Below are 40,910 nucleotides of genomic sequence, written 5' to 3' on the forward strand. Positions count from 1 at the left end.
CGCTGGCGCTCGCTCAACCCGTTTCGTCTTCGTCGCTCCGCTCCTGCGCTCAACGACCCGCAGTTGGGCCATCGCCCGCCTTCGTCGCCCCCGGGAGCTCCCCCTGCGGGTCGTTGAGCGAGCCGCAGGCGAGACGATACGCGGTGAGCGAGGAGCGCAGCGACGAGTCGAAGCGTTACTCAGCTACCACCGACCTGCGGGGTCGAACCCTGCCGCGCCTCCCACGCCTCGCGCATGAAGCGGCGGACGTCCTGATCGACGCGGATGTCGCTGGGCCGCAGCGGCCGTGACAGGTACAGCCCCTCGAGGGAGGTGAGCCGCGACAGCGCGACGTACGTCTGCCCCGGTGCGAACGCTCCCCCACCGAGGTCGATGATCGCCCGGTCGTATGTCTTGCCCTGTGACTTGTGGATCGTCACCGCCCACGCCAGACGCAGCGGGAACTGCATGAACTCGGCGATCACGTCTCGGCTCAGCGTCTTCGAGTTCGCGTCGTACGAGTAGCGGAATCGCTCCCAGACCGCGGGCTCCACATCGACGTCCTCGCCGTCGATCTCGACGCGCACCGATCCGCCGAGGATGCGCTTGACCGTGCCGATCGTGCCGTTCACCCAGCGCGGGGGCTCTCCGGTCATCGACACGTCGTTGCGCAGGAACATCACCTGTGCGCCGATCTTGAGCTTCAGCTCGGCATCCGCCGGATAGTTTCCGTCGCCGCGCCCGAAGTCGCCGTTGATCTCCGCGCGCGCGGTCTGCTCCTTGCCCGCGAGAGCGGTGAGATGACGCCGGTTGATGTTGTTGACGATGTCATTGCGCGTCGCGAGCGTGATGATGGGGATCTCACCCGGCTCGGGGTCAGGCGGGGTGCGCGTGCCCTGCGTGTTGAGCAGTTCGGCGATCTCGGCCGTGACCCGCCCGTAGCGCACCGCATTCAGCATCGACTTGAATCCGTCATCGGACTGCCGGTGGATCTGGACGAGTTCGCGCACGTGCAACGGAGCACCGTGCCGGCCGAGGTCCAGCAGCGCATCGGCCTCACCCATCGTCGCTCCGGCCCACACCTTCGCGTCGAAGAACCAGAACGAACGGTAGTGATCCTGCACATAGCGCAGCTCATCACCCCGCGGCGGCACCGGTGCCAGCTGATACGGATCGCCGAACATCACGACCTGCACACCGCCGAACGGCTCGGCTCGCCGACCCCGTGCCTGCCGGAGGGCCCGGTCCATGCCGTCCATGAGGTCGGCGTTGACCATCGAGACCTCGTCGATCACGAGGGTGTCGATCGCGTTCAGGATGCGACGGGTCGCATCGTTCTGCTCGATCTCACTCTCGGCGATCAACCCGATCGGCAGTCGGAACAGCGAATGGATCGTCTGACCCTCGACATTGAGCGCCGCGACGCCGGTCGGAGCGCAGATCGCGATCTGCTTCTCGGTGTGCCAGGCGAAGTACTGCAGCAGCGTCGATTTGCCGGTCCCGGCACGACCCGTGATGAAGACGTGCTCCCTGGTGTCCTCGATGAGCCGGAACAGCTCCTGCTGCTCGTCGGAGAGGGTGGGAAAAGACACGACTCTCATCGTACGTCGCCACGGCGAAGGCGCACGGATGCGAACTCGGCACTGTCACAGCCCGCACTTCTAGACTGGCGCCATGGATCAGCCCCCGACGACGCGCGTGCGCCGCCGCTTGTGGTTCGATCTGACCGCGCTCACTGTTGTCGGAGTCCTCCTGCTGGCAGCGCTCGGCGCGGGCGGGACGGTGCTGTACGACCAGTTCTACGGGCCCTCCGCGTTCGTCACCCGCTACCTCGATCTGCTCTCCAGCGGCCGGGCCGCCGACGCCCTGCGCGTTCCCGGCGTCGCCCTCGACACCGCGAGCCTCGAGGATGCCGGCATCGACGCCACAGCATCCCAGGCCATGCTCCGCAAGGACGCCCTCGCGCCGTTGAGCGATATCGACGTGGTCGCCGAGAAGACCGCCGACGGCATCACCTCCGTCACCGTGGCGTACGTCGCCGGCACCTATCCCGGAACCACCACGTTCCAGGTCGAGCAGGATGGCTGGGACGGCATCACCCCGAACTGGCGCTTCACCCGGTCGCCGCTGGCTGCCATCTCGCTCGCGGTGCTGGGCGCCGACCGGTTCGCGGTGAACGGCTTCGAGGTCGACCGACGCCAGGTATCGGCCGTCGGTGTCGAGGCCGTTCCGGGTGAGCCGCTGCCGCTGCTGGTGTTCACACCGGGTGTCTACTCGGTCACCGTCGACACGGCGATCGCCACCTCACCGGGAGTCAGCGTCCTCGCTGATTCTCCGCTCACGCAGACGCCGGTGGACGTGCAGACCGAGCCCACAGAGGAGTTCACCGCGGTCGTCCAGACCCGTGTGGAAGAGTACCTCACCCAGTGCACCACGCAGCAGGTGCTGCAGCCGACCGCCTGCCCGTTCGGCCTTGAGGTGCGCAACCGCATCCTGGAGCCACCCGTGTGGACGATCACGACGCAGCCCGTCGTCATGGTCGAACCGGATGGCGCGCAGTGGATGATCCCGCCGACAGAGGCGGTCGCCCACATCGAGGTCGATATCCAATCGCTGTTCGACGGATCGGTCGAGCACGTTTCCGAAGATGTGCCGTTCCGGGTCGACGGCACGATCGCGATCCTGCCCGACGGTTCCGCATCGATCCGGGTCGGCGCACCGCTGGGCTGAGCGAGCGCCCATCAGAGGCCGTCAGCGTCCTTCGCGGGCCGTCAGCGTCCCTCGCGGGCCGCCTGGCGTTGATCCCGCTCGGCGAGCGCCGCGAGCTGCGCGTTGTACTCCTCGAGCTCTGCTTCGCCCGTGCGGTCGGCGTTGCGGTCGCTGCGCCGCTGCACCTTGGTGTCATCACGGCTCCACTGGATCGCCACGGTGATGGCGAGGATGAGCGTCGGAATCTCGCCCACCGACCAGGCGATGCCACCGCCGATGTACTGATCCTCCATCGGGTCCGGGCCCCAGGTGCGCCCCATCGACCCGAACCATTCGGCGACCATCAGCCCTTCCTGCATCATGATCGCCATGCCGAAGAACGCATGCATGGCCATGACCGCGATGAGGGTGATCAAGCGCCCGGCATACGGCAGCCGGTACGGCACCGGGTCGACGCCGACCAGGCTCAGCACGAACAGATAGCCCGAGATGAGGAAGTGGATGATCATCCACTCGTGCCCGAGGTGCTCGTACATCGACCACCGCACGAGGTCGGTGAAATAGAACGCCCACAGCGACACGACGAAGATGCCCGCCGCAACGAAGGGATGCGTGAGGATGCGGGAGATCGGGGACTGCACAGCCCACAGGATCCATTCGCGTCCTCCACGCGTGCCATCGTCACGTTTGCGGATGCTGCGCAGCGCGAGCGTCACCGGCGCTCCGGACACGAGCAGCAGCGGGATCGCCATCGACAGGATCATGTGGCCCAGCATGTGCACGCTGAACAGGTACTCCTGGTACAGGTTGATGGGTCCGCACGTGACCCAGACGAGCAGCAGCAGCCCCAGCATCCAGAACACGGTGCGCTGGATCGGCCAGCGATCTCCCCGCTTGTGCAGGCGCCAGACGCCGACGATGTAGAAGAACGCGCCGAGTACCGCGGCCAGCGCCCAGAGGATGTCGATGTCCCAGCCCGTGAACCACTTGTCGATCGTGAACTCGGGGGGGAGAGGCGAGCGGGTGAGGATCTCAGCGGGCGTCTGCCGATCGGCGACCGTCTCCCCGGTCGGCGGGGGCGTGCGCGCAAGCGCCGCCGCGGCGCCGGATGCCAGTCCCATCAGCGCGACTTCGCACAGCACCAGCATCCAGAACCAACGCGAAGCGCGCTCGCCGTCCATGCGCGGGATGAGACGAGTGCGATACCAGGCGCCGAGGAGCCCCATCCCGCAGAGCAGAATCGCTTTGGCGATGATGATGAGGCCGTAGGGACTCCACAGGCCCTCCCAGCTGCCGAGACCGACTGTGGAGCGCACGACACCCGATACGGCGACGACGAAAAACGCGGCGATCGCAAGGGTCGAGTAGCGGCGGACAAGTGCCTGCGCATCGACGCCCTTGGCGAGGTACAGCACGACGAGGAGGAGGAGTCCGCCGAGCCAGACCGCGGCGCCGATCGTGTGCAGCAGGATCGAGTTCACCGCGGTGACGTGGCCGGACAGCTCACCGGAGTGGCCCTGCTGAGCCATCGGCAGCAGAGCTGCCAGCGCGATGATCGCCGTGATGAGCGTGGGCGTCCAGGTGCGCCATGCGAACGCGAGGATCGTGACGACCGCGCCGACGATCGTCGTGATGAGCCACGCCTGGCCGAGTGGCAGGGCGAGGAGAAAGCGTCCGAGGTCCGTTCCGAACTGGTCGCCGAGGCTGAGCTGCGGGGTGAATGCGGCGAGGAATGTGAGGAATCCGGTCGCCGCTGCAGAGATGGTGAACAGGGCGGCGCCGATGGATGCCGTGTCCATCGCCGTCTCGAAGGACTTCTCCCCCGCGCGCAGGGCGAACAGCGCGAGCACCATGGGTCCGATCATCACCGCCGCGCTGAGGTTGTTCACCAACCGGGCGATCGGAAGACTCCACCGGACGACATCGCCGGGGTCGCCGATCAGGAGCGGGGCGGCTGCGCCACCGAAGACGAGTGCTGCGACCACGGCGACCGCCGCGGACACCATCAGGATCAGGACGCCGGCAGCACGATACGACGATGCGGGGATGGTGCCGGGGCCGGGAGAACTCACCCCTCCAGCCTAAGCTCGCAGGCTATCGCCCAGCACCACGCACGAAGGCCGTCCCCGCTGCCTGCGGGGACGGCCTTCGTTACAGAAGCGGTCTTACTTGACCGAAGCCTTGAGCTTGGAGCCAGCGGTGACCTTGACGCGCTTGCCGGCCGGGATCTTGATCTCGGCGCCGGTCTGCGGGTTGCGGCCGGTGCGGGCAGCGGTGTCGACCTGCTCGAACGAGATCCAGCCCGGGATCGAGACCTTGCTGCCCTTGGCAACAGCATCCGAAACCGTGGCGAAGAGGGAGTCGAGGACGCCCGAGACGGTGGCCTGGCTCTGGCCGGTGGCGGAAGCGATGCTCGCGACGAGCTCGGTCTTGGTGATGGACTTGTCAGCCATGTCATCCTCCAGCGACGAAGTGTCGCATCTGTTTGTGGTTCGGGTGGCGGATGCCGCCCGCTGGTCGAGTGACCGCCTCGAATGTATCAACCGAGACCCGTTTTTCCGCGTCATTTCGCGGGTTTTCGTGTTTTTCTAGGCGTGTCGAGTCACATTGGTCACTTTCGTCACAGAAAGGCGAGGCTACGGGGACGCAAAAGGGGCGAGGATCCGAAGATCCTCGCCCCTTTCAAGCGATGCTTACCAGCTCGACTTGGTGACACCGGGCAGTTCGCCACGGTGAGCCATGTCGCGGAAGCGCACGCGGGAGATGCCGAACTTCGTCAGCATTCCGCGGGGGCGACCGTCGATGGCGTCACGCGAACGCACGCGCACCGGCGACGCGTTGCGCGGAAGCTTCTGCAGGCCGAGGCGTGCAGCTTCACGGGACTCGTCGGTGCCGTTCGGGTCGACGAGGGCCTTCTTCAGCTCGAGGCGACGCTCGGCGTAGCGCTCGACGATGACCTTGCGCTGCTCGTTACGAGCGATCTTGCTCTTCTTAGCCATATTTAGCGCTCCTCGCGGAAATCGACATGCTTGCGGACGACCGGGTCGTACTTCTTCAGCACGAGGCGGTCAGGGGTGTTGCGACGGTTCTTCTTGGTCACGTACGTGAACCCAGTGCCTGCCGTTGAACGCAGCTTGATGATCGGACGGACGTCCTGAGACTTCTTAGCCATTAGAGCTTCACACCCTTCGCCTTGAGGTCTGCGACAACCTTCTCGATGCCACGGGCGTCGATCACCTTGATGCCCTTGGCGGACACGTTCAGCGTGATCTTACGGCCGAGCGACGGCACGAAATAGGTCTTCTTCTGCACGTTCGGGTCGAAGCGGCGCTTCGTCCGGCGGTGCGAGTGCGAGATGTTGTGACCGAAGCCGGGAACAGCTCCTGTCACCTGGCACACTGCTGCCATGTGATTACTCCTTCATTACCGTGAGACCGGACGGCCTCACCCAAGATCCCTTGTCTGCGCGCCGCCCTTCGACAGGCTCAGGGAGCATTTCGAAGGAAAGCAGCACACGAACTGCGCACAGGAGTGTGCACAGACTCGTTCAGTTTAGCATGGCCTGGGCGTCGGCCGCACCGCGCCCCCAGCGGAACGGCGAGACCGTTCTGTCGCCGGTGATCCAGAAGCGCCAGGGGAAAGCATCCGTCCCCGCCACACCGGCGACACCGACCCGGGGCCCGGATGCCACGTCGACGGGCACGTCATCCCACCACAGCTCCGCACTCGCCCCGTTCAGCGGTTCCCGTGAGACGAAATCGATCCCGTCGTGCAGTGCGTGCCGCAGGCCCATCACCTGGCCGAGCCGGCCAGGACCGCGCGCCAGGTCGCGTCCTGATCTTCCGGATCGGGATGCCGCGGCATCCGCCCCTTCGATCACCGCGCCCGCGCGCAGCAGGACTCCACCCGCCGTCCCCTCGGGTCCGCAGACGACGTTGACGCACGAGTGGATGCCGTGGCTGAGGTACACGTAGAGGTGACCGGGTTCGCCCCACATCGTCGCATTGCGCGCAGTGCGCCCCATCCGCGCATGCGACCCCGGGTCAGGGACGTCTCCCGTGCCCTGCCCGTGATAGGCCTCGGTCTCTGTGATCCGCAGGCGCACTTCCGTACCGTCGACGACGGTGCGCAGCTGTGCACCGAGCAGTCGCGGGGCGATCTCGAGCGGAAGGTGCTCGAGATCCGATCGGGTCGCACGGATGAGCGTCATCTCAGAAGGCCGGCGCCATCTGACACCACGAGACGTCGAATCCGGTGAGAGCGACGAGTTCCTCGCCCGTGCGCAGGTCGAGCAGGTGCGTCTCGAGCTTCTTCGGCAGCGGGACGAGCATGTCGTCATAGGCGTTGTCGACGAGTTTCGGCGCCACGGTCACCGCAGCGTACTGTCCGCTCGGCGATGCGCACGCCTGCAGGATCGCGCTGCCGGACTCGACCTCGAGCAGCGGTTCCGCGACTCCGTCATCGTCGACGCGGATGATCGCCTGACCGGTCGGCAGGCCGTCCGCATCCCGGGCGACGACGTGTCGTAGCGTGCCACCGGGGAAGGGAACGATCGTCTTCGCCGGACCGTAGTCGGGGTCGGATGCCGCCAGCGGAGACTCCGAGCCGTCAGCGAGGTTCAGCTCGACGATGCTCTGATCGGCGCGCGTCACGATCGCGGTGTAGGTGCCGCGCGACACTCCCAGCAGACGGGATGCGAGCCCCATGTTCTGCGCCCCCTGGTCGCCGGAGCGGTCATCGAGCGAAAGGGCACCGGCGAAGTCGATGAAGAGCACCGCGGCGGAATCCGGGACGAACTGCCACTCGGCAATGCTCGCCTCTTCGTCACCCACCTCGATGATCTGCGGCTCGCCCTCGCCGTTGAGCGGTTGGGTGACCAAGACACTGGCGCGACCGCTGTCGGCGGTGATCTTTTTGTCCGAGTAGGTGTATCCGACCAGTCCGCCCCGATCGGACACCTGCACGGAGCTCACGTAGCCGTCACCAGGGAGGGTGAGTTCGTGCTTGTTCTTTCCGTCCTGATCCATGACCAGGATGCGTGAACCGTCGTCGTCTTCGACAGCGACGACGAGCTGGTCGGGCGTGGCCCGGTAGTCGTTGATGCGCGCGTGCGTGAAGACCGGGACGGCCTTCTCTCCGGTGAGATCGGTGCGGAAGATCGAGTCGTCATCCTCGGTACGGTTCAGGAGGAAGACTTCGGATGCCGGCGTCGTGAACGACGTCGTGAGGTCGGATGCCGGACCCCCACCGGTTCCCGTGACATCAGCGACCTTGACGGTGTATTTCGTCGAGTCGTCGAGCGGGACGGTGAAGCGGATGCCGACGCTGCGGCCCGTGGCATCCACGGTGAACGGCACCTCGGGGTCGACCGAGACCTGGGCCTCGTCGATCGCCTCCAGCGATTGGTTGGCTGTGAGGATGATGCGACTGCCGGAGGCCTGGATCGCCTCCCGGGCGTCGACCTGCACTCCGCTGATGCGCGGGCCCTGGAAGAGGCTGATGACGGCGAAGCTCGCGCCCACCAGGACCAGCACGCCGATGACCCCGAGGATCGTGTACAGGAAGCGGCGGTTCTTGCGGGGCTCTTCGTTTCGACTCGCTGGCGCTCGCTCAACGCGTTTCGTCTCGCTCCGCTCGCTCAACGACCCGCGGGGGGAGCTCTCTGCGGAAGCGGGTCCCTGAGCCTGGGTCGGTTCCTCGTCCTGCGGGTCGTTGAGCGGAGGCAGCGAAGCAGCCGGAGACGAAACGGGCTGAGCGACCGGAGGGAGTCGAAGCCGGTCCTCCTCGGGCGCAACAGGGATCGCAGGGGCGGCTAAGGGGAGCTGGGCGTGAGGAGGCTTCGACTCGCCTTCGGCTCGCTCACCCCGTTTCGTCTCGCTCCGCTCGCTCAACGACCCGCGGGGGGAGCTCTCTGCGGAAGCGGGTCCCTGAGCCTGGGTCGGTTCCTCGTCCTGCGGGTCGTTGAGCGGAGGCAGCGAAGCAGCCGGAGACGAAACGGGCTGAGCGACCGGAGGGAGTCGAAGCCGGTCCTCCTCGGGCGCAACAGGGATCTCCGGAGCTTCCGCCCGTTCAGCCGCCTCGCGCGCAGCGCGCGCCTCGGCACGGGTCCGCGGGCGCTCCGCGCCGGACTCGTCCTCAGTACTCATAGGGGTCCCCGGGCTCATCGATCGCGACGACCGAGGTCGGCAGCACGCGCAGCGACCCGTCGTCGTCTGCCTTGACCGTACCGGTGACCTCGACCCATTGGCCGGTGCTGGTCAGATCCGACCCGTACTTTGCGGCATCGATTGTCACCGGCACCGCCGCAGGCTGGGCATCGATCACGCAGTGCGTGATGATCATGCGCGTGAGGTTCACAGCATCCGCCTGCCCTGGTGTGACGAAGCCGACCAGCGTGACCGGTGAGCCGTCGTAGATCTCCGGTCGCGACGCGGTGGCGAACACGCTCGACCATTCGCCGACCCCGAATGTGGTCGTGTCGGCGACGCCGAGCGTCGGGGTGTCGGCGCCCGCGAACAGTGCGCCCCCGGCATCCGCACGTGCCATCGCGAGCTCGACGGACAGTGACGCCGGCGGAAGCACGAGCGCTGCGATGACGACACCCGATGCGACGACGCCGGCCGAGACGGTTCCGACGAGGGCGAGCGTTCGCCGGCGCGATGTGGGTTCGTCCTCGATTTCGTGATCGTGGCCGTGACCCGCCTCGGCGCCCAGGGGCAGCGCGCACGACCAGATCGCGCCGATGAGTACGACGATGGCACCTGCGCAGGCGAACCAGATCGATTCCGGGGCGATGTAGAGGGTGAGCTGGCCCGATAGGGCAAGGCCGAGGGTCACGACCGAGATCACGGCGGCGAGGCCGAGGCCCAGCCAGCGGGTGCCGATCGCGGGCCAGCGCGAGGTGGAACGCGAGGTGGAATCAGCCAAGGACGTTCACCCCGATTCCGATCGTAAAGGCGCTCATGAGTACGACGGCGACGATGCCGACGAGGGTGCGAGCGGTGAACGTGGTGCGCAGCAGTGCGAGCATCTTGATGTCGACAAGAGGCCCCACCAGCAGGAACGCGATCAGCGCTCCGGACGAGAACGTCGACGCGAACGACAGCGCGAAGAACGCATCGACGTTGGAGCAGATCGCCACCGTCATCGCCAGCACCATCATCGCGACGATCGACAGGACGGGATTCGATCCGATCGCGAGGAGCATGTCGCGAGGGATGAGCACCTGCACCGCACCCGCGAGTGCAGAGCCGATCACGAGTGCCGGCATGACCGCTCGCAGCTCGATGAGGAACTGTGTGAGACTGCGGCGGGTGGGGGTGCCGTGCTCGTGCGTGACGCGCTCACACGTCTGCGTGAACCGACGGGTGAGCATGCCCTGGGGATCGGGGTGACGGCTGTAGATCCACCCGATGAGGTTCGCGATCAGATAGCCGCCGACGAGACGTGCGATCAGAATGTTGCCATCGAAGCCGAACGCCGCGTGCGTGGTGATGATGACGATCGGGTTCACGATCGGGGCGGCGATCAGGAAGGTCATCGCCTCGGCCGGTGCGAGTCCGCGCATCATCAGACCGCGTGCGAAGGGAACGTTTCCGCACTCGCAGACCGGGATCAGCATTCCGAGCAGCGACAGCACCGCGCGGCGCGCCCAGCCTGCTTTCGGAAGCCACCGGTGGATGAGGTCCGGCGGCAGCCACACCTGCACGACGATCGAGAGCACGACCCCGAGCACGACGAACGGGAGCGCCTCGATGAGCACGCTGAGGGCGAGCGTCAGGCCGTCCTGTGCACGGTTCGGCAGGGCGTCCGTGAAGAGCGCCGGTGCGAACCGGTCGATGAGGAACAGTGCGGCCACGACGATGACGCCGACACCGACGCCGATCCACGGCGAGCGCTTCGTTCTCCCCGAGCCTGGGCCCGCGCCCCCTCGGCCTGCGCGTTCGCGACCTGAGCCTGAGCCTCCGCTCCCCGAGCCTGTCGAAGGGTGCGGCGCGGACGTGGTGCTCACGCCGACCCTTCGGCGGTCCGTTTATTGGCGCAGGGGGTGCACAGGCCGAAGATGTCGACGACGTGCTCGGCATCGGTGAAGCCGTGCAGCGCAGCCGTGCGCTGGGCCCAGGATTCGACGTCCTTCGCCTCGATCTCGACGGTCAGCCCGCAGGATCGGCAGATGAGGTGGTGGTGATGACCCTCGGTCGAGCAGGCCCGGTAGAGCGCCTCTCCCTCGGGGCTCTGCAGCGAGTCCGCATCTCCGGAGGCTGCGAGTCCCGACAGCGCCCGGTAGACCGTGGCCAGGCCGATGCCGGTGTTCTCCTCGCGGAGGGTCGCGTGCAGGCCCTGTGCACTGACGAATCCGGGCGCGTCGGCGAGCGCTTCGCGCACGCGTTCGCGCTGCCAGGTGTTCCGCTGAGCCATGTTCTCGATTCTAGGCCGGAGACCCTTGTCAGGGTCTGAGCGCGGGCGTTCGCCGCACTCGTCGGCGCACGCGCTGCGTGATCCAGCATCCGACATAGATGAGGAACGAGATCGTCGTGATGTACGGGCTCACCGGCAGGGTTCCGGCGAGCGCGAGCAGGATGCCGCCGACAGCGGAGATGAAGCCGAACAGCGCCGCGAGCAGCGGCACCGACAACGGACCCGCGGTCACGCGCATCGCGGCGGCGGCCGGGGTCACCAGCAGCGCCATCACCAGCAATGCGCCGATGATGTGCACGCTGACGGCGACGATGAGTCCCAGCAGCACCATGAACGCCAGGCTCACGAAACGCGTCGGGATGCCGCGAGCGGATGCCGCGACCGGATCGAGCGAGTCGAATCGCAGCGGGTTCCACATCAGTAGGAGACCCACCAGCACCACCACGCTGATGCCGATCAGCCAGCCGAGATCGGGGCTGGATACCGACACTATCTGGCCGGTCAGCAGGCTGAAGCGGTTCGCGCTGCGACCGTCGTAGAGCGAGAGGAACAGGATGCCGAGGCCGAGGCCGAACGGCATGAGCACACCGACGATCGAGTTGCGGTCGCGGGCCCGTGAACCGAGGATGCCGATGAGGATCGCGGCGACGAGCGCTCCACCGAGCGAGCCGGCGACGACGCTGCCGCCGAACAGCAGAGCTGCAGCGGCTCCCGCGAAGGACAGCTCGCTCACCCCGTGCACGGCGAAGGCGAGGTCGCGCTGCATGACGAAGACACCGATGAGTCCGCCGACGATGCCGAGGACGGCACCCGCGATGATCGAGTTGGCGAGCAGGGCGACGAGGGCACCGTAATCCTGGAACGAGAAGACGTCGTTCCAGTCGAGCATGGGGACGATCATACGTCGTCCTCGTTGTCATGGTCATGGTCGTGGTGCGGCGTAGCATCCGGGGCGCCGACGACCACCAGCCGGTCACCCGCGCGCAGCACGAACACCGGGGTGCCGTAGAGGTCGGTGAGCACGCGGCTCTGCAGCACCTCGTCGGGGGTGCCGAGGACGAAGCGTCCTCCGGCGATGTAGAGGATGCGGTCGACGCGACCGAGGATCGGGTTGATGTCGTGGGTGACGAACAGCACGGCGGCATCGCGTTCACGACGCTGCTGATCGATGATCGCTGTGATGCCGACCTGGTTCGCGAGATCCAGGTTCGACAGCGGCTCATCGCAGAGCAGCAGGGTCGGCTCATCGGCGAGCGCCTGGCCGACACGCAGTCGCTGCTGCTCGCCGCCCGAGAGCAGGCCGACGCGACGATCGGCGAAGTGCGCTGCACCGACACCCTCGAGCAATGCATCGACTCTGGCCCGGTCGCCCCGCCGTGGGGTCGGCAGACCGAAGCGCGTGCCGTTCACCCCGAGGGCAACGACGTCCCGCGCGCGCATGCTCGTATCGGGCGGAAGAGGACGCTGCTGCGGGATGTATCCGATACGCGGATTCCCGCGGTGCACAGGCTCGCCTGAAACCCGGATGCTGCCGGCGCTGAGCGGCTGGAGGCCCAGGATCGCACGCATCAGAGTGGTCTTCCCCGAGCCCGATGGCCCGAGGACCGCGAGGAACTCGCCGGGTTCGACGGTGAGGTCAAGGCCCGCCCACAGTTCACGGTCACCGCGACGAAGAGCTGCGCCCGCGATCTCGAGGACTGGTGCGCCGCCGCCCGCACTCACGAGCGGAGCGCGTCGGCGAGGCTCTGAATCGCGTCGTGCATCCACTCAGAGTACGACGATCCATCCCCCAGCAGCTCCGCGAAAGCCACGACAGGGATGCCGGCCTCTTCCGCTGCGGCTTCTACGCGGTCGGTTTCGGCGCCTCCGGTCTGCGCGTTGGTGAGCAGCACCTTCACGTCGCCGCTCTTGATGAGATCGAGCGACTCGAGCAGCGTTGCGGGTGCGACGTCGCTGCCCTCTTCGACGGCCTCGGCGAAGCCTTCCGGGGTGAGGTTCGTCAGTCCGGCGGCCGCGGCGATGTAGCCGGGGAGAGGTTCAGTCATGAAGACTCCAGCGCCGTTCGCCTCGGTCGCGATCGCCGCAAGCTCTGCTTCGGCTTCTTCGAGGTCGGCGATGATCTCTCCGGCTGCCGCTGTGAAGTCGGCGGCGCCATCGGGGTCCAGTTCACCGAGCTCATCGGCGAGGCCATCGACGACGTGGATCATCGTGTGCGGGTCGAACCACACGTGCTCGTTGAACCCTTCGATGTGATCGTGACCCTCGTGGTCTTCGTCAGCGTGGCCTTCTTCGGCCGCGTGGTCGTGTGCGTCAGCATCCTCACCCTCAGCATCCTCACCGTCGTGGCCGGCGTTGCCCGGGTAGTCGTGCGAGAACTCCGCCGCGGTGAAGACGTGCGCGTCGGATCCGTCGAGGAGCGTGTCGATGAAGGCGTCGTATCCGCCGCCGTTCTCGACGATCAGATCGGCTCCCTGCACGGCGAGGCGGTCGCGTGCCGTGGCCTCGTAAGAGTGCGGATCCTGCGATGCAGAGTCGATGATCGTGGTCACGTCGACCCGATCTCCACCGATCTGCTCGACGAGAGATCCGTACACGTTCGTGCTCGCCGTGACGTGGATGAGCCCGTCGTCGGCGCTCTCGCTGCCACTGGCTGTGCCGGAGCATCCGGCAAGAACCAGGGCGGATGCTGTGAGGAGCGCGGCGGCGCGGAATTTCTGCATTCCTCGATGCTACACGCTAATGATAACCATTCTCAACACGAGGGTAGGCCCAGCGAATACGCGGGTCGTTGAGCGCAGGGCGGAGCCCGAAGCCGAAACGGGCTGAGCGAGCGGAGCGAGCCGAAGCCTTCTCACCAGCCGCAGCTTTCGATTCGTCGCTGCGCTCCTCACTCAAGCCGTTTCGTCTCGCTTCGCTCGCTCAACGCCCCGCGAAGCATCAACACCGTGCGGAGCATTGACGCCCCGCGAAGCATTGACGCCGTCAGTTGACGAGGAGAGCCGGTTCCTCGAGGATGCTGGCCACGTCGGCGATGAAGCGGCTCATTCCGTCGCCGTCTACGACGCGGTGGTCGAAGGAACCGGCGACCGTCGTGACGTAGCGCGGACGCACCTCGCCATCGACGACCCACGGCTTCTGAGTGATCGTGCCCATGGCGAGGATGCCCGCCTCGCCGGGGTTGATGATCGGCGTGCCAGCATCCATCCCGAACACACCGATGTTGGTGATCGTGAATGTTCCGCCCTGCTGATCAGCTGGCGGCGTCTTGCCGTCGCGCGCGGTGAGGGTGAGGCGGTTCAGGGCGCGAGCGAGGTCCTTCATACTCAGCTCCTGTGCATCCTTGATGTTCGGCACGAGCAGACCGCGCGGAGTCGCCGCGGCGATGCCGAGGTTCACGTAGTGGCGCACGGCGATCTCGGCGCCGCCGTCGGTCTCGACCCAGGCAGCGTTCACCATTGGATTGCGGCGCACGGCCCAGATCACCGCGCGAGCGACGATCAGCAGCGGAGACACCCGGATGTCGGCGTAGTCCGGCGAAGACTTCAGCCGCTTGACGAGTTCCATCGTGCGGGTCGCATCGACCTCTTTCCACACCGTCACGTGGGGAGCAGAATACGCGCTCTGCACCATCGCTGAGGCGCTGACCTTGCGCACGCCCTTGACGGGAATCGACTCCGTGCGCTCAGCATCCGCCCCGCTCGATCGCGGCGCGGGGGCGATGCCACGGGCGAGCCCCGCCGGCGCACTCGTCGGCGCAGGCACGGTCTCCTCGCGCACAGTGCCCCATTCGGGCGTCTCGATGTTGCGGAAGACGCTCTCCTGCGAAGCGCTCTTCATGACGTCGTCGCGAGTCACTTCTCCGTCAGCACCGGTTGCGGTGACCGACGACAGGTCGACGCCGAGGTCGCGGGCGAGCTTGCGGATCGGGGGCTTCGCGATCACTCCGACCGAGGAGCGCACCGGGCGCACGGCAGGGCGGGTACGGCGAGAGGTCGCCCCGGCGCCGGTTCCATAACCGACGAGCACGGCTCCGCCTGCTTCCTCAGCTGCGGGTGCGGGTGCAGACGCAGGGGCAGCAGCGGCGGCATCCGATTCGAAGCTGATGATCGGCGCCCCGACTTCGACGGTGGTCCCCTCGGCCACGAGCAGCTCACCGACGACGCCCGCATACGGCGAGGGCAGCTCGACCAGCGACTTCGCCGTCTCGATCTCGACGATCACGTCATTGATCGCGACCGTGTCGCCGGGCGCGACCTTCCACGTGACGATCTCGGCCTCGGTCAGGCCCTCACCGACGTCGGGGAGAGTGAAGTTCTGCGTGCTCATGGGTGGTGCCCTTCGATCATTTCGACGAGCTTCGCTCGCTCAATGCGTTTCGTCTCGCTCCGCTCGCTCAGCGACCCGCACACTATCTGTTCTGGCAACGATTCAGTAGGCCATGGATCGGTCGACGGCCTCGAGGATGCGGTCGGCATCAGGGAGGAACGTGCCCTCGAGGTTCGCCGGCGGGAACGGAGCGTCATACCCGGATACTCGCAGCACCGGAGCCTCGAGCGCGTAGAACGCGCGCTCCATGACGGTCGCTGCGATCTCGCTGCCGATGCTGACGTGCGCGGGAGCCTCCTGCGCATAGATCATGCGCCCGGTCTTCCGCGCGGAGTTCAGGATCGGCGCGTAGTCGACCGGCGAGAGCGAACGCACATCGACGACCTCGCAGCTGGTTCCTTCGCCTTCGGCGAGCGCGGCAGCCTGCAGCAGCGTCGTCACCATCGCTCCGTGCCCGACCAGGGTGATGTCGGTTCCGGTGCGGACCACGCGCGAGGCATGCAGCGGCGCAGCGGACTGCTCGATGTCGACCTCGCCCTTCTGCCAGTACTTGCTCTTCGGCTCGAGGAAGATGACCGGGTCCTTCGAGGCGATGGCCTCCTGGATCATCCAGTACGCATCATTCGGCGTCGACGGCGACACGACCCGCAGACCCGGAGTGTGCGCGAAGTACGCTTCGGGGCTCTCCTGGTGGTGCTCGATGGCGCCAATGTGGCCACCGTAAGGAATGCGGATCACAATCGGCAGCGACAGCGCGCCCTCGTGCCGGTTGGTCAGTTTCGCCAGCTGCGAGGTGATCTGATCGAACGCCGGGAACACGAACCCGTCGAACTGGATCTCGCACACCGGGCGGAATCCTGCCATTGCGAGCCCGATCGCCGTACCGACGATCCCGGATTCGGCCAGCGGGGTGTCGAGCACACGCTTCTCGCCGAAGTCGCGCTGCAGGTGCTCGGTGATGCGGAACACCCCACCGAGCTTGCCGATGTCCTCGCCCATGAGCAGGACCTTCGGGTCGTCTTCCATCGCCTTGCGCAGACCGCTGTTGAGGGCCTTCGCGAGCGGCATCGTCTCGAGCGTCACTGAGCGCCTCCTTCGAACGATGCTTCGTACTGTTCGCGCCAGGCGCGCTGCTCGTCCATCAGCGGATGCGGCTCGCTGTAGACGTGATCGAAGATCGTGTTCGCCGGCGGCGGACCGAGTTCGAGGGTGCGCACACGTAGATCATCCGCGGCGGCAGCGCCCTCGGCATCCACGTCGTCGAAGAACGACCCGGGCGCACCCTTGCCCTCGAGGAATGCGCGCATGCGCATGATCGGATCGCGCTTCGCCCAGGACTCCTCCTCGTCGCTCGTGCGGTACTTGGTCGGGTCGTCGCTGGTGGTATGCGCGCCGAGCCGGTAGGTCTCCGCCTCGATCGCGCGCGGCCCCTTGCCGGCGCGCGCCTCGTCGAGCGCGACACGCGAGACGGCATAGCTGGCGAGCACATCGTTGCCATCCACACGAACACTCGGGATGCCGTAACCGGCGCTGCGCTCGGCGAACGGAGCCCGGGTCTGCGTGGCGACCGGCACCGAGATCGCCCACTGGTTGTTCTGCAGGAAGAAGACCGTCGGCGCCTGGTAGCTCGCGGCGAACACCATGCTCTCGTGCACATCGCCCTGGCTCGATGCCCCGTCACCGTAGTAGACGATGACGGCCTCATCGCGCTCGGGGTCGCCCGTGCCGGTACGGCCATCGAGGGAGAGGCCCATGGCGTAGCCGGTGGCGTGCAGAACCTGTGACCCGAGCACCAGTGTGTACAGCCGGGTGTTGCCGTTCTGGGGGTCGGTCGGATCCCAGCCGCCGTGCGAAACACCGCGCATGAGCTTGATGATGCCGAGCGAGTCGACGCCGCGGACACGGGTGACCGCGTGCTCGCGGTACGAGGGGAAGATGGTGTCCTGCGCGCGGGCGGCGCGGGCTGAGCCGACCTGGGCCGCTTCCTGCCCGCGGCTCGGCGGCCAGAGGGCGAGCTGTCCCTGACGCTGCAGGTTCGTCGCCTGGTTGTCGATGGCGCGGGTGACGGCCATGTCTCGGTAGAACTGCTCGAGCTCGCTGTCGCTGATCGCTTCGATCAGCGGCAGGAACTGCTCGGCGGCAGCGTTCGGCGCATATCGGCCGTCCGCTTCCAGGACGCGGACGAATTCGGTCTCTGACGAGGTCACCGTTCTACGCTATCCGCTCTCTTACTTCTGTCCCTGGAGAGGTGCCACAACGGATTGCGCAACCTGTAGGACCTTCTCCACGGATTCATGCTCTCCGACGGATATACGGATGCCGTCACCGGAGAAGGGGCGAACAACGATGTCGGCATCGCGGAACACCCCGGCGATCTCATCCGTGCGCTCGCCCGTCGGCAGCCATACGAAGTTCGACTGGCTGTCGGGAACAGCCCATCCCTGGCCGCGGAGTGCCTCCACCAGCGTGCCGCGGCGCTCGACGATTACGGCGACCCGCTTGAGCAGTTCGCCCTCGGCGTCGAGGCTCGCGATGGCGGCGACCTCGGCTGCCGAAGTGACCGACAGCGGAACGGCCGTCGCGCGCGCGGCATCGAGCACCTTCGCGTGCCCGATCGCGTACCCGACGCGGAGACCCGCGAGGCCGTACGCCTTGGAGAACGTACGCAACACCACGACATTCGGATGCTTCTCGAACACCCGCTCGCCGAGACCATCAACTGCGCCCTGAGCTCTGACGAACTCGGCGTATGCCTCATCGAGAATGATGAGGCAGTCAGCGGGAACACGGTTTACGAAAGCCTCGAACTCGGCGCTCGTCACGATCGGGCCGGTGGGGTTGTTCGGCGTGCACACGATGATCGCGCGGGTGCGGGAGGTGACAGCATCCGCCATTGCGTCGAGGTCGTGACGTCCGGTGAGTGCGAGATCATCGGATTCGATCAGCGGAATCTGGACGGCGGTCGCACCCGAGACGAGCACGAGCCCAGGGTAGGCCTCGAACGAGCGCCAGGCGTAGATGACTTCGTCACCGACGGATGCTGCGGCCTGCACCAGCTGGTACAGGATGGCGACGCTGCCGCTGGCGACGTGCACCTCGTCGAGCCCGACGCCGTAGCGGGCGGCGAGGCGTTCGCGCAGGCGCGCAGCACTTGCATCCGGATACCGGTTGATCGGGGTCGTTCCCTCGAGAGCCTTCGTGACCGAGGGCAGCGGATCGAACGGGTTCTCGTTGCTCGAGAGCTTGAACGCGTCGGGACCTGCCTGCTTGCCTTGCCGGTACGGCGCGAGGGCGGCGATCTCAGGACGGATGCGGGGAAGGATCGGCTCAGTCACGAGTCCGAGTCTACGAGCGCGAGGCCTGGTCTCGGTGAGTCGATCAAAGTACATTGCCGTTATGGAGATCACAGTGCAGCTCCCCGCCGCTCTCGATGCAAAGCTCGAGGCCGTCGCGCACTCCCGCCTGACATCGAAGAACGCAGTGCTGATCGAGGCTATTGAGCGTTTTATCAGCGATAACGAAGCGAAGACAGCCGCTGTTCTCAGCACGAGTGATGAGATCAGCACGCGCTACGCCGAATTGATGGAGCGGTTGAAGGACGCATAAGAGCGATGCGGCGGTACGACGGCCTGAACTCGCAGATTCCGCGACCGCTTCCACGGAAGCCGGCGATCGTGCGAGACTGAATCCACCATGCGTTTCCTCATTCGAGTCGTCATCAACGCGTTCGCCATCTGGGTGGTGACGCTGATCCCCGCACTGCAGGTCGAAGTCACCGCATTCGCCCCGGGCGAGATGCTGCAGTTCGTCCTGACGCTGCTGATCATCGCTGCGATCTTCGCTGTGGTCAACACGATCATCGGCACAGTCCTCAAGATCGTCGCGTTCCCGCTCTACATCCTCACGCTCGGCCTGATCGGCCTCGTCATCAACGGATTCCTGCTGTGGCTGACGGCGTGGATCACCTCGGGCTTCGGGTGGGGCCTCACCGTCGGATCCTTCTGGTGGGGCGTGCTGGCGGCGATCATCATCTCGATCATCAACGCGGTGTTCGGCGGCATCCTGCGCCCGCAGAAGAACAAGCGTCGCGACTGACGCGCTTCAGTCCCGCCGGGCGACGTACTCCGTCGACTCGATCGACACGGCGTCCGTGAGTTCCCTGGCCTTGTCGCGCCAGGCTTCCAATCGCACATCGTCTGATGCGTCGAGAAGCTCGGCCGTCTCCGTGTAGCTCTCCATCATGTGGGGATGCAGCCACACGTCGTGTATGTGCGGCTCCGGATCACCGACGCGTGTGACGACGAGGCTGTCCGCCGATCCTGTGCCCGCTGGCGGTCCGCCACCGGCGAGACTGTTGACCATGTCGTCGGTGTGCCGCAGCTCGATCAGCAACTGGTCGTCATCGAGTGTCGGTTGCACAGGACTTCCGGCCGTCACCTGGACCGTAACGTCGAACTCGCTCCCGGATGCCAGATACGCGGCGTTCATCGCGGCCTGCGAATGCGCATAGATCTGAACCTCATCACCCGCCTGCGCGCCTGCAGCCCGCAAGGCATCGACCGTTGCCACGTACGAAGCAGATTCCTGCCCGGTGTATAGCTCGAGATTCGACTTCATATCGAAGGGCTCGTTCCAATCGATGAGGCTCTTGGGCTGAGTCCCCTTCGAGTAGAGAACGAATCGATTCGATCCATCGGCCATCGCGTACTTTTCGACCTTGATCTGGGCGCCGGACTCACCGGGGAATCGTCGCAGCGCCTCGGCGATACTGTTCGGCGGTCCGATGGGAGCGGTCGTCCGCACCGGAGTCACCGAAACCGGATCACCGCGCCCGGAGAGTGCCGCGTACGGAGGAAGGCGCCCGACACCAGCGGCGCCCAATGCCGCCGCTCCCAGGAGCAGCCCCATGTTCGGCCCCGCCTCGGGCGTGACCCAGAAGGCGCCGAGGTCGAACTGCGCGTGCAGCCCCTCGGTGCGTCGCTTCTCCCACCCCGCCAGCAGCCACGTCTCCATCTCGACCACGCGAGGATCGGATGCCTCGAGCTCCGCGATCCGGTCGAGCAACGCGTTCGACGGCGGCCGCTCCTGGATGGCGAGCGCCGCGAGCTCAGCCCTGTGCTCGACGAGCTCGTAGACGTCGGCCATGAGCCGGGTGTTCTCCCCCGCCACCCGGCATTCCTCGTGAAGCGCATCGACGCGATCGACGCTCCCCCACAGCGCCACCGTGTCGACGCGCATCGATGCCATCGGCAGCGCGAGCAGGCATCCGTGCGCGCGGCGGATCGCGGATGCGGCATCCGCGAATCTCGGTGCGAGTACCGCCAGGGCATCGGCAACGCCGCGGAGGGCATCCGAATCGACCGCGATCGCACCGCCGTGCGTGATCTCGAGTTCGTCGCTCATGATGCCGCCATCGTCTCGATCTCCCAGAGGCGAGCGCTCAGCTCACCCACTTCGGATGCCGTGCGCGCTCTCATCTCGACGATGAGTTCATGCAGCGCCATGACTCCCTTCGCCTGCCATTCGCTGTCGGCGATGAGGGGCACCAGCGCCGTCCCGGCATCCTCGAGCACGGCAGCTGCTTCCCGCAGCGCGCGCTGTGCGCAGTACCAGGCCCACAGGGCATCGGAGGACCATCCGTCGGCGGCGATGACATTCAACATGCGCCCAGGATGCTCCGCCGTGAAGCCGCTGGAACACCGGAAATCCGCGAACCGTGCAAAGCTCGCCGCAAAGGCCTTCTGTGCAGAACAGGACCAGGGCGGCAGAATGGGACGCGTGTCACCCTCGGACCCCTTCCGCGTCATCTTCGTGTGCACGGGAAACATCTGCCGCTCGCCGATGGCGGAGGTGGTGTTCCGCGACCTCGCCGAGCACCAGGGACTGGGTCCTCTCATCGTCTCGACGAGCGCGGGTACGAGTGAATGGCACGTCGGAGAGCGCGCCGATGAGCGCACGATCGACGCGCTCGATCGACGGGGGTACGACGGCTCCCAGCATCGTGCGAAACCGTTCACCGCGGCATCCTTCGCCGACAACGATCTCGTCGTCGCCCTGGACCGCTCGCACGAGCGCATCCTCCGGCAGTGGTCACGCGACGAGGATCAGGAGGGCAAGATCATCCTCCTTCTCACCTATGACCGAAATGCGGACGTTCTCGATGTCCCCGACCCCTATTACGCTGACACCGGGACGTTCGATTCCGTGCTCGCTATGATTGAGACCGCGACCCGAGGCCTGTTCCGTCAGCTCGAACCCGCGCTGCGCAGCAGGCGCATGATGCCTCGCGCTCAGCACCGCACGCTGCCCCAGAACCCCACGCTGCCCCCGATCTGAGGGGCCCGATCAGGAGGATTCCCCTGACTTCCCCGAATTCCTTCCCCGTCCAGCCGCTGAGCCCCCTCGACGGACGCTACCGTCCGGCCGTCGCACCGCTGGGCGACTACCTCTCCGAGGCGGGACTGAACCGCGCCCGCGTCGAGGTCGAGATCGAGTGGCTCATCGCGCTGACTGATCGGTCGTTGTTCGAGACCTCGCCACTGGCGGATACTGACAAGGAACGACTGCGCGGCCTGTACCGTGACTTCGGCCAGGCCGAGATCGACTGGCTCGCCGAGAAGGAAGCCGTCACCCGCCACGATGTGAAGGCCGTCGAGTACCTCGTGCGCGATCGGTTGTCATCGCTCGGTCTGGACGCCATCGCCGAACTCACGCACTTCGCGGCCACGAGCGAGGACATCAACTCCGTCTCGTACGCGCTGACTGTCAAGCGCGCCGTCGAGAACGTCTGGCTGCCGGCCCTGGATGGCGTCGTCGCCAAGCTGCGCGCGCTGGCCGTCGAGCATGCGGATGCCGCGATGCTCTCCCGCACGCACGGACAGCCCGCGACCCCCTCGACGATGGGCAAGGAGCTCGCGGTCTTCGCGTGGCGTCTGGAGCGCGTGCGCGCTCAGATCGCAGCATCCGACTATCTGGCGAAGTTCTCCGGTGCCACCGGCACCTGGTCTGCGCACCTCGCCGCCGACCCCGACGCCGATTGGCCGACGATCGCCCGCGAATACGTCGAGGGCCTCGGGCTCGGCTTCAACATCCTGACCACGCAGATCGAGTCGCACGACTGGCAGGTCGAGCTCTACGACCGCGTGCGTCATGCCGGCGGCATCCTGCACAACCTCGCCACCGACATCTGGACCTACATCTCGATCGGGTACTTCACGCAGATCCCGGTCGCGGGTGCGACCGGCTCTTCGACGATGCCGCACAAGATCAACCCGATCCGGTTCGAGAACGCCGAGGCGAACCTCGAGATCACCGGTGGGCTGCTCGGCACTCTCAGCCAGACACTGGTGACCTCGCGCATGCAGCGCGACCTCACCGATTCGACCACGCAGCGCAACATCGGGGTCGCATTCGGCCACTCGCTGCTCGCGCTGGACAACCTGCGCCGCGGCCTGAACGAGATCTCGCTGGCGCGTGGGGTACTGCTCGATGACCTCGACCACAACTGGGAGGTCCTCGCCGAGGCCATCCAGACCGTCATCCGTGCCGAGGTCGTCGCAGGCCGATCGAGCATCAGCGACCCGTACGCCCTGCTGAAGGAACTCACTCGCGGCCACCGCGTTGGTGCCGCGGAACTTGCTGAGTTCGTCGAGGGGCTCGAAATCGGGGATGCCGCCAAGCAGCGTCTGCTCGCCCTCACGCCCGCGACCTACACGGGCATCGCGGAGCGCCTCGCGAAGTAGTTTCAGCGGCGAGCGCGCTCTCGCTGCCAGTGGTACGGTCGCCACGTGCACACAGATACGCCGTCGAACGGTGATGACACACGACTCGCTGTCACGCTGAGCGGTGGCGGTGCCTTCGGCGCGGCCCACGTCGGCGTGCTCCAGGTGCTCGAAGAGCGCGGCATCCGCCCGGGCATCGTGACCGGGACGAGTTCCGGTGCGTTGGTCGGATCGGCGTACGCGGCGGGCCTGGATGGTGCCGCCATCGAGCAGATCGCACGCCGCTTCCGCTGGAGCAGAATCGCGAAGTGGACGATGCGTCCGCGCTGGGGGCTGCTGGACACGACGGTAGTCACCAACGCCATCCACGGGCTCCTCGGCGAGGATCCCCTCATCGAGGACCTCCCGCGGAAATTCGGCGCTGTCGCAACGGACCTTCGCACTCGGCGGACCGTCACGCTCGATACGGGACCGCTGAGCACCGCGCTCCGAGCGACGATCGCGGTGCCCGGGCTCCTCCCCCCGGTCCGTGTGCATGGCCGGCTGCTCGCCGACGGCGGCATGATCGACAACGTGCCGTACACGGCAGCGCGAGAGCTCGGAGCGGAACGCGTCATCGTCGTGCATCTGCATGCGAAGTGGGAGAACGTGCGCATGATGCGCACCATCACGCAGACGGCCGACCTCGCCCGCGACCCGAACGTCGTGCTGATCCAGCCGGAGATGGAGCGGATGGCTCAGTGGACGATGCGGGACGTGGGCCGTCTCATCGAGGAAGGACGCCGAGCCGCGAACGTCGCGCTCGATGCTGCCGAGGCCGTCCGATAACGATCATTGATCGGCGGGCACCCGCCGGTGCGGCAGCACGCATGCCACCACGGCGATCCCGGCAGCGATCCACAGCGATGCGGTGTCGAGTCCGTGAAAGGCGAGACCGCCCAGTGCTGCACCGACGGCGAAGACCGACCAGAATCCGAATGTCTTCAGCCAGGCCCACGGATGCGCTGTCCCGATGCCCGCCACCAACTGGTGCGCTGCCTTCACCACGGTGCCGGTGACGTAGGTCAGTCCGACCTTCACATCGGTGTTCGAGGCCAGTGCCGAACTCATCAGGCCGCCGATGACCGCGATCAGCATCACGCCCATCTGCGGTGATGCGGTGTTGGCCACGATCGCGGCCACGAGGGCCAGAACGGCGATCAGGACCATCACACCGCGATGGCCTCCGGAACCTGCCCATCGCGCAATCGATGCGCCGACGACGCATCCGATGAAGAACAGGATGATCAGGGTGACCGACAGAGCGGCCAGGCTCCAGTGACCGGTGGCCACCGCGTATCCCAGGATCGTCGAGTTCCCCGACATGAACGCGACGAAGTTGCCCTTCAGGACGATGAACGCAATGGCGTCGACGAAGCCGGCCAGACCCAACATCCAGACACCGAGAAGCACGTCTGATGACGCACGGGTAGTCGCCTCTGTCATTGGACGGCCTTCATCACGCAGAGGCGTCGTTCGCCGGCCCGTCGTCGGGCTCGTCGTACAGCACCGGACGCTCGACCGTCTCCTGCTCGTACTCGCGCGGGTCGACGGCGAGGATCAGGATCGACATGATCAGCAGCGTCACGATGAATGCGCCGCCGCCGACGACGAGCCCCAGTACGACCGGCGTCAAACCGGTGTACGTGCCGGCGGCGATCGCCGAGGTGACACGGGAAGTGAACGCGCCGGTCGAGACGAGAGTCACGATGGCAGCGAACAGGCCCGTCCCCAGGGCGATGCCGAGCAGGTGCAGCGGACGCAGCAGCTCCCGGCGGGTGGTGTTCTTCTCGCTCACGCAGCGCCTCCCGATTCAACAGATCCGCGATCAGAGACGGTGGTCTCTGCGCTCTCCGGCGAACCATCCTGAGCGGATGCGGCACCGGAGGATGCCGGGCGGTTCGGGGAGAAGCCGGCGATCGCGAGAAAGACTGCGACGATCGCCGTGTAGCCACCGAACATGCCGACGCCGAGGATGATTCCGGTGAGCGTGCCCGCCGTACCTTCTACCGAGTACGACAGCGCATAGTTCGCCGGGATGAACAGCAGCACGATCGCGAGCAAAAGCCCCAGAGCACCGATCGTGATGGCATCCTTGGCCGTCGGATCGGTGCGGCGAGCGCGGAGCCCCGCGATCAGTTCGACCAGGCCCGATGCCGCAGCCCAGATGATCACGGCGAGGAAGAACGCCCCGTCTGTGCGCCAGGTGGGGACGCCGCTGGAGATCGCAGCGAGCAGGTCGATGATGGCGAGCAGGATGAACGGCCAGCGGTTGCCCGCGGATGCGACGATCCATGCGGCGACGATCAGGAGGAAGCCGCTCGCAGCGACGAACCCGCCGAAGACGGCGAAGCCGACAGCCGCGGAGTGGTCCGGCGAGAACGTGATCATGAGTGCGGATGCTGCCGCGAAGAGCGCGCGCAACAGCTGAACGTGGCGCACGGTGAACGTGCGAGCAGGGGCAGACATGACAGTTCCTCGGTCTTCCGGGGTGGTCTCTCCAGTCTACGCGCGCCCGGGGGACCCGGTCACCGGCGCATCCCGGCCGCGGCCTGCCGGTCCGAATCCCAGACGATCCCCTCGTGTGGCGGCGTGTCGCCAGGTAGGCACGCCGTGCGAGGTACGGAGCGTCTGGGATTCGGCGCGCTCTCCGCGGCTACTCCCCTGTGGCCACCGGGCGCCCCGGAGTGTTCGACCACTGGCTCCATGAGCCGTGGAACAGCTTCGCGTCGATCCCAGCCTCGGCGAGCGCGAGCGCGGTGTGCGCGGCGGTGAGTCCCGACCCGCAGTACGCCGCGACCGGGGTGCCTTCTGCGATTCCCGCGCCTGCGAAGGTGTCGCGCAGCGCGTCCGGTGCAAGAAGTGCGCCGTCGGCGGCGAAGTGCAGAACGGTCGGCAGATTCACCGCACCCGGGATGTGGCCGGCGATCGGGTCCAGCGGCTCGACCTCGCCGCGGAACCGCTCCGGAGCGCGCACGTCGAGCAGCACACCGGATGCCGGGAACGCCGCCGCCTCGTCGATCGTGAGGCTGTCCCCCGAGACATCCGCGAGTTCCACCGCACCCGGTTCCGGTGTCACCTCGCCGGTTTCGACAGCTCCGCCCGCGGCCTGCCACGCGCTCCATCCGCCATCGAGTACCCGCACATCGATGCCGCCGTGTCGCAGCAACCACCACGCCCGCGCAGCGGCGAGACCTCGGTAGTCGTCGTACACGACGACGACATCGCCCTCGTTCAGCCCCCACCGCCGTGCGGCGGTCTGCACCGTGGCAGTGTCGGGCAGCGGGTGCCGCCCGTCTTCCGGCAGGCCATGCGTCGACAGCTCCGTCTCGAGGTCGACGTACACCGCGCCGGGAATGTGCCCCGCGAGATAGTCGTCGTGGCCGTCGGGTTTCTCCAGGCGGAAGCGCACGTCGAGGATGCGCGCCCCAGCATCCGACAGACTCGACAGCTCAGCGGGACTCACCAGATTCGACATGCGTCCAGGGTACGACTCGAGCGGGTCCGCGCGAACCCTGGGAACGGCCCAAGCTTGCGTACCTATCATTGCGACGTGCGCGCGAAGATCGAGCGAAGGTGGGCGGCTCTCACGGGTCTCGTCAGCGCGGGCGCCGGCCTCGCGATCGCGGAAGCCACCGCAGTGCTCATCGCCGCGCAGAGCAGTCCCGTCCTGGCGATCGGATCGCTGACGATCGATCTCGCGCCTCCCGGGGTCAAGGATGCCGTCATCGCGCTGTTCGGCACCGGCGACAAGGTGTTCTTCGTCGCACTGCTGCTCGCCGTGCTCGCCGTCGTCGCGGCGACGGCGGGGCTCATCGAGCGATACCGCCCGCCCTGGGGCGTGATGATCTTCATCGCTCTCGGCGTCGTCGCCGGCGTGGCCGTGACGACCCGATCGCAATCTACCTGGATGTGGGCCGCGCCAACGGTCATCGGGATGCTCGGGGCAAGCCTGCTGCTGCGTGCATCGATTCGTCGCCTTCGCGACTGGACATCCCCTGCCGCACACGACGACGCGGAACGCGACGATGCGGAACGCGACGATGCGGACAGAGCGGATGCCGCGCCCACCCGTCGCCGCTTCCTCGCCCTCCTGCTCGGAGCCGCGGCTGCGGCTGTCGTCGTCGGCGTCGGGGCGCGGGTTGCGAATGCGGCGAGCCTCGCAGCCGACGCCGTGCGAGCAGCGATATCGCTTCCGAAGCCTTCCCGTGCCGCGGCGCCGATTCCCGCGGCATCCACGCTCGATATCGAAGGAATCTCGCCGCTGATCACGCCGAATGACCAGTTCTACCGCATCGACACCGCGCTGCAAGTACCCGCCGTCGACCCGGCGAACTGGCGGCTGCGCGTGACCGGAATGGTCGAGAACGAGATCGAGATCTCCTTCGACGAGCTGCTCGCGCTGCCACTCATCGAGACCGTCGTCACCCTCGCCTGCGTGTCGAACGAGGTGGGTGGTGACCTCATCGGCAACGCCGTGTGGCTCGGTTATCCGATCCGCGAGCTGCTCGCCAGGGCGAAGCCCCAGGAGGGTGCCGACATGGTGCTCTCACGCAGCATCGACGGTTTCACAGCGAGCACACCGCTGGAGATCCTGCTCGACGAGAACCGCGACAGCATCCTCGCCGTCGGGATGAACGGCGATCCGCTGCCCGCCGTGCACGGCTTCCCGGTGCGGATGGTCGTTCCGGGCCTCTACGGATACGTCTCGGCCACCAAGTGGGTCACCGAGCTGCGGGTCACCCGATTCGATCAGGACCGGGCCTATTGGACCGATCGCGGATGGTCCGAGAAGGGCCCGATCAAGATCGGGTCACGCATCGATGTGCCCGGAGTCAGGTCGAACGTGACCAGTGGAACCGTCGCTGTCGCCGGCGTGGCATGGGCTCAGCACACCGGAATCGCGAGTGTGGAGGTTCGCGTGGACGGAGGCTCCTGGGAGCCCGCCCGGCTCGCGACCCCGATCTCATCCGACACGTGGGTGCAGTGGGTCTATGAGTGGGATGCCGCGGCCGGCCAACACGAGCTCGAAGTCCGTGCGACCGATCAGGCCGGACAGACCCAGAGCGGCACGCCGGTCCCTGTGGTTCCGGACGGCGCTGAAGGCTGGGACACCGTCACGGTCACCGTGACCTGAGGGCACGCACAGATCAGTCCTGGTCGTCGTCGTCCTCGTCGTCAGCTTCGTTCTCGACCTCTTCGTCAGTCTCGTTCTCAACCTCTTCGTCGAGCTCGTCGACCTCGGCCTCGGCCTCGTCCTCATCTTCATCCGCGTCAGCACCGGCGATAACACCTTCTGGACGGATCAGCTCGCGCACCTCGGCCATGAAGCTGTTCAGCTGCTGCTGCTGCCAGCGCAGCTGGCGGGTGCGGTCCTCGGCGTCACGCAGCACCTCGGTGGTGTGGCCGGTGACCGTGGACACGATCTTCTGCGCCTTCTGGCGCGCGCGGTCGAGGGTCTCTCGTGCGCGCACATGCGCGTCGGCCTCGATCGCCTGCGACTGCGAGCGCATGAGCCGCTCGTAGTCGTCGGCCTTCGCCGAGATCCGCTTCGAGTGCTCGAGAGATGACGCGACCTGCTCGTTCGCATCGGTGGTGATGCGCTCTGCGTGGGCGACCGCCTGATTGTGCAGCAGCAGGAACTCCTGCTGGGCGTCGTCCTGACGGCGGGTCAGGGTCTCTTCGAATTCGAGGACGCGTGCATTCATCTCGCGGACTTCGCGCTCAGCATCCGCTCGCTGCTGGGTCGTCTCGCGGGTGACCATCGAGCGCAGCGCTGCTGCGCCCTTCTCGGCCTCGGTGCGGATCGTCGCCGCCTCCTGCTCGGCCTGGTTGACCTTCTCGGACGCGTGCGCGGCTTCGCGTTGGATGCGGGCCTCGTGAGCGGTGTACTCGGTGTCAATGCGCAGGCGCACCTGGTCGGCGTCGTGCTGGGCCTGCGTGGTGACGCGGTCGACCTCGGCCGCGAGCTCGGCGCGGCGGCCGTCAGCCTCTTCGCGTGCCGCCTCGAGCAGCCGCTCGGCCTGCACGGCCGCGTTCTGGATGAGGACGGATGCCTGCTCCTCAGCGACACGGAGAACCGCTTCGAACTGCAGGCGTGAGCCCGCGGCATCGTCCTCGTCGCGCGGCGCATCGACGAGTTCGTTCGACAGCGCGGTGACCTGCTGCTCAGCCTCTTCGACCTGCGCACGGGCGGCTGCGAGATCGGCCTCGAGCGCGGTGATGCGCTCTTCGTCTGCGGCACGGGCCTCTGCCAGCTTCTCGTCCTGCTGCTTCTCGATCTCAGCGATGCGCGCTTCGCTCTCGGCGACCCGCTCGTCGCTCTCCGAGCGCGCGGATTCGAGCTCCTCGCGCACCGACTCGACATCGCGGCTCACACCGGAGCGCGCATCCGAGAGCTCGGCCTCCGCGCGTTGCACCTGCATGCGCAGGCCTGCGACCGCAGCATCCACCTCGCCGCGGTCGTACCCGCGGAAGCCGACGGTGAAGCTGTCCTGCTCGCGGGACTGACCCTGAGCGAGCTGGTCGAAGAAGTCAGACCCCTGCTCGGTGCGGTTCTCGGATGGTTCGTTCACAGGGAACACCTTTCTGGTGCAAGCCGGGGGATGCTTCCCAGCCTAATCGCGTGTGCGCAAGAGGCCAGCCCCTGGTCGGGAACCTCTGACGGGAGGATGCATGAGCCGACTCTTCCCCTAGACTCCCCCCAAGCCACGTGTCCGGAGGATGTCTCACGACTCGCACGCCCGCATCGACGAAGACCCGCAACACGAGCCCCTACACGGTGATGCTCGTGTGCGGGCTGCCGTTCCTGATGGTGACGCTCGACGGCACGATCGTGAACGTCGCACTGCCCTCGATCGCCAAGGATCTGGGTGCCACGCTGTAGTCGCTGCAGTGGATCGTCAGTGCCTACATCCTCGTGATCGCCAGCATCGTCGTCATGGCGGGAATGCTCGCCGACCGATTCGGACGGCGGCGGATCCTCCTCATCGGCATCGTCATCTTCACTGTCGGATCGATACTCTGCAGCACCGCGGTGAACGAGGAGATGCTCATCGCGATGCGCGCCTTCCAGGCCATCGGGGCGGCGATGATCTCACCGTCGACGATGTCGATCGTGACGAACGTGTTCACCGGACCCAAGCGCGCGACGGACCTCGGCTGGTGGTCGGTGTTCGGGAGCGTGGGTCTCGCCATCGGACCTCTCATCGGCGGGCTGCTCGTGCAGTCATTCGGATAACGGTCGATCTTCTGGGTCAACGTCATACCGGGCATCGCGGCGATCATTCTGCTGCTCATCTTCGTTCGCAACTCCCACACCAAAGAGCCCAAGCCGTTCGATCCGATCGGCCAGATCCTTCTCATCACCTTCCTCGTTCCCCTCGTCTTCGTCGTGATCGAGGCGTCGAAGCTCGGCTGGACCTCCCCTGTCCTGCTCGGCGCGGCCGTCATCTCCGTGCTGAGCCTGATCGGGCTCATCCTCTACGAACGGCCCAAGCCCGAGGCCCTCATCCCGTTGGATCTGTTCCGCAACCGCGCCTTCACCACGGCGATCCTCAGCCTCATGAGCGGCGTCCTCGCCGCGGGGGCGACCATGTTCACGGCGAGCCTCTTCCTGCAGAACTATCGCGGCCTGACCCCGCTCGAGGCCGGCCTGTTCATGATGCCGATGGCTCTCGCATCGATGATCGCAGCTCTCGTCGCAGCACGGCTCGTTGCGAAGGGCAGCGCGCGTGCTGTGCTCTTGTTCGCCGGTGCGACCATCGCTCTGGCCGGTCTCGGCTTCTGGATCACCGCCGACGGAATCGTATGGTTCATGCTCATCGCGTTCTTCGTGATGGGAATCGGCTTCAGTGCGCTGAACGACCCGGTCAACGTCACGGCGATCTCGCAGCTGCCCGATGAGAAAGCAGGTCTCGCAGCCAGCCTCATCTCGATGAGCCGCCAGTTTGGACAGGTGCTCGGCGTTGCGATCGCCGGCGCCCTGATCGGCACGGGGCTCGGGGCAGATATGAAGTCCGGGTTCGAGCATGCAGCGGTTCCGGTATGGATTCTGCTCATCATCGCCGGCGCTGTGATCTTCCTCCTTAGCGCGTTCGTGCGCACGCCGCGGTCGCCTCAGCGGTAACCGGTCCCGTCCGTCGCGACAGGAGCGCACCCGCGGCATGGATAAACTGCGTGTCGACCCCCGAGTGAAGGACCCCGCAATGCCGCGCTTCGACCTGCCCGTAGAAGAACTGCGCAGCTACCGCCCCGAGGTGGCCGAGCCCGCAGACTTCGATGATTTCTGGGAACAGACGCTCTCCGAATCCCGCGCGCTCGCGCAGCCCATCGAGCTGCGCCGAATCGATTCGCCGCTGCAGTCGGTCGAGGTCTACGACGTCACCTTCAGCGGATTCGGCGGTGATCCGGTCGGTGGATGGCTGCTTCTCCCGGCGGACGCCGATGAGCAGCTGCCGGCGGTGATCGAATACATCGGCTACGGCGGCGGGCGCGGTCTGCCGCATGAGCGTCTCGGATGGGCGGTCGCCGGATACGCCTACTTCCTCATGGATACCCGCGGCCAGGGCAGCGGCTGGGGCACCGGTGGCACCACACCCGACCCGCACGGCAGCGGCCCTGCCGTCCCCGGGTACATGACCCGCGGAATCGACGACCCGCACGATTACTACTACCGACGGGTCTTCACCGACGCCGTACTCGCGATCGATGCGATCCGGTCGCTGGACCGCATCGACTCCGCCCGCGTCGCCATCTGTGGCGGTAGTCAGGGCGGCGGCATCGCCATCGCCGCCGCGGGCCTTGCCACCGGTCTTGCCGCCGCAATGCCCGAGGTTCCGTTCCTGTGCAACTTCGAACGTGCAGTGGGTATGACCGGCCGCGACCCGTACCAGGAGATCGTGCGATACCTGGCCGTTCATCGGGATGCCGCGGCAGGAGTGTTCGAGACCCTGTCGTACTTCGACGGAGTGAACTTCGCCCAGCGTGCCACCGCACCCGCGCTGTTCTCCGTGGCCCTGCTCGACCCGGTGTGTCCGCCGTCGACCGTGTATGCGGCGCACAACCACTGGGGCGGCTCAGCACAGATCGTCGACTACCCCTTCAACGAGCACGAGGGCGGTCAGGGGCTGCACTGGGAGAAGCAGGTCGCGTTCCTCGCCGAGCAGCTCGCCGGCTGAACTCGCCCGTCGCAGACCTGTTCTGCTCTGTGCGGAGCTGTTCTGCTCTGAGCAGAACACCTCCCGTGTGCGACGATCCCGGCGTTACCGTGAACCATGGCCGACATCCTCGCGTTCCCTCGCCCCTCGAAGTTACCGCAGCCCGCGAAGCCTCTGCAGCCGGAGCCGCTCTGGCGCCATCTGCTCGGCGATCAGTTGCGACGGCTGCGCCATGAGCACGAAGAGACCCTCGGCGAGACCGCGGCGAAGGCCGGTGTCTCACCGCAGTACCTCTCCGAGGTCGAGCGCGGACTCAAGGAGCCGTCCAGCGAGATGATCGCCGCGATCGCAGGCGCCTTGGAAACCTCGCTCATCGATCTCACCAGCACCGTGGCTGATGAGCTGCGGGCGGCCTCGGCGCCGGCATCCGCTGTCGTCTCAACCGGGCGGTTTGCCCTCGCCGCCTGAGCACGGCGTCACACCGTTCGCTCCCCCAGCACGGTATCGATCAGTCCGTACTCGAGAGCGGCGGATGCCGTGAACACCCGATCCCGGTCGGTGTCGGCGCGCAGCGCCTCGACAGTGCCACCGGTGTGACGGGCGAGCACTGCTTCCATGTCGGATCTCACCCGCACTACCTCATCCGCCGCGAGGATCAGGTCCGGGATCGCTCCGCGCGACTGACCGGCGGGCTGATGCAGCACGATGCGCGCGTGCTCGAGGGCCGCCCGCTGCCCGGGCGCACCGGCTGCGGCCAGGAGCGCCGCCGGACCGATCGCCTGCCCGACCACGGTGGTCGCGACGGCCGGGCGGATGTGCTGCATGGTGTCGTAGATCGCGAGAGCTGCGCCGGGATCGCCGCCCTCGCTGTTGATGTAGAACTGGATGCCGGTGTCGGGACTGTCGGCGTCGAGGTGCAGCAGCTGCGCGATCAGCGCGTTCACAACGCCCGCGTCGATGCCGGTGCCGAGGTAGATGACGCGCTCAGCGAGCAGATGCGAGTAGACATCCATGACGCGCTCACCACGTGGATGCTGCGCGATGACGTTCGGGATCGTGTAACTGCTCATGACTGCTCCCCTTCGCTTCCGAGTCCGACGTGTGCCCTGCGTCGGGGCGAGATCTGCGCGATGGAGTCGACGATCTCGTCGATGAAGCCGTACTCCTGGGCCTGCGCCGCGGTGTACCAGCGGTCGTGCAGCGAGTCCTCGAAGATGCGTTGCGGCTGCTGGCCGGTGTCGTCAGCGATGAGTCCGAGGACGGTATCGCGCATGTGCCGGAGGTCATCGGCCTGCGTCTCGAGCTCGCCGGCCGAGCCGCCGATACCGGAGGATCCCTGATGCATGAGGATGCGGGCGTGCGGCAGGGCGCGGCGCTTGCCCTTCGTTCCGGCCGAGAGCAGGAACTGTCCGGCACTGGCGGCGACTCCGAGTGCGAGCGTTGCGACGTCGTTGGGGATCAGCTTGATGATGTCGCGGATCGCGAGCATCGCCGGAACGGAGCCGCCCGGCGAGTGGATCCACAGGGCGATGTCGGCGGTGGGATCCTCTGCGGACAGCGACAGCAGCTGCGTCATCAGCAGCGTGCCGTTGTCATCGTCGAGGCCACCGTCGAGCACGAGCACGCGATCGTGGAACAGTGCGCGACGGGCTTCGGGGCCGAACTGCGGGATGGGAGATTCTTCGCTCATGACTCCACCCTGAGCGCCGGGAGGATCCCCGCGGCGCGAATCCGCTCACAGCCGCTCTGCCGTGAGCGGATTCGCCCGCGTCCGCCTACGCGATCGCGAGAGTGCGCCGGTAGCTGACCCGGTGGCCGACCCAGAATCCGATCGCGATCAGACCGATGAGCACCACACCGAGCATCCAGGGCAGCATCGACGGTGCAGCTCCTGCGGTCGCCGTCGCGAGCGTTCCGGAACCGTCGGCGATCTGACCATTGCCGTCGGCGAGGGAGGCGGCGCCGGTCTCGAGCAGTCCGGTGCCATCAGCGATCTCGGTCGAACCGGCGGCGACAGCCGTCGCGCCCTCGGACAGCGTGCCGATTCCGGTGTTGAGGTCCGTAGCGCCCTTCTGCAGCGTCGAGGTGCCCTCGGCGAGTGACGCGGCGCCCTCGTTGAGGCTTCCGGCGCCCGAGCTCAGTCGTGCCGCGCCCTCGTGTAGCGAGGTGGCGCCCTCCGACAGCGCCGCCAGGCCACCCGTCAAACGCCCAGCTCCCGCTGCGAGATCGGACGTTCCCGACTTCAGCGGCTGCAGACCCGTGGCGAGCTGCTGCGCACCGGAGGCGACCTGCGAGGTGCCGGCCTTCAGTGGCTGCAGTCCGGTTGCGAGCTGCTGCGCACCGGAGGAAAGCTGCGCGGTGCCCGCCTTCAGCGGCTGCAGGCCTGTGACGAGCTGCTGCGCACCGGCCGAGAGTTGCGCGGTGCCCTCCTCCAGTGCTGTCGCTCCCTGCACCAGCGCCGGAGCACCACGTTCGGCGTCGACCAGTGCCACGGTGCCGGGCCACTCGGCGCCGTTGCCGTTGATGAGTGCGTTCGCTCCGGCGGCAAGCCCCTGCGCTCCCGCCGCGGCATCGATCGTGCCCTGCGCGAGCAGCGGTGCGGCGGCTGCAGCACCGGCGATGCCGTCGACCTGTGCATCGACGCCGGCGGCGAGGGCTGCGAGCTGCTGCAGCTGCGCGTCCTCGGGGTGTGCGGCGGCGAAAGCCGCCAGCCCATCCGCGAGGTTCTGCGAGTTCACGGGAACATCGGCCGCAGCGCCCGCGATCGCGTCCTTGTTAGCGGCGAGTCCCTCAAGCTGCGGTGTCACGGCACCGGAGAGACGGGCACTGAGCTGGTCCGCTCCTGCCAGCACCTGACCGGCGACGTTATGAGCTCCGGCGACACCGGCGGCAAGACTGCTGACGCCACCGAGGAGCTGCTTCGCTCCGGCATCCACGCCCTGCGCACCGCCGGACAGCTTCTGTGCGCCCTCGATCGCGGTCTGCGCACCAGCATCCACCTGCTGCGCACCGCCGGAAAGCGACTGCGCACCGTTGACGGCGGTCTGCGCGCCAGCATCCACCTGCTGCGCACCACTGGACAGCGCCTGCGCGCCGCCGACGGCGGTCTGCGCGCCAGCATCCGCCTTCTGCAGACCGGCTGCGAGATCCTGCGCACCGGTCAGAGCAGACTGCGCGCCGCTGTCGAGTCGGCCAGCGCCGTCCTGAGCGCTCACGGCGCCCGTGGCGAGCGTGTCGGCGCCGGCGGCGAGTGCGGCGGCGCCCGTGGCGGCGCTCAGCGCACCGGCGGACAGCTTCTGCGACCCGGCGTGGGCGCTCTCCGCGCCGTCAGCGAGATCTTCGGTACCGGCGGCGAGCGTGCCCGCGCCGGCCGAAAGCTCCTGCGCACCGGCAGCGAGGTCACTCGAGCCCTCGTGCGCGGTCACGGTTCCATCGGAGAGCTCCGCGGCACCCGCGGCGATCTTTCCGGTGGTCACGAAGAAGAGGACGACCATCGCCGCGAGCAGCACGGCAAGGATGGTGACGGTGATGCGCAGGCCGTTTCCGTGCGCGTGAGGCGTAGAACTCGTCATTGAGACTCCAGGGGTCAGTGGCGTCGTTGCCAGTGGCGATCGTAAGCGCGGGATCGCCGAAACGCCGCGGCTTTGCCCGAGGGAACTAAGTTTCATGAGCACTGACACTTGGTTTCTTGTACTGCACCCACAAACGCCTCTGCGGAACACGTGCGGCGGGATTGTTTTCGGCTCGCCTAAAAGATAGGTTTTCGGTGTGCCTAAAAATCTTCGAGGTGTGCTTGCACTGACCGCGATCAGCGCCGTCGTGCTCGCGGGCTGCGCCGGTCCCGATCTCGGCACACAAGACGACCGTCTGGTAGTCCTCACGACCTTCACCGTCCTCGCCGATATCGCGCAAAATGTCGCCGGCGACCACCTGCGCGTGGAGTCGATCACCAAGCCCGGTGCCGAGATCCACGGTTACGAGCCGACACCCGGAGATGTGCGCCAAGCCGCCGAGGCGTCACTCATCCTCGATAACGGACTGAACCTCGAGGCCTGGTTCGCGCAGTTCGTCGACTCCGTGCACGTCCCGCACGTCGTGGTCTCGGACGGCATCGACGTCATGGATGTCACCGCCGACGCCTACGCCGGCAAGCCCAACCCGCACGCGTGGATGAGTCCGATGAACGTGCAGCAGTACGCCCAGAACATGGCGGCGGCATTCGCTGAACTCGATCCGGCGCACGCCGAGGATTTCGCAACGAACGCCGAGGCGTACTCGCGTGAGCTGCAGCAGGTGCGGGACGACCTCGTCGCCTCCCTGTCGGAGATCCCCGAGAACGAGCGGGCGCTCGTGACGTGCGAGGGCGCGTTCTCGTACCTCGCCCGGGATGCCGGACTCACCGAGGCGTACATCTGGCCGGTCAACGCCGAGCAGCAGGCGACGCCGCGACAGATCGCCGCCACGATCGAGTTCGTGAAGGCGAACGATGTGCCCGCGGTGTTCTGCGAGTCGACGGTGTCCGATCGCGCCATGCAGCAGGTCGTTGAAGCATCCGGCGCCGACTTCGGCGGCATCCTGTACGTCGACTCGCTGTCGATGCCCGACGGGCCCGTTCCGACGTACCTCGATCTGATCCGGCACGACGCGGACGTCATCATCACGGGTCTCACCGGACGAGCGGATGCCGAGGGGTACGCCTCATGAGCGCCATCTCGGTTTCCGCGGTCACGGTGCGATATGCAGACGTCCTCGCGCTCGACGACGTCTCCGTGACCGTCGAGCCCGGTCTGGTCACCGGGCTCATCGGCATGAACGGTTCGGGAAAGTCGACGCTGTTCAAGACGATCCTGGGGCTGGTGCACCCGGCATCCGGATCTGTGACGATCGACGGCGGCGATCCGGCATCCGCTCGCCGGCGCGGTCGCATCGGATACGTGCCGCAGAGCGAGGACGTCGACTGGGCGTTCCCCGTCTCGGTGCGCGACGTCGTGATGATGGGGCGATACGGACGGCAGGGATTCCTGCGGCGAGCGCGGCCGGCAGATCGGGATGCCGTCGACGAGGCACTCGAACGCGTCGAGCTCACCGACCTCGCCGACCGGCAGATCGGCGCACTCTCCGGCGGGCAGCGCAAGCGCGCCTTCGTCGCCCGAGGAATCGCCCAGGGTGTGGGCTCCGGTGCCGGCATCCTGCTACTCGATGAACCGTTCGCGGGGGTCGACAAGCGCAGCGAGGCGACGATCGTGCGGCTGCTGCGCGAGCTCGCGGCATCCGGAAGCACGGTACTCGTCTCGACCCACGACCTGCACGCGCTGCCATCGCTCGCCGACGAGGCCGTGCTGCTGCTGCGCCGAGTGCTGTTCCACGGGTCGGTTGCCGAGGCGCTCGAGCCCGCGCAGCTCGCCCGCGCGTTCGGGTTGGAGTCGTCATGATCTGGGACTGGATTCTCGAACCTCTCCAGTACGACTTCATGGTGCGGGCCCTCGTGACGACGGTGATCGCGGCGGTCGTATGCGCACTGCTGTCGTGCTGGCTGGTGCTGGTGGGCTGGTCACTGATGGGAGATGCCGTCTCGCACGCGGTGCTGCCCGGCGTCGTGCTCGCGTACGTGTTCGGGGCGCCGTTCGCGCTCGGGGCGCTGGTATTCGGGTTCCTCGCAGTCGGGCTGATCGGGCTGATCCGCGGGACGAGCAGGGTGAAGGAGGATGCTGCGATCGGCATCGTCTTCTCGACGCTGTTCGCGCTCGGGCTCGTGATGATCTCGGTGACGCCGAGCCAGACGGACCTCAACCACATCATCTTCGGGAACATCCTCGGTGTCTCGAACGGGGACCTTGTACAGATCTGCGTCCTCGCAGCCGTCGCGTTCACGGTGCTCGTCGTGAAGCGGCGCGACCTGACGCTCTACGCCTTCGACCCCACGCACGCGTTCGCGATCGGGCTGTCGCCGCGGTTCCTCGGGGCGCTGCTGCTGGGCGTGCTCGCCCTGACCGCGGTGGTCGCCCTGCAGGTCGTCGGCGTCGTGCTGGTGGTTGCGATGCTGATCATCCCGGGAGCCACGGCGTATCTGCTCACCGACCGATTCGGGCGGATGCTGGTGATCGCCCCGGTCCTGTCTGCTCTGTGCAGCGTCGTGGGAATCTACCTGAGCTACTGGGTGGATGCGGCATCCGGCGGGCTGGTGGTCGTCGTGCAGGGGTGCGTGTTCGCGCTCGTGTACCTGTTCGCCCCGCGCCAGGGCGTGATCGGGAAGCGCCTGCGGCGGCGGTCTGCCCGCATAACTCCGGAGAAACTGTCCGATTCCGGCTCCGGTCGACGCTGATTCCGGGGATTTCGCAAAAAGCTCCGGAGTTATGCGGGACGTTGAGTGGGGGAACGTCGTATGCCGGTCGTTGAGCGGGGGCGCACTTCGGATGCGGGACGTTGAGCGCAGAAGCCACTTCGTATGCCGGTCGTTGAGCGGGGGGCCACTTCGGATGCAAGGCCCTCCGCCGGAAGCCCACTTCATATGCGGGTCGCTGAGCGCAGAAGCCACTTCGTATGCCGGTCGTTGAGCGCAGGAGCGCAGCGACGGAGCCGAAACGGGCTGAGCGAGCCGCAGGCGAGTCGAAGCCTCTGCCCAAGCCACCCCAACGTACGCTGATTCGATGCCTCTCGAACCTCTCTCCTTTCCCGCATCCGACTGGGCGGCCTTCGTCGCCGAACGCGCGGACTCTTCCCTCGCCCAGGCCCGCGACGTCGTCGCACAGCTGAAGGACGGCACCTCCCGCACCGCGCTCGAGACGCTCGAGCTGTGGAACACCGGCGAGACCGCGGTGATGAACGCCGCGAGCATGACCGAGCTGCTCTCTGAGGTTCACCCCGATGCCGCGGTCCGCGAACTCGCGGAGGACCGGATGCAGAACGCCGCATCCTTCGTCACCGAGCGCGATCAGGACCAGGATCTCTACGCAGTGTTCGCTGCTCTCGATCCCGCTGGCCTGGATGCCGATCCCGCACGACTCCTCGATCGCACCCTGCGCGACTTCCGCCGCGGCGGAGTCGACCAGGACGATGCGACCCGCGCCCGACTCTCCGAGATCGCGGCCCGCATCACCGTGATCGAGCAGGACTTCTCGCGCAACGTGCGGGATGATGTGCGCAGCATCCGCATCTCTCCTGAGCGCCTCGATGGACTGCCCGGCGATTTCCGCGAAGCCCACCCCGCCGGCCCCGACGGGCTCGTCGAGATCACGACGGATTATCCGGACGTGCGCCCGTTCCGCACGTTCGCGCACGACCACGAGGCACGCCGCGATATTTCCCGGCTGTTCAATCAGCGCGGCTGGCCCGCCAATGATGCGCTGCTGCATGAGCTGTTCGCGCTGCGGCACGAGCAGGCGACCACGCTCGGCTACGACTCGTGGCCCGATTACGACGCCGAGGTGAAGATGATCGGCACCGGCTCCGCGATCGCCGAGTTCGTCGACCGCATCACTGAGCTGAGCACCAGCGCGGCCCAGGCCGATGTCGATGCTCTCCACGCTCGCGCGCAACAGGATGACCCGACGCTGACCGAGATCACCACCGCAGACTCGGACTACTACGGCGAGCTCATCCGGCGCGAGAAGTACGACGTCGATGCGCAGCGCGTGCGCCGTTACTTCGACTTCTCCCGGGTGCGTGACGGCGTGATGTCTGTGACGGCTCGCCTGTTCGGCATCGAGTACCAGCCCGTCGAAGCCACGGCCTGGGCGGATGACGTCACCAGCTACGACGTGCTGCGCGACGGCGAGCGCATCGGCCGCATCCATCTCGATCTGCATCCGCGCGAGGGCAAGTACAAGCACGCCGCGCAGTTCGACCTGGTGCGCGGGGTGCAGGGGGCACAGCTTCCCGAGGGCGTGCTGGTGTGCAACTTCTCGCGTGGGCTCATGGACCACGACCAGGTCGAGACGTTCTTCCACGAGTTCGGTCACCTGCTGCATCACGTGTTCGGCGGCGACCAGCACTGGGCGCGCTTCTCGGGCGTCGCCACCGAGTGGGATTTCGTCGAAGCCCCCTCGCAGATGCTCGAGGAGTGGACCTGGGATGCCGATGTGCTGCGCACCTTCGCCGTCGACGAGAACGGTGATCCGATTCCTGCGGACCTCGTCGATCGAATGATCCGTGCCGAGGCATTCGGGCGCGGTCGCTGGGTGCGCACGCAGATGTTCTACGCCGCGGTCTCGTACTATCTCCACCGCGAGCGACCAGACGATCACGATGCCGCGATCGCAGAGCTCGCCGCACGCTACTCGGTGATCACGCCGCTCTCCGACACGCACATGCAGGCCGGATTCGGACACCTCACCGGTTACAGCTCGGCGTATTACACGTACATGTGGAGTCTGGTTATCGCGAAGGACATGTTCAGCGCGTTCGATTCCGCTGACCTGTTCGCACCCGATGTCGCCCGTCGCTATCGCGAAGAGGTCCTCGCGCGCGGCGGATCAGCGGATGCTGCGGACCTCGTCGCAGCGTTCCTCGGACGGGAGTACTCGTTCGACGCGTTCGGAGAGTGGCTCGCCGGGGCCTGAGC

Annotated in this window: 42 protein-coding genes and 1 pseudogene; 15 read left to right on the plus strand and 28 right to left on the minus strand. The window is 66.9% G+C overall.

Features of this window, described 5'->3' with window-relative positions:
- Window positions 1–179: 179 nt before the first annotated feature.
- Entirely contained in the window at window positions 180–1,580 is a 1,401-nt protein-coding gene (locus tag ACTIAO_RS10080; RefSeq protein ID WP_441906137.1) for an ATP-dependent DNA helicase, read from the minus strand.
- Between the two features lie 73 nt (window positions 1,581–1,653).
- On the opposite strand from ACTIAO_RS10080, the gene ACTIAO_RS10085 reads away from it, so the two are divergent.
- Window positions 1,654–2,709: a hypothetical protein gene (locus tag ACTIAO_RS10085; RefSeq protein WP_441906138.1), complete on the plus strand. Its 1,056-nt coding sequence runs from the start codon at window positions 1,654–1,656 to the stop codon at window positions 2,707–2,709.
- Between the two features lie 41 nt (window positions 2,710–2,750).
- Here ACTIAO_RS10085 and ACTIAO_RS10090 read toward each other — a convergent pair whose 3' ends face one another.
- From ACTIAO_RS10090 to ACTIAO_RS10170, 17 genes are all read right to left on the minus strand, one after another.
- Window positions 2,751–4,694 carry a cytochrome c oxidase assembly protein gene (locus tag ACTIAO_RS10090; protein ID WP_441906173.1) on the minus strand — a complete coding sequence of 648 codons (1,944 nt, stop codon included), beginning with the start codon at window positions 4,692–4,694 and terminating at the stop codon, window positions 2,751–2,753.
- Between the two features lie 159 nt (window positions 4,695–4,853).
- Window positions 4,854–5,141 carry an HU family DNA-binding protein gene (locus ACTIAO_RS10095; protein ID WP_441906139.1) on the minus strand — a complete coding sequence of 96 codons (288 nt, stop codon included), beginning with the start codon at window positions 5,139–5,141 and terminating at the stop codon, window positions 4,854–4,856.
- A 240-nt stretch (window positions 5,142–5,381) separates the two neighbouring features.
- A complete protein-coding gene (gene rpsN / locus ACTIAO_RS10100; RefSeq protein WP_441906140.1) occupies window positions 5,382–5,687 on the minus strand; it encodes a 30S ribosomal protein S14 in 306 nt (101 codons plus the stop codon).
- A gap of 2 nt (window positions 5,688–5,689) precedes the next feature.
- Window positions 5,690–5,860, minus strand: coding sequence for a 50S ribosomal protein L33 (gene rpmG, locus ACTIAO_RS10105; protein ID WP_441906141.1), 171 nt, complete (start codon window positions 5,858–5,860; stop codon window positions 5,690–5,692).
- Window positions 5,860–6,096 (minus strand): 50S ribosomal protein L28, encoded by a 237-nt coding sequence (rpmB, locus tag ACTIAO_RS10110; RefSeq protein WP_441906142.1) that lies wholly within the window; start codon window positions 6,094–6,096, stop codon window positions 5,860–5,862. Before rpmB ends, rpmG begins: the two co-directional genes overlap by 1 nt.
- Before the next feature lie 139 nt (window positions 6,097–6,235).
- Entirely contained in the window at window positions 6,236–6,898 is a 663-nt protein-coding gene (locus ACTIAO_RS10115) for a DNA-3-methyladenine glycosylase (RefSeq protein ID WP_441906143.1), read from the minus strand.
- A gap of 1 nt (window position 6,899) precedes the next feature.
- On the minus strand, window positions 6,900–8,834 hold the full coding sequence (locus ACTIAO_RS10120) for a hypothetical protein (protein WP_441906144.1): 1,935 nt from the start codon (window positions 8,832–8,834) through the stop codon (window positions 6,900–6,902).
- Window positions 8,824–9,615 carry a TIGR03943 family putative permease subunit gene (locus ACTIAO_RS10125; protein ID WP_441906145.1) on the minus strand — a complete coding sequence of 264 codons (792 nt, stop codon included), beginning with the start codon at window positions 9,613–9,615 and terminating at the stop codon, window positions 8,824–8,826. The genes ACTIAO_RS10120 and ACTIAO_RS10125 overlap by 11 nt, the downstream gene beginning before the upstream one ends.
- Window positions 9,608–10,573, minus strand: coding sequence for a permease (locus ACTIAO_RS10130; protein ID WP_441906174.1), 966 nt, complete (start codon window positions 10,571–10,573; stop codon window positions 9,608–9,610). Before ACTIAO_RS10130 ends, ACTIAO_RS10125 begins: the two co-directional genes overlap by 8 nt.
- 122 nt (window positions 10,574–10,695) lie before the next feature.
- Window positions 10,696–11,106, minus strand: coding sequence for a Fur family transcriptional regulator (locus ACTIAO_RS10135; RefSeq protein ID WP_441906146.1), 411 nt, complete (start codon window positions 11,104–11,106; stop codon window positions 10,696–10,698).
- Window positions 11,107–11,134: 28 nt separating this feature from the next.
- Window positions 11,135–11,995 (minus strand): metal ABC transporter permease, encoded by an 861-nt coding sequence (locus ACTIAO_RS10140; RefSeq protein ID WP_441906147.1) that lies wholly within the window; start codon window positions 11,993–11,995, stop codon window positions 11,135–11,137.
- Between the two features lie 8 nt (window positions 11,996–12,003).
- Window positions 12,004–12,828, minus strand: a complete 825-nt coding sequence (locus tag ACTIAO_RS10145; RefSeq protein WP_441906148.1) for a metal ABC transporter ATP-binding protein — start codon at window positions 12,826–12,828, stop codon at window positions 12,004–12,006.
- Window positions 12,825–13,826, minus strand: coding sequence for a metal ABC transporter solute-binding protein, Zn/Mn family (locus tag ACTIAO_RS10150; RefSeq protein ID WP_441906149.1), 1,002 nt, complete (start codon window positions 13,824–13,826; stop codon window positions 12,825–12,827). The genes ACTIAO_RS10145 and ACTIAO_RS10150 overlap by 4 nt, the downstream gene beginning before the upstream one ends.
- Window positions 13,827–14,088: 262 nt before the next feature.
- Window positions 14,089–15,432 carry a dihydrolipoamide acetyltransferase family protein gene (locus ACTIAO_RS10155; protein ID WP_441906150.1) on the minus strand — a complete coding sequence of 448 codons (1,344 nt, stop codon included), beginning with the start codon at window positions 15,430–15,432 and terminating at the stop codon, window positions 14,089–14,091.
- Between the two features lie 102 nt (window positions 15,433–15,534).
- On the minus strand, window positions 15,535–16,500 hold the full coding sequence (locus tag ACTIAO_RS10160; protein WP_441906175.1) for an alpha-ketoacid dehydrogenase subunit beta: 966 nt from the start codon (window positions 16,498–16,500) through the stop codon (window positions 15,535–15,537).
- 11 nt (window positions 16,501–16,511) lie between these two features.
- Window positions 16,512–17,639, minus strand: a complete 1,128-nt coding sequence (locus ACTIAO_RS10165) for a thiamine pyrophosphate-dependent dehydrogenase E1 component subunit alpha (RefSeq protein ID WP_441906151.1) — start codon at window positions 17,637–17,639, stop codon at window positions 16,512–16,514.
- 21 nt (window positions 17,640–17,660) lie between these two features.
- Window positions 17,661–18,767 carry a histidinol-phosphate transaminase gene (locus tag ACTIAO_RS10170; protein WP_441906152.1) on the minus strand — a complete coding sequence of 369 codons (1,107 nt, stop codon included), beginning with the start codon at window positions 18,765–18,767 and terminating at the stop codon, window positions 17,661–17,663.
- Window positions 18,768–18,840: 73 nt separating this feature from the next.
- Between ACTIAO_RS10170 and ACTIAO_RS10175 the strand changes: the two genes are divergently transcribed.
- Window positions 18,841–19,038: a hypothetical protein gene (locus ACTIAO_RS10175; protein ID WP_441906153.1), complete on the plus strand. Its 198-nt coding sequence runs from the start codon at window positions 18,841–18,843 to the stop codon at window positions 19,036–19,038.
- Between the two features lie 87 nt (window positions 19,039–19,125).
- Entirely contained in the window at window positions 19,126–19,527 is a 402-nt protein-coding gene (locus tag ACTIAO_RS10180; protein WP_441906154.1) for a phage holin family protein, read from the plus strand.
- Between the two features lie 6 nt (window positions 19,528–19,533).
- Here ACTIAO_RS10180 and ACTIAO_RS10185 read toward each other — a convergent pair whose 3' ends face one another.
- Together ACTIAO_RS10185 and ACTIAO_RS10190 are read right to left on the minus strand one after the other, a co-directional pair.
- Window positions 19,534–20,835 carry a hypothetical protein gene (locus tag ACTIAO_RS10185; RefSeq protein ID WP_441906155.1) on the minus strand — a complete coding sequence of 434 codons (1,302 nt, stop codon included), beginning with the start codon at window positions 20,833–20,835 and terminating at the stop codon, window positions 19,534–19,536.
- Window positions 20,832–21,095 (minus strand): hypothetical protein, encoded by a 264-nt coding sequence (locus ACTIAO_RS10190; RefSeq protein ID WP_441906156.1) that lies wholly within the window; start codon window positions 21,093–21,095, stop codon window positions 20,832–20,834. The genes ACTIAO_RS10185 and ACTIAO_RS10190 overlap by 4 nt, the downstream gene beginning before the upstream one ends.
- A gap of 106 nt (window positions 21,096–21,201) precedes the next feature.
- Here ACTIAO_RS10190 and ACTIAO_RS10195 point away from each other — a divergent pair, with 106 nt between their 5' ends.
- Genes ACTIAO_RS10195 through ACTIAO_RS10205 form a run of 3 tightly spaced genes read left to right on the plus strand, consistent with a single transcriptional unit; the run spans window position 21,202 to window position 23,981 of the window.
- Window positions 21,202–21,768 carry a low molecular weight protein-tyrosine-phosphatase gene (locus tag ACTIAO_RS10195; RefSeq protein ID WP_441906176.1) on the plus strand — a complete coding sequence of 189 codons (567 nt, stop codon included), beginning with the start codon at window positions 21,202–21,204 and terminating at the stop codon, window positions 21,766–21,768.
- 23 nt (window positions 21,769–21,791) lie between these two features.
- Window positions 21,792–23,174, plus strand: coding sequence for an adenylosuccinate lyase (gene purB, locus ACTIAO_RS10200; RefSeq protein WP_441906177.1), 1,383 nt, complete (start codon window positions 21,792–21,794; stop codon window positions 23,172–23,174).
- A 45-nt stretch (window positions 23,175–23,219) separates the two neighbouring features.
- Window positions 23,220–23,981, plus strand: coding sequence for a patatin-like phospholipase family protein (locus ACTIAO_RS10205; protein ID WP_441906157.1), 762 nt, complete (start codon window positions 23,220–23,222; stop codon window positions 23,979–23,981).
- Window positions 23,982–23,984: 3 nt separating this feature from the next.
- Here ACTIAO_RS10205 and ACTIAO_RS10210 read toward each other — a convergent pair whose 3' ends face one another.
- From ACTIAO_RS10210 to ACTIAO_RS10225, 4 genes are all read right to left on the minus strand, one after another.
- Window positions 23,985–24,638, minus strand: coding sequence for a YoaK family protein (locus tag ACTIAO_RS10210; RefSeq protein WP_441906158.1), 654 nt, complete (start codon window positions 24,636–24,638; stop codon window positions 23,985–23,987).
- Window positions 24,639–24,651: 13 nt separating this feature from the next.
- A complete protein-coding gene (locus tag ACTIAO_RS10215) occupies window positions 24,652–24,990 on the minus strand; it encodes a hypothetical protein (protein WP_441906159.1) in 339 nt (112 codons plus the stop codon).
- Window positions 24,987–25,661, minus strand: a complete 675-nt coding sequence (locus ACTIAO_RS10220) for an acyl-CoA synthetase (RefSeq protein ID WP_441906160.1) — start codon at window positions 25,659–25,661, stop codon at window positions 24,987–24,989. The genes ACTIAO_RS10215 and ACTIAO_RS10220 overlap by 4 nt, the downstream gene beginning before the upstream one ends.
- A 187-nt stretch (window positions 25,662–25,848) precedes the next feature.
- Window positions 25,849–26,670 carry a sulfurtransferase gene (locus ACTIAO_RS10225; protein WP_441906161.1) on the minus strand — a complete coding sequence of 274 codons (822 nt, stop codon included), beginning with the start codon at window positions 26,668–26,670 and terminating at the stop codon, window positions 25,849–25,851.
- A 75-nt stretch (window positions 26,671–26,745) separates the two neighbouring features.
- Here ACTIAO_RS10225 and ACTIAO_RS10230 point away from each other — a divergent pair, with 75 nt between their 5' ends.
- Complete coding sequence (locus ACTIAO_RS10230) at window positions 26,746–28,329, plus strand: molybdopterin-dependent oxidoreductase (protein WP_441906162.1); 1,584 nt, start codon at window positions 26,746–26,748, stop codon at window positions 28,327–28,329.
- A 13-nt stretch (window positions 28,330–28,342) separates the two neighbouring features.
- On the opposite strand, the gene ACTIAO_RS10235 is transcribed toward ACTIAO_RS10230, so the two are convergent.
- On the minus strand, window positions 28,343–29,767 hold the full coding sequence (locus ACTIAO_RS10235; protein WP_441906163.1) for a cell division initiation protein: 1,425 nt from the start codon (window positions 29,765–29,767) through the stop codon (window positions 28,343–28,345).
- Window positions 29,768–29,904: 137 nt separating this feature from the next.
- On the opposite strand from ACTIAO_RS10235, the gene ACTIAO_RS10240 reads away from it, so the two are divergent.
- The 4 genes and pseudogenes from ACTIAO_RS10240 (at window position 29,905) to ACTIAO_RS10255 (ending at window position 32,818) form a co-directional block, all read left to right on the plus strand.
- A complete protein-coding gene (locus tag ACTIAO_RS10240; protein WP_441906164.1) occupies window positions 29,905–30,078 on the plus strand; it encodes a hypothetical protein in 174 nt (57 codons plus the stop codon).
- A 12-nt stretch (window positions 30,079–30,090) separates the two neighbouring features.
- A pseudogene (locus tag ACTIAO_RS10245) lies at window positions 30,091–31,320 on the plus strand (MFS transporter).
- A gap of 79 nt (window positions 31,321–31,399) precedes the next feature.
- Window positions 31,400–32,371 (plus strand): acetylxylan esterase, encoded by a 972-nt coding sequence (locus tag ACTIAO_RS10250; RefSeq protein ID WP_441906178.1) that lies wholly within the window; start codon window positions 31,400–31,402, stop codon window positions 32,369–32,371.
- A gap of 96 nt (window positions 32,372–32,467) precedes the next feature.
- Window positions 32,468–32,818 carry a helix-turn-helix domain-containing protein gene (locus ACTIAO_RS10255; protein WP_441906165.1) on the plus strand — a complete coding sequence of 117 codons (351 nt, stop codon included), beginning with the start codon at window positions 32,468–32,470 and terminating at the stop codon, window positions 32,816–32,818.
- Between the two features lie 8 nt (window positions 32,819–32,826).
- On the opposite strand, the gene ACTIAO_RS10260 is transcribed toward ACTIAO_RS10255, so the two are convergent.
- The 3 genes from ACTIAO_RS10260 to ACTIAO_RS10270 all read right to left on the minus strand — a co-directional run bounded on the left by ACTIAO_RS10260 (window position 32,827) and on the right by ACTIAO_RS10270 (window position 35,922).
- A complete protein-coding gene (locus ACTIAO_RS10260; protein WP_441906166.1) occupies window positions 32,827–33,420 on the minus strand; it encodes a ClpP family protease in 594 nt (197 codons plus the stop codon).
- A complete protein-coding gene (locus ACTIAO_RS10265) occupies window positions 33,417–34,040 on the minus strand; it encodes a ClpP family protease (protein ID WP_441906167.1) in 624 nt (207 codons plus the stop codon). Before ACTIAO_RS10265 ends, ACTIAO_RS10260 begins: the two co-directional genes overlap by 4 nt.
- 85 nt (window positions 34,041–34,125) lie before the next feature.
- On the minus strand, window positions 34,126–35,922 hold the full coding sequence (locus tag ACTIAO_RS10270; RefSeq protein ID WP_441906168.1) for a hypothetical protein: 1,797 nt from the start codon (window positions 35,920–35,922) through the stop codon (window positions 34,126–34,128).
- A gap of 196 nt (window positions 35,923–36,118) precedes the next feature.
- Between ACTIAO_RS10270 and ACTIAO_RS10275 the strand changes: the two genes are divergently transcribed.
- From ACTIAO_RS10275 to ACTIAO_RS10290, 4 genes are all read left to right on the plus strand, one after another.
- Complete coding sequence (locus ACTIAO_RS10275; RefSeq protein ID WP_441906169.1) at window positions 36,119–37,054, plus strand: metal ABC transporter substrate-binding protein; 936 nt, start codon at window positions 36,119–36,121, stop codon at window positions 37,052–37,054.
- On the plus strand, window positions 37,051–37,782 hold the full coding sequence (locus ACTIAO_RS10280) for a metal ABC transporter ATP-binding protein (RefSeq protein ID WP_441906170.1): 732 nt from the start codon (window positions 37,051–37,053) through the stop codon (window positions 37,780–37,782). Before ACTIAO_RS10275 ends, ACTIAO_RS10280 begins: the two co-directional genes overlap by 4 nt.
- Window positions 37,779–38,672, plus strand: coding sequence for a metal ABC transporter permease (locus tag ACTIAO_RS10285; protein ID WP_441906171.1), 894 nt, complete (start codon window positions 37,779–37,781; stop codon window positions 38,670–38,672). The genes ACTIAO_RS10280 and ACTIAO_RS10285 overlap by 4 nt, the downstream gene beginning before the upstream one ends.
- 325 nt (window positions 38,673–38,997) lie before the next feature.
- Entirely contained in the window at window positions 38,998–40,908 is a 1,911-nt protein-coding gene (locus ACTIAO_RS10290; RefSeq protein WP_441906172.1) for a M3 family metallopeptidase, read from the plus strand.
- The last annotated feature ends 2 nt before the right edge of the window (window positions 40,909–40,910 follow it).

Origin of the sequence: Microbacterium sp., from assembly GCF_052099035.1 — a bacterium.
Classification (GTDB): Bacteria; Actinomycetota; Actinomycetes; order Actinomycetales; family Microbacteriaceae; genus Microbacterium.

Excerpts from the sequence above, each read along its gene's own strand:
- rpmG (WP_441906141.1), bottom strand. The coding sequence starts at position 5,860 with ATGGCTAAGAAGTCTCAGGACGTCCGTCCGATCATCAAGCTGCGTTCA.
- ACTIAO_RS10180 (WP_441906154.1), top strand. The coding sequence starts at position 19,126 with ATGCGTTTCCTCATTCGAGTCGTCATCAACGCGTTCGCCATCTGGGTG.
- ACTIAO_RS10120 (WP_441906144.1), bottom strand. The coding sequence starts at position 8,834 with ATGAGTACTGAGGACGAGTCCGGCGCGGAGCGCCCGCGGACCCGTGCC.
- ACTIAO_RS10140 (WP_441906147.1), bottom strand. The coding sequence starts at position 11,995 with ATGCTCGACTGGAACGACGTCTTCTCGTTCCAGGATTACGGTGCCCTC.
- ACTIAO_RS10195 (WP_441906176.1), top strand. The coding sequence starts at position 21,202 with ATGGGACGCGTGTCACCCTCGGACCCCTTCCGCGTCATCTTCGTGTGC.
- ACTIAO_RS10210 (WP_441906158.1), bottom strand. The coding sequence starts at position 24,638 with ATGACAGAGGCGACTACCCGTGCGTCATCAGACGTGCTTCTCGGTGTC.
- ACTIAO_RS10190 (WP_441906156.1), bottom strand. The coding sequence starts at position 21,095 with ATGTTGAATGTCATCGCCGCCGACGGATGGTCCTCCGATGCCCTGTGG.
- ACTIAO_RS10270 (WP_441906168.1), bottom strand. The coding sequence starts at position 35,922 with ATGACGAGTTCTACGCCTCACGCGCACGGAAACGGCCTGCGCATCACC.
- ACTIAO_RS10265 (WP_441906167.1), bottom strand. The coding sequence starts at position 34,040 with ATGAGCGAAGAATCTCCCATCCCGCAGTTCGGCCCCGAAGCCCGTCGC.
- ACTIAO_RS10085 (WP_441906138.1), top strand. The coding sequence starts at position 1,654 with ATGGATCAGCCCCCGACGACGCGCGTGCGCCGCCGCTTGTGGTTCGAT.
- ACTIAO_RS10150 (WP_441906149.1), bottom strand. The coding sequence starts at position 13,826 with ATGCAGAAATTCCGCGCCGCCGCGCTCCTCACAGCATCCGCCCTGGTT.
- ACTIAO_RS10155 (WP_441906150.1), bottom strand. The coding sequence starts at position 15,432 with ATGAGCACGCAGAACTTCACTCTCCCCGACGTCGGTGAGGGCCTGACC.
- ACTIAO_RS10090 (WP_441906173.1), bottom strand. The coding sequence starts at position 4,694 with ATGGTGTCCGCGGCGGTCGCCGTGGTCGCAGCACTCGTCTTCGGTGGC.
- ACTIAO_RS10225 (WP_441906161.1), bottom strand. The coding sequence starts at position 26,670 with ATGTCGAATCTGGTGAGTCCCGCTGAGCTGTCGAGTCTGTCGGATGCT.
- ACTIAO_RS10250 (WP_441906178.1), top strand. The coding sequence starts at position 31,400 with ATGCCGCGCTTCGACCTGCCCGTAGAAGAACTGCGCAGCTACCGCCCC.
- ACTIAO_RS10220 (WP_441906160.1), bottom strand. The coding sequence starts at position 25,661 with ATGTCTGCCCCTGCTCGCACGTTCACCGTGCGCCACGTTCAGCTGTTG.
- ACTIAO_RS10135 (WP_441906146.1), bottom strand. The coding sequence starts at position 11,106 with ATGGCTCAGCGGAACACCTGGCAGCGCGAACGCGTGCGCGAAGCGCTC.
- ACTIAO_RS10260 (WP_441906166.1), bottom strand. The coding sequence starts at position 33,420 with ATGAGCAGTTACACGATCCCGAACGTCATCGCGCAGCATCCACGTGGT.
- ACTIAO_RS10285 (WP_441906171.1), top strand. The coding sequence starts at position 37,779 with ATGATCTGGGACTGGATTCTCGAACCTCTCCAGTACGACTTCATGGTG.
- ACTIAO_RS10255 (WP_441906165.1), top strand. The coding sequence starts at position 32,468 with ATGGCCGACATCCTCGCGTTCCCTCGCCCCTCGAAGTTACCGCAGCCC.
- rpmB (WP_441906142.1), bottom strand. The coding sequence starts at position 6,096 with ATGGCAGCAGTGTGCCAGGTGACAGGAGCTGTTCCCGGCTTCGGTCAC.
- ACTIAO_RS10280 (WP_441906170.1), top strand. The coding sequence starts at position 37,051 with ATGAGCGCCATCTCGGTTTCCGCGGTCACGGTGCGATATGCAGACGTC.
- ACTIAO_RS10115 (WP_441906143.1), bottom strand. The coding sequence starts at position 6,898 with ATGACGCTCATCCGTGCGACCCGATCGGATCTCGAGCACCTTCCGCTC.
- ACTIAO_RS10080 (WP_441906137.1), bottom strand. The coding sequence starts at position 1,580 with ATGAGAGTCGTGTCTTTTCCCACCCTCTCCGACGAGCAGCAGGAGCTG.
- ACTIAO_RS10185 (WP_441906155.1), bottom strand. The coding sequence starts at position 20,835 with ATGAGCGACGAACTCGAGATCACGCACGGCGGTGCGATCGCGGTCGAT.
- ACTIAO_RS10160 (WP_441906175.1), bottom strand. The coding sequence starts at position 16,500 with ATGCCGCTCGCGAAGGCCCTCAACAGCGGTCTGCGCAAGGCGATGGAA.
- ACTIAO_RS10290 (WP_441906172.1), top strand. The coding sequence starts at position 38,998 with ATGCCTCTCGAACCTCTCTCCTTTCCCGCATCCGACTGGGCGGCCTTC.
- ACTIAO_RS10095 (WP_441906139.1), bottom strand. The coding sequence starts at position 5,141 with ATGGCTGACAAGTCCATCACCAAGACCGAGCTCGTCGCGAGCATCGCT.
- rpsN (WP_441906140.1), bottom strand. The coding sequence starts at position 5,687 with ATGGCTAAGAAGAGCAAGATCGCTCGTAACGAGCAGCGCAAGGTCATC.